General features: G+C 66.0%; 52 protein-coding genes (1 of these 52 only partly in view). 21 read left to right on the top strand and 31 right to left on the bottom strand.

Features of this window, described 5'->3' with window-relative positions:
- Positions 1-146: 146 nt before the first annotated feature.
- A complete protein-coding gene (locus AC1DN9_RS23965; protein ID WP_478104205.1) occupies positions 147-548 on the bottom strand; it encodes a phage holin family protein in 402 nt (133 codons plus the stop codon).
- A 124-nt stretch (positions 549-672) separates the two neighbouring features.
- On the opposite strand from AC1DN9_RS23965, the gene AC1DN9_RS23970 reads away from it, so the two are divergent.
- Both AC1DN9_RS23970 and AC1DN9_RS23975 read left to right on the top strand, forming a co-directional pair.
- Positions 673-1,179 (top strand): MerR family transcriptional regulator, encoded by a 507-nt coding sequence (locus tag AC1DN9_RS23970; RefSeq protein ID WP_478104206.1) that lies wholly within the window; start codon positions 673-675, stop codon positions 1,177-1,179.
- Positions 1,176-2,726, top strand: coding sequence for an MFS transporter (locus AC1DN9_RS23975; RefSeq protein WP_478104207.1), 1,551 nt, complete (start codon positions 1,176-1,178; stop codon positions 2,724-2,726). Before AC1DN9_RS23970 ends, AC1DN9_RS23975 begins: the two co-directional genes overlap by 4 nt.
- A 15-nt stretch (positions 2,727-2,741) precedes the next feature.
- On the opposite strand, the gene AC1DN9_RS23980 is transcribed toward AC1DN9_RS23975, so the two are convergent.
- A complete protein-coding gene (locus AC1DN9_RS23980; RefSeq protein WP_478104208.1) occupies positions 2,742-3,023 on the bottom strand; it encodes a hypothetical protein in 282 nt (93 codons plus the stop codon).
- Positions 3,024-3,198: 175 nt separating this feature from the next.
- Here AC1DN9_RS23980 and AC1DN9_RS23985 point away from each other — a divergent pair, with 175 nt between their 5' ends.
- A complete protein-coding gene (locus AC1DN9_RS23985) occupies positions 3,199-3,837 on the top strand; it encodes a hypothetical protein (RefSeq protein ID WP_478104210.1) in 639 nt (212 codons plus the stop codon).
- A gap of 119 nt (positions 3,838-3,956) precedes the next feature.
- Complete coding sequence (locus AC1DN9_RS23990; RefSeq protein ID WP_478104211.1) at positions 3,957-5,234, top strand: CynX/NimT family MFS transporter; 1,278 nt, start codon at positions 3,957-3,959, stop codon at positions 5,232-5,234.
- A 1-nt stretch (position 5,235) separates the two neighbouring features.
- On the opposite strand, the gene AC1DN9_RS23995 is transcribed toward AC1DN9_RS23990, so the two are convergent.
- The 3 genes from AC1DN9_RS23995 to AC1DN9_RS24005 all read right to left on the bottom strand — a co-directional run bounded on the left by AC1DN9_RS23995 (position 5,236) and on the right by AC1DN9_RS24005 (position 6,747).
- Entirely contained in the window at positions 5,236-5,604 is a 369-nt protein-coding gene (locus AC1DN9_RS23995; RefSeq protein WP_478104212.1) for a hypothetical protein, read from the bottom strand.
- A 5-nt stretch (positions 5,605-5,609) separates the two neighbouring features.
- A complete protein-coding gene (locus tag AC1DN9_RS24000) occupies positions 5,610-6,194 on the bottom strand; it encodes a murein L,D-transpeptidase catalytic domain-containing protein (protein WP_478104214.1) in 585 nt (194 codons plus the stop codon).
- Positions 6,195-6,354: 160 nt separating this feature from the next.
- Positions 6,355-6,747, bottom strand: a complete 393-nt coding sequence (locus tag AC1DN9_RS24005; protein ID WP_478104215.1) for a hypothetical protein — start codon at positions 6,745-6,747, stop codon at positions 6,355-6,357.
- 263 nt (positions 6,748-7,010) lie between these two features.
- On the opposite strand from AC1DN9_RS24005, the gene AC1DN9_RS24010 reads away from it, so the two are divergent.
- The gene (locus AC1DN9_RS24010; protein ID WP_478104216.1) at positions 7,011-8,135 is read left to right on the top strand and encodes an AraC family transcriptional regulator ligand-binding domain-containing protein; all 1,125 of its coding nucleotides are present in this window, start codon (positions 7,011-7,013) and stop codon (positions 8,133-8,135) included.
- Positions 8,136-8,200: 65 nt separating this feature from the next.
- Positions 8,201-10,327, top strand: a complete 2,127-nt coding sequence (locus AC1DN9_RS24015; RefSeq protein WP_478104218.1) for a PKD domain-containing protein — start codon at positions 8,201-8,203, stop codon at positions 10,325-10,327.
- Between the two features lie 76 nt (positions 10,328-10,403).
- Here AC1DN9_RS24015 and AC1DN9_RS24020 read toward each other — a convergent pair whose 3' ends face one another.
- Positions 10,404-11,312 (bottom strand): hypothetical protein, encoded by a 909-nt coding sequence (locus AC1DN9_RS24020; protein ID WP_478104219.1) that lies wholly within the window; start codon positions 11,310-11,312, stop codon positions 10,404-10,406.
- A gap of 347 nt (positions 11,313-11,659) precedes the next feature.
- On the opposite strand from AC1DN9_RS24020, the gene msrB reads away from it, so the two are divergent.
- Positions 11,660-12,166, top strand: coding sequence for a peptide-methionine (R)-S-oxide reductase MsrB (gene msrB, locus AC1DN9_RS24025; protein WP_478104221.1), 507 nt, complete (start codon positions 11,660-11,662; stop codon positions 12,164-12,166).
- Positions 12,167-12,185: 19 nt separating this feature from the next.
- Positions 12,186-14,009: a cytochrome c biogenesis protein DipZ gene (locus tag AC1DN9_RS24030; protein ID WP_478104222.1), complete on the top strand. Its 1,824-nt coding sequence runs from the start codon at positions 12,186-12,188 to the stop codon at positions 14,007-14,009.
- A gap of 18 nt (positions 14,010-14,027) precedes the next feature.
- Here AC1DN9_RS24030 and AC1DN9_RS24035 read toward each other — a convergent pair whose 3' ends face one another.
- The 5 genes from AC1DN9_RS24035 to AC1DN9_RS24055 all read right to left on the bottom strand — a co-directional run bounded on the left by AC1DN9_RS24035 (position 14,028) and on the right by AC1DN9_RS24055 (position 20,876).
- Positions 14,028-15,536 carry an efflux transporter outer membrane subunit gene (locus tag AC1DN9_RS24035; RefSeq protein ID WP_478104223.1) on the bottom strand — a complete coding sequence of 503 codons (1,509 nt, stop codon included), beginning with the start codon at positions 15,534-15,536 and terminating at the stop codon, positions 14,028-14,030.
- A gap of 234 nt (positions 15,537-15,770) precedes the next feature.
- Positions 15,771-16,901 (bottom strand): ABC transporter permease, encoded by a 1,131-nt coding sequence (locus AC1DN9_RS24040; protein ID WP_478104224.1) that lies wholly within the window; start codon positions 16,899-16,901, stop codon positions 15,771-15,773.
- Between the two features lie 5 nt (positions 16,902-16,906).
- Positions 16,907-18,061, bottom strand: a complete 1,155-nt coding sequence (locus AC1DN9_RS24045) for an ABC transporter permease (RefSeq protein WP_478104226.1) — start codon at positions 18,059-18,061, stop codon at positions 16,907-16,909.
- Positions 18,058-19,854, bottom strand: coding sequence for an ATP-binding cassette domain-containing protein (locus AC1DN9_RS24050; protein ID WP_478104227.1), 1,797 nt, complete (start codon positions 19,852-19,854; stop codon positions 18,058-18,060). The genes AC1DN9_RS24045 and AC1DN9_RS24050 overlap by 4 nt, the downstream gene beginning before the upstream one ends.
- Positions 19,854-20,876: an HlyD family secretion protein gene (locus AC1DN9_RS24055; RefSeq protein WP_478104228.1), complete on the bottom strand. Its 1,023-nt coding sequence runs from the start codon at positions 20,874-20,876 to the stop codon at positions 19,854-19,856. Before AC1DN9_RS24055 ends, AC1DN9_RS24050 begins: the two co-directional genes overlap by 1 nt.
- Positions 20,877-21,012: 136 nt before the next feature.
- Here AC1DN9_RS24055 and AC1DN9_RS24060 point away from each other — a divergent pair, with 136 nt between their 5' ends.
- Positions 21,013-21,744 carry a TetR/AcrR family transcriptional regulator gene (locus tag AC1DN9_RS24060; protein WP_478104230.1) on the top strand — a complete coding sequence of 244 codons (732 nt, stop codon included), beginning with the start codon at positions 21,013-21,015 and terminating at the stop codon, positions 21,742-21,744.
- Here AC1DN9_RS24060 and AC1DN9_RS24065 read toward each other — a convergent pair.
- Positions 21,680-22,600 (bottom strand): LysR substrate-binding domain-containing protein, encoded by a 921-nt coding sequence (locus tag AC1DN9_RS24065; protein ID WP_478104231.1) that lies wholly within the window; start codon positions 22,598-22,600, stop codon positions 21,680-21,682. The two genes, AC1DN9_RS24060 and AC1DN9_RS24065, sit on opposite strands and share 65 nt — an antisense overlap.
- Before the next feature lie 175 nt (positions 22,601-22,775).
- Here AC1DN9_RS24065 and AC1DN9_RS24070 point away from each other — a divergent pair, with 175 nt between their 5' ends.
- The 3 genes from AC1DN9_RS24070 to treF are packed head-to-tail and all read left to right on the top strand — an operon-like array spanning position 22,776 to position 26,901.
- Complete coding sequence (locus tag AC1DN9_RS24070) at positions 22,776-23,975, top strand: acyl-CoA dehydrogenase (protein WP_478104232.1); 1,200 nt, start codon at positions 22,776-22,778, stop codon at positions 23,973-23,975.
- Positions 23,975-25,222, top strand: a complete 1,248-nt coding sequence (locus AC1DN9_RS24075) for a CaiB/BaiF CoA transferase family protein (RefSeq protein ID WP_478104234.1) — start codon at positions 23,975-23,977, stop codon at positions 25,220-25,222. Before AC1DN9_RS24070 ends, AC1DN9_RS24075 begins: the two co-directional genes overlap by 1 nt.
- Positions 25,219-26,901: an alpha,alpha-trehalase TreF gene (treF, locus tag AC1DN9_RS24080; protein WP_478104235.1), complete on the top strand. Its 1,683-nt coding sequence runs from the start codon at positions 25,219-25,221 to the stop codon at positions 26,899-26,901. Before AC1DN9_RS24075 ends, treF begins: the two co-directional genes overlap by 4 nt.
- Here the strand turns inward: treF and AC1DN9_RS24085 are convergent.
- Positions 26,819-27,070, bottom strand: coding sequence for a DUF1127 domain-containing protein (locus AC1DN9_RS24085; protein ID WP_478104237.1), 252 nt, complete (start codon positions 27,068-27,070; stop codon positions 26,819-26,821). The two genes, treF and AC1DN9_RS24085, sit on opposite strands and share 83 nt — an antisense overlap.
- An 88-nt stretch (positions 27,071-27,158) precedes the next feature.
- On the opposite strand from AC1DN9_RS24085, the gene AC1DN9_RS24090 reads away from it, so the two are divergent.
- The gene (locus tag AC1DN9_RS24090) at positions 27,159-28,043 is read left to right on the top strand and encodes a LysR family transcriptional regulator (RefSeq protein ID WP_478104238.1); all 885 of its coding nucleotides are present in this window, start codon (positions 27,159-27,161) and stop codon (positions 28,041-28,043) included.
- Between the two features lie 21 nt (positions 28,044-28,064).
- On the opposite strand, the gene AC1DN9_RS24095 is transcribed toward AC1DN9_RS24090, so the two are convergent.
- From AC1DN9_RS24095 to AC1DN9_RS24125, 7 genes are all read right to left on the bottom strand, one after another.
- Positions 28,065-28,529 carry a CopD family protein gene (locus AC1DN9_RS24095; RefSeq protein ID WP_478104239.1) on the bottom strand — a complete coding sequence of 155 codons (465 nt, stop codon included), beginning with the start codon at positions 28,527-28,529 and terminating at the stop codon, positions 28,065-28,067.
- 57 nt (positions 28,530-28,586) lie between these two features.
- Complete coding sequence (locus tag AC1DN9_RS24100; protein WP_478104241.1) at positions 28,587-29,567, bottom strand: tripartite tricarboxylate transporter substrate binding protein; 981 nt, start codon at positions 29,565-29,567, stop codon at positions 28,587-28,589.
- A gap of 64 nt (positions 29,568-29,631) precedes the next feature.
- Complete coding sequence (locus tag AC1DN9_RS24105) at positions 29,632-29,991, bottom strand: cupin domain-containing protein (protein WP_478104242.1); 360 nt, start codon at positions 29,989-29,991, stop codon at positions 29,632-29,634.
- A 9-nt stretch (positions 29,992-30,000) separates the two neighbouring features.
- Positions 30,001-30,999, bottom strand: a complete 999-nt coding sequence (locus tag AC1DN9_RS24110; RefSeq protein ID WP_478104243.1) for a quinone oxidoreductase family protein — start codon at positions 30,997-30,999, stop codon at positions 30,001-30,003.
- Positions 30,996-31,883, bottom strand: a complete 888-nt coding sequence (locus AC1DN9_RS24115) for a beta-keto acid cleavage family enzyme (protein WP_478104245.1) — start codon at positions 31,881-31,883, stop codon at positions 30,996-30,998. The genes AC1DN9_RS24110 and AC1DN9_RS24115 overlap by 4 nt, the downstream gene beginning before the upstream one ends.
- Positions 31,880-32,644: an SDR family NAD(P)-dependent oxidoreductase gene (locus tag AC1DN9_RS24120; protein ID WP_478104246.1), complete on the bottom strand. Its 765-nt coding sequence runs from the start codon at positions 32,642-32,644 to the stop codon at positions 31,880-31,882. Before AC1DN9_RS24120 ends, AC1DN9_RS24115 begins: the two co-directional genes overlap by 4 nt.
- Before the next feature lie 19 nt (positions 32,645-32,663).
- Positions 32,664-33,530: a dioxygenase family protein gene (locus tag AC1DN9_RS24125; protein ID WP_478104248.1), complete on the bottom strand. Its 867-nt coding sequence runs from the start codon at positions 33,528-33,530 to the stop codon at positions 32,664-32,666.
- Positions 33,531-33,660: 130 nt separating this feature from the next.
- Here AC1DN9_RS24125 and AC1DN9_RS24130 point away from each other — a divergent pair, with 130 nt between their 5' ends.
- The gene (locus AC1DN9_RS24130; RefSeq protein ID WP_478104249.1) at positions 33,661-34,692 is read left to right on the top strand and encodes a LacI family DNA-binding transcriptional regulator; all 1,032 of its coding nucleotides are present in this window, start codon (positions 33,661-33,663) and stop codon (positions 34,690-34,692) included.
- Positions 34,693-34,708: 16 nt separating this feature from the next.
- Here the strand turns inward: AC1DN9_RS24130 and AC1DN9_RS24135 are convergent, their stop codons facing one another.
- The 4 genes from AC1DN9_RS24135 to AC1DN9_RS24150 all read right to left on the bottom strand — a co-directional run bounded on the left by AC1DN9_RS24135 (position 34,709) and on the right by AC1DN9_RS24150 (position 38,035).
- A complete protein-coding gene (locus AC1DN9_RS24135) occupies positions 34,709-35,608 on the bottom strand; it encodes a DMT family transporter (protein ID WP_478104251.1) in 900 nt (299 codons plus the stop codon).
- A complete protein-coding gene (locus AC1DN9_RS24140) occupies positions 35,605-36,120 on the bottom strand; it encodes a BON domain-containing protein (RefSeq protein WP_478104252.1) in 516 nt (171 codons plus the stop codon). Before AC1DN9_RS24140 ends, AC1DN9_RS24135 begins: the two co-directional genes overlap by 4 nt.
- Positions 36,117-36,653, bottom strand: a complete 537-nt coding sequence (locus tag AC1DN9_RS24145) for a flavin reductase family protein (protein ID WP_478104253.1) — start codon at positions 36,651-36,653, stop codon at positions 36,117-36,119. The genes AC1DN9_RS24140 and AC1DN9_RS24145 overlap by 4 nt, the downstream gene beginning before the upstream one ends.
- A gap of 152 nt (positions 36,654-36,805) precedes the next feature.
- The gene (locus AC1DN9_RS24150; RefSeq protein ID WP_478104325.1) at positions 36,806-38,035 is read right to left on the bottom strand and encodes a nucleoside recognition domain-containing protein; all 1,230 of its coding nucleotides are present in this window, start codon (positions 38,033-38,035) and stop codon (positions 36,806-36,808) included.
- Between the two features lie 55 nt (positions 38,036-38,090).
- On the opposite strand from AC1DN9_RS24150, the gene AC1DN9_RS24155 reads away from it, so the two are divergent.
- Positions 38,091-39,623 carry an alkaline phosphatase D family protein gene (locus tag AC1DN9_RS24155; protein ID WP_478104254.1) on the top strand — a complete coding sequence of 511 codons (1,533 nt, stop codon included), beginning with the start codon at positions 38,091-38,093 and terminating at the stop codon, positions 39,621-39,623.
- A gap of 8 nt (positions 39,624-39,631) precedes the next feature.
- Here AC1DN9_RS24155 and hmpA read toward each other — a convergent pair whose 3' ends face one another.
- Positions 39,632-40,825, bottom strand: coding sequence for an NO-inducible flavohemoprotein (gene hmpA, locus AC1DN9_RS24160; protein ID WP_478104256.1), 1,194 nt, complete (start codon positions 40,823-40,825; stop codon positions 39,632-39,634).
- A 147-nt stretch (positions 40,826-40,972) separates the two neighbouring features.
- Here hmpA and norR point away from each other — a divergent pair, with 147 nt between their 5' ends.
- The gene (gene norR, locus AC1DN9_RS24165) at positions 40,973-42,550 is read left to right on the top strand and encodes a nitric oxide reductase transcriptional regulator NorR (protein ID WP_478104257.1); all 1,578 of its coding nucleotides are present in this window, start codon (positions 40,973-40,975) and stop codon (positions 42,548-42,550) included.
- 7 nt (positions 42,551-42,557) lie between these two features.
- Here the strand turns inward: norR and AC1DN9_RS24170 are convergent, their stop codons facing one another.
- Complete coding sequence (locus AC1DN9_RS24170; RefSeq protein ID WP_478104259.1) at positions 42,558-43,382, bottom strand: metallophosphoesterase; 825 nt, start codon at positions 43,380-43,382, stop codon at positions 42,558-42,560.
- Between the two features lie 24 nt (positions 43,383-43,406).
- On the opposite strand from AC1DN9_RS24170, the gene AC1DN9_RS24175 reads away from it, so the two are divergent.
- Positions 43,407-43,676 (top strand): hypothetical protein, encoded by a 270-nt coding sequence (locus AC1DN9_RS24175; protein WP_478104261.1) that lies wholly within the window; start codon positions 43,407-43,409, stop codon positions 43,674-43,676.
- Here AC1DN9_RS24175 and AC1DN9_RS24180 read toward each other — a convergent pair.
- Positions 43,666-44,649, bottom strand: coding sequence for a LysR family transcriptional regulator (locus AC1DN9_RS24180; protein WP_478104326.1), 984 nt, complete (start codon positions 44,647-44,649; stop codon positions 43,666-43,668). The two genes, AC1DN9_RS24175 and AC1DN9_RS24180, sit on opposite strands and share 11 nt — an antisense overlap.
- A 111-nt stretch (positions 44,650-44,760) precedes the next feature.
- Here AC1DN9_RS24180 and AC1DN9_RS24185 point away from each other — a divergent pair, with 111 nt between their 5' ends.
- The gene (locus AC1DN9_RS24185) at positions 44,761-45,258 is read left to right on the top strand and encodes a hypothetical protein (protein ID WP_478104263.1); all 498 of its coding nucleotides are present in this window, start codon (positions 44,761-44,763) and stop codon (positions 45,256-45,258) included.
- A gap of 69 nt (positions 45,259-45,327) precedes the next feature.
- Here the strand turns inward: AC1DN9_RS24185 and AC1DN9_RS24190 are convergent, their stop codons facing one another.
- The 3 genes from AC1DN9_RS24190 to AC1DN9_RS24200 all read right to left on the bottom strand — a co-directional run bounded on the left by AC1DN9_RS24190 (position 45,328) and on the right by AC1DN9_RS24200 (position 48,815).
- Complete coding sequence (locus tag AC1DN9_RS24190; protein ID WP_478104265.1) at positions 45,328-47,175, bottom strand: phosphoenolpyruvate carboxykinase (GTP); 1,848 nt, start codon at positions 47,173-47,175, stop codon at positions 45,328-45,330.
- Positions 47,176-47,380: 205 nt separating this feature from the next.
- A complete protein-coding gene (locus AC1DN9_RS24195; RefSeq protein WP_478104267.1) occupies positions 47,381-47,536 on the bottom strand; it encodes a hypothetical protein in 156 nt (51 codons plus the stop codon).
- A gap of 79 nt (positions 47,537-47,615) precedes the next feature.
- Positions 47,616-48,815: a threonine ammonia-lyase gene (locus AC1DN9_RS24200; RefSeq protein WP_478104269.1), complete on the bottom strand. Its 1,200-nt coding sequence runs from the start codon at positions 48,813-48,815 to the stop codon at positions 47,616-47,618.
- A gap of 122 nt (positions 48,816-48,937) precedes the next feature.
- On the opposite strand from AC1DN9_RS24200, the gene AC1DN9_RS24205 reads away from it, so the two are divergent.
- Positions 48,938-51,259 (top strand): ATP-binding protein, encoded by a 2,322-nt coding sequence (locus tag AC1DN9_RS24205; protein WP_478104271.1) that lies wholly within the window; start codon positions 48,938-48,940, stop codon positions 51,257-51,259.
- A 48-nt stretch (positions 51,260-51,307) separates the two neighbouring features.
- Positions 51,308-52,876: a S41 family peptidase gene (locus tag AC1DN9_RS24210; protein WP_478104273.1), complete on the top strand. Its 1,569-nt coding sequence runs from the start codon at positions 51,308-51,310 to the stop codon at positions 52,874-52,876.
- On the opposite strand, the gene recQ is transcribed toward AC1DN9_RS24210, so the two are convergent.
- Entirely contained in the window at positions 52,873-54,744 is a 1,872-nt protein-coding gene (gene recQ / locus AC1DN9_RS24215; RefSeq protein ID WP_478104275.1) for a DNA helicase RecQ, read from the bottom strand. The two genes, AC1DN9_RS24210 and recQ, sit on opposite strands and share 4 nt — an antisense overlap.
- Before the next feature lie 344 nt (positions 54,745-55,088).
- Between recQ and AC1DN9_RS24220 the strand changes: the two genes are divergently transcribed.
- Positions 55,089-56,007, top strand: partial view of an ABC transporter substrate-binding protein gene (locus AC1DN9_RS24220; protein ID WP_478104276.1) — the 5' portion only. It continues 47 nt past the right edge of the window; only the first 919 of its 966 coding nucleotides appear in the window; its start codon is at positions 55,089-55,091; the stop codon falls past the right edge of the window.

Here is a 56,007-nt window from a genome sequence, read left to right on the forward strand (position 1 = left end):
TGCACGGCAACCCGAAGGGAAGGTATGCCAGGACGGGCCACTCGGCGTTGCGCTCCTTGCATGTGCCAACGCACATGCGGCGTCGCGCGCCTTGATTGGCCCGTCCTGGCATACCTTCGCGACCCCGGAAGTAGTGTGAACAGGCCCTAAAGCCACTTGCCGTCCGACGGCATCTGGATGGTCGTCTCCGGCGTGCCGCCGCTGATCATCGCGCCGATGCAGATGCTCAGCAGCGAGATGAAGATGCTCGCGAACAAGGCCGTCCAGAACCCGGACACCTTGAATCCACGCACCAGTGCCGACACCAGCAGGATCATCAGCGCATTGATGACGAGGATGAAGAGGCCGAAGGTGATCAGCGTCAACGGCAAGGTCAGGATGATGAGCAGCGGCCGGACGATGGCGTTCGCGAAGCCGAGCAGGAGCGCCGAGATCACCAGCGACGAGGCGCTTTCGAATTGGATCCCCTTGAAGAGGTGGCTGGCCACCCACAGCGAAAGCGCGGTGATCGCCCAGGTGATCAGGAAAGGGGTCAAGGAATTCAGCATGTCGGAAGACTCTCAGGTCGATGATGGACCGGATCATCATATCGGCGGGCGCGGGCGCCGACTGCCTGCCGCGGTCAAATTCAAACATATACGTGAACGTACACGTTGAGGTAGAATCGCCGACATGGCCGATCCCAAAGGAACCATCACCGTCCGCGACGCCGCGGCCCGTCTCGGGGTGACGGCTCGCACGCTCAAGTACTACGAAGAGCTCGGCATCGTGGTTCCGATCCGCAGCGAGAGCCGCTACCGCCTCTACGAGGCCTCCGATCTCGACAAGCTCGCGCGCGTGCTGCGCCTGCGATCGCTGGGTTTCTCGCTCACGGCGATCACGGCCATGATCCAGCAGCCTTTCGAGGCGCCGGCAGAGGGCGGTCGTCCCCGGCTGTCCAATGGGTCCCTCAAGACCCTGAAGGCGACGCTGGTCACGCAACTTGAAGCGCTCGACGCCCGCGTCGCGCAGGTGCGGCGCGAACTGAAGGAAGCCGCCACCCTGCAGGCGCAATTGCGCCGCGACATCGACTACGTGGAACGAAGGCTGACCGGCGAGCCGATCGAGGCGGCGCTGGAGGAACTCAAGCGCGACCCCTCCGCGCCGGCCCGCAATGGCCGGCGAAAGCCTGGCCCATGAGCACGCCCGTGTCCGCATCGCCCCGGCGCGACATGGACATCGCCGCGCTCGCCCCCTGGGTCATCGGGCTCGTGACCGGGATCGACTACTTCGACAACGCACTGTTTGCCTTCTTCGCGAGCTACATCGCGGGCGGTATCAGCGCGTCGGCCGACGAACTGATCTGGGCCTCGAGTGCCTACGCGCTGGGCGCGGTGCTCGGCATCCTGCAGCAACACAGCTGGGTAGAGCGCGTGGGCTATCGCCGCTACCTGGCGATCGCCATGTTCGCCTTCGCCGCCGGCGGCGTCTGCGCGGCGCTGAGCGAGAACTCGATCCAGCTGATGCTGGCCCGGGGCTTCCAGGGCTACTTCGTCGGGCCCATGCTGGGCGCGTGCCGCATCCTGATCCAGATCGGCATCCCCGCGCAGCGGCGCGCCAAGTCGCTGCGGGCCTTCATGGTGCTCATCGTGTTCAGCGGCGCGCTCGCGCCGATCATCGGCGCCTTCCTCGTCACGCACTTCGAGTGGCGTTCGCTCTTCTTCTGCACGGCACCGGTCGCCGTGCTCACCGGCGTCCTGGCACTGTGGACGGTGCCTGACATCGGCGATGTCGCACCGCACGAGCGCACCGAGCCGCACCACGTGGCCTACGTGGTCTTCGCGCTCGCGCAGGCGGCATTGCAGGTCGTGCTCACGCGCACGCACTACGAACTCTTCTCCGGCTCGCCCACCTTGATCGGCCTGGCCATTGCCGGCGTGGCGGGGCTCGGCTGGTTCGCATACCAGCAGTGGCAGCATCCGGCGCCGCTCGTTCGTTTGCAGGCGCTGAGGCAACGGACCTTCCAGGTGGGGCTGGCGCTCTACGTCGTCTACTACTACATGTCGACCGGCTTCAGCTACCTGCTGCCGCGGCTGATGGAAGGCGGGCTCGGCTTCACCGTCGGCGACACGGGCTATTTCACGGGTGCGATGTCGCTGGTGAGCGGGCTGCTGGTCTTCGTCTACCTGAAGTACTCGTCGCGAGTGACGCGCAAGAAGTGGCTCATCGTGCCGGGCTTCGGCATCGCGGCGACGGCGGCCCTGTGGTTTGCGCAGATGTCGCCCGAGGTCGGCCGCCTGCAACTGGCGGCGCCGCTGCTGCTGCGCGGACTCATGATGCTGTTCGTGGTCCTGCCGGTGGCGGGCATCACCTTCCGGTCATTCGAGGCCGACGACTTCGCGCACAGCTATCGCCTGAAGAACCTGGTGCGGCAACTGGCCATCTCGTTCGCGACGGCGAGCGTCATTGCGCTGCAGCAGCATCGCGTCGCGCTGCACGGCACGCGTCTGGCCGAATCTTCGAGCGCGTCCAACCCCGCTTTCATGCAGTCGCTTGACATGCTGACGCGCGGCTTCCAGGCGAGCGGACACGCGATGGGCGAAGCGCACGCGATGGCGGTCGCGAGCCTGTCGCGCATGCTCGACCAGCAGGCGACCTTCATGGCCTCGCTCGACGGCTTCCATGTGATTGCGGTGATCGCGCTCGTAGCCGGCGTGTACGCGGCCTGGCAGCGCGAGATCGACTGAGGCCGCGCGATCGCCTCAGGCGGCGACGCGGCGGTTCGACAGTTTCAGCAGGAGTTCCTCGGCGACGTCCGCCGCGCGGTGCGCCATGACCGCGACCGGGTAGCTGCCGATGCGCTTGCGCTCGTAGATGACGGTCGCGAAGTGAAACTCGGTGCCCAGCACGATGGCGGCCTCGTGGAGGCAGTGGGCAATGGAGGCCAGGCCCTCGCGCACGTAGTGAGGGCTTCCGTCGCCGATCCCTACTTGCGCGTCGAATTGCTTTTCGCCGCGTTGGGTGATCTCGACTTCAGGCTGCATGGGACTTCCAACTCCAGATAGCTTCTTGTGAGGGACCCGCCGGGCGCGGAACCCGAAACGATACAAACATCGGCCGCACTGCGCCATCACCGAAAACCGTGAGCCCGCTCCGCCGGGACCCAAAAAATCCAGGCGCCACCCTGTTCTCCGGCCGACTTCCTGCCGATAGAGCGGAGTGACCCTACCGTCCAGTGAGCATGCGAGCTATCGAATCCTGATGCGCGAGGGGTGCAGGATCGTGTACGGCCACATGCCGCTGGTGGAATTTCTTCGGCTGCTGAGGCAAGCGGACGACAGCGAGGTGTTGGACGCCGGGGTGGCACGCATGCTGGACGCGACCGCCGTCATCGGGCTGCCCGATGCGCTGGCGCGCCTTCGCCGGCAGGAATCCCCCGCCGCCATCGAGCGCGTGCGGGCGCAGCTCGGTCGAGATGCGTTGCGTCTCGACCCTCATTCGCTGCGCTGGCTCGCCGCGGGCGAGCACGGACCGGCCAGTCTCGCGCTGTTCGTGCTGCTGACCGGCGTGCGCCCGCGTGACTACCGGGGCACGCCGCGCGATCTGCCGCGCGACGCGAACGCCTTCCGGCGTTGCCGACTGCTGATCGAACAGGTGCCGGCGCTGCGGCAGGCGTTGCCGGTGCTGGCGACGCGCGTGGGCGAGCCCGGCGTGGCCGAATGGGCCGCGCTTGCCGAAGCCTGGGACGACCTCTGCGCCCACATGGACCATGAAGCGCCGGATTGGCGTCGCGGTTCGGTCAAGGCGCCCGCGCTGACGGCGATGATGGCCTGCTTCCGCGAACTCGAAGCGGCCTGAATGGGTGAGCGGCAGGGGGCTTGTCCCGCACGCGGACGCGGACTACTTCTCGACGGACGGTGCCGCTCGGGTGATCCGGCTACAGTCCTTTCGCCTCGCATTCCCCAAATCCAAAGCAAATGTCTCAACCAGCCCGAGCGTCCGGCTCCCGCGCGGACGACCTTCTCGGTGTCGACGCCACGCCTCCCGTTTCCCAGTCTTTCCAGGCCCAGCCACAGACACGTGCGCGGCAGGTATTGCTCGCCCTGAGCCTGATTCTGATCGCGTTCAATCTGCGCCCGCTGTTCGGCAGCCTCTCGGTGCTGCTGCCCGAAGTCATGAAGGACACCAGACTGACGCCGGCCGGCGCCAGCATGCTCACCACGCTGCCGCTGCTGTGCCTGGGGGTTTTCGCGGCGCCGACGCCGGCGTTGGTCCGGCGCTTCGGTCCGGAGCGCACTTTGCTCGGTGCGCTGCTCTTCATCTGCGTCGGATCGCTGTTGCGGGGCACCGGAAGTCTGCCGATGCTGTTCTTCGCGTCGGCGCTCGGGGGCGCGGGCATCGCGGTGGGCAACGTGCTGCTGCCGGGTCTGGTCAAGCGCGACTTCGGCAGTCACGCCGCGATGATGACGGGCTTCTACACGCTGGCGGTGTGTGCGGGCGCATCGAGCGCCGCCGCGTTCACTGTTCCGCTGGAGCAGCTTTTCGGGGGAGCCTGGACTTCGGCGCTGGCATTCTGGGCGCTGCCGGCCGGGCTTGTCGTGCTGCTCTGGGCGCCGCAGGCCCTGGCGGCGCGTCCGCGCCCGGCGCATGCGAGCGTGCATGTCGGCAGCCTGCGGCGCGACCCGCTGGCTTGGCAGGTCACCTGCTTCATGGGACTCCAGTCGTCACTGGCCTACATCGTCATGGGATGGCTGGCGCCCATGCTGCGCGAGCGCGGACTCGACAGCGCGACGGCCGGCTACGTGCTCGGCGTGTCCATCCTCGTCCAACTGGCGACCTGCCTCGTGACGCCCTCGATTGCTGCGCGCTGCCGCGACCAGCGCGGCCTGACGCTTGGCATCACGGCGATCATCCTCGCGTCGATGCTGGCTTTCCTCTTCGCACCGCTGAGCGGGGTCTGGTTCTGGGCCGTGCTGCTGGGCTGCGGGCAGGGTGGTGCCTTCGCGCTGGCGCTGAGCCTGATCGTGATGCGTTCGCCCGATGCAAACGTGACGGCGCGGCTCTCGGCCATGGCGCAGGGTTGGGGCTACGTGCTTGCCAGCGCGGGGCCGCTCATCGCAGGGCTGCTGCGCGGTTGGACGGGTGGCTTTCAATCGTCCGCGATGCTGATGGTCGTCCTGGCGGCGGGCATGGCCTGGAGCGGTTGGGGCGCAGGGCGGCGGATGGTCGTGCTGCGGGGCCATCGCAGCGCCTGAGTCAATCCAGCTCGTACCGCTCCCGGAAGGCCGCGCAAAAGTCCGGCGTGCCGCTGATGGCCATCGTGAACGTGTGCCGTGGCGTACCCGCTGGGCCGCTACGCACGCGCAGCTTGCGCGCGTCCTCGTCGAATTCGAGCGTCTCCGGCACCGTCACCTCCTGCATGCCCTGCAGGTCGTAGTCCCACTCCCCGCCATCGCCGACCGCGCCACGGCGGCCGCGAAAAGCGTCGTGCGCCCAGGCAAGCACTTGCTCGATCTCTGCATGGACCGCTTCGACCTGCTGCGGGCCGACGGTGGCCATTGCTTCGAACACGCCGACGCCTTCGGTGTCTTCGCTGTAGTCGAAGTCCAGATAGTTCAGTGTCATCCGGACTAATCCGCCGATGTGCCCGGGGACGCGGCCACCGCATAGATGAGTGCGCCGCCGCGCAGAAGCTCGATGACCGTGTCACGGTCGGCGGACGAAAAGACCATGCATCCGTCGCTCCTGCCTGCGACGCCGAGCGCCGCGATCATCTCGGGCTCGACGTACGACTGCGCGTGGATCACGATCAGTCGCTTGTATGCATTCCTGTTCGTCGGTGAGAGACCGCGCAAACGCATGGAGAGGCCGTTCCCCTCCGTGGGGCTCATGTAGACCTCATCGGTCTTGAACAGGCCGAGGCTGCTCGCATTGCTGTCGACCTCGTCCAGGAAAACGCTGGGTACTCCGTCGAACCCGTCGGGCTCCGAACCGATGCCGTGCGCCACGACGAAGCTGTGAACGACGGCACCCGTCGCCCGCTCGATCACGTGAAAGCGCGGCAGGTTGGATCGCGTCGAATAGTCCAGCACGGCGGCGTAGGAATGCTCGGAGTCTTGCGCCAGCACGTAGGCAATGGCGGACTCGACCAGCGGCGAACGCTCGGTCTGTGCGAGGGCCAGCCTCACGCCTCCGGCGCCCAGCCCGAGTGGCATGCAGAGCATTGTCTGAAGCAGCCATCGTCTTTTCATACGACACCTCACTTGCAGATCGACGTCCACAACCCGCCGGACCTGAGCCCGACGGGTCGCACGCGGGCGCGACGGCGACCACGGGCACGGCATTTGACGCCTGTCCCGTGCCGTCCGCAAGTCTTCAAGCAAGGCGCGCGGGCGGATGGTCCGGACTGGAGAGCGCAGTCGCTGCGGCTTGCAGTTCGGGCACGAGCGTCAGGAGGCGGCGAGTGAGCCAATAGAGCTGGGAAGGATCGATCGGGTCCGGCAACCTCAGGATGTTGATCAATCGCTGCGGACGGCCCCCGAAACCAAGAGCGATCAGCGGTTCGAGGACGGCCGCCAGGTCGGCCCGAACATGCTCGTCCACGAGGTCATGCTCATCCAGGCTGTGCCAGATCGCCAGCACCGCCCGTTCGCACAGCTCGGCATCCGACAGCGGTGTCTCTGCTGCTTCCGGATAGCTCAATGCACTCATGGGCATCGGCGGCATGCCGCTTGTCTCCGTGCCTGTAGTGCTCCTTCGTGAAGGCATGGGGCCCTCCTTCGAGATGCCGCCACGATACGCCGCATCCAGGTGAGCGGCAATGCCCGATTTCGAGAGCCTCGTGTGTCGGAGCCCTCCTACAAGGAGGGGGTCCGCGCGGCCCGTCTCAGGCATTCTTGAAGGTTGAGACAAACCTTCCGGGCGTCGCCTCTTGTTCGAGGCCCCGGCAGACGCGCAGCTACCTTCTTGTGTCCTTCGAACCGGCCGAAAGCCCAACCCTTCCATCCGCAGCGGCGCCTCAGGCCCACTCGTTGGATCTCAACCTGCCCCAGGTGCATCCCGTCTATTTGCGGCTGCTCGTCGCGGCGGCTGCGGCGGAGGGCATTGACCTTGGCGCCTCTCCGACACCGTCCGGGCTGAACGTGACCCAGCTGGTCCGGAATGACGCCCCGGTGTCATTGGCCGTCTGGCGCGGCGTCATGCTGGGTCTCGATCGGATGGCGCCGAGCCAAGGGCTCGCCATGCGACTGGGACGGCGGGTGCCGCTGATTTCGCATGGCGCCCTGGCTTACCTGATGGTGAGTTCGTCCGACCTGCGCCAGGCGCTCGACGGGCTGGTGCGCTTCGCGCCGCTTCGCCTCGCCGTCTTGAATCTTCGGCTCCGGCAGCGCGGCCAGCACATCGAGTTGCACGTGCGCCCCCTGGTGTCGTTGGGCGACGTCGAGCGCTTTACCCTGGAATTCCTGCTGGCCATGCTCTGCAAGTCGATACGGGACCTGTGTGGCGGCGCATCCCGGGCCATGAAGTTGCATCTGCCAGGCTCGATGGCCCGCACCACGCGCGTCTGGGCCGAACAGGGCATCTCGGTCGCGAAGAGCGCGGGCTGGCCTTATCTGTCGTTTCCCAATTCGCTGGCCACCATGGCGCTGCCCACCGCCTCGGGGCCGGATCGCCTCCTCGCCTGGCAAGCGTGCGAAGAGGCAGAGCGCCAGCAAGGCTGGTCGGCCTCGATCAGCTCGCACATAGAGCAACTCTTCCGAACCGGGCCGCCAACGAACTACAAGCTGGACCAGATTGCCGAGCAACTCGGGCTTTCGCGCCGCACGATTGCCCGCCGGCTGACCGAGGAGCACACCAGTTTCAGCGCGTTGGTCGATGCCAGCCGCAAGCAGAGATTGCTGCGCCGGCTGGCCGACCGGCGATCGAACCAGATCGAACGTTCGCTCACGTTGGGCGAGATCGCCGAAGACCTCGGCTATGCGGATGGCGCGGTCCTCAGTCGAGCGGTGCAGCGCTGGTTCGGTATCGGTCCCCGCGACTTGCAACGCTGGGTCGACGCCGGGTTGGCCGTGCCTGTCGAGCCAACCCAGGCCATGTCGCCAAAGGCAAAAACGCTGGCACCAGATGTCTTGGAGCGTCAGTCGCGTCACCCCTAGAGTTCTCGAACGCGGTCCATCGAAGACAAGTCCGCGTTGAACGAGTAACTACCTGGAGACACAAGATGAGAAAAACAACCTGGATAGGTTGTGTGGTGATGGCGTTGTTCGCCGGTTGTGGAGGTGGCAGCGGTAGTCCGGTGGGCAACGCGTTGCCCACGTCCCCCGCCGCATCGCACCCGGCGGATGCGCCCGCTTCGCCCACCGTGCCGGTCACGCTGCCCACCACGCCTACTACGCCCGAACCGTCACCCAATGCCTTGTTCCAGGTCGGTGCGGCCACGGTCAGCATTGCGCCCGACGCCCCCGTGTACGTGGGCGGATACTCGGATTCCAATAAGCCCGCGATTCAGATCAGCAACGACCCGCTCGAGGTGCGCGCCTTCGTGGTCGCCAAGGGTGACAAGGCGGTTGCCTTCGCGGTTGTCGACAGCACCGGCTGGTTCGCCGAGTACCAGGACGCCGACGTGGGCAATGGCCAGTTCGGCTCGCGCGTGGATGCTGCGAAAAAGCTGTCCGATCACGGTTTCAAGGTCGACCGCTCGGCGGTGATGGTCTCGACGACGCACTCGCACGCTACACCAACTTTGGTCGGTATCTGGGGAGTCATGAGTCCCGCGAACAAGACCTACCTCAAAAAGGTCCACGATGCCGTGGTGCAGGCGGTAGACACCGCCGCGTCCAACCTCAAGACATCGGAACTCTGGACTGCGAACGGCGACATCGGCTCCATCATCTGGCAGAACGGCCAGGGCACGGACCATGTCGACGGCTTCGCTGTCGACGCGAGGATGCCTGTTCTGTGGGCGCGTGATCCCGGCACAGGCGCCACCAACGCGCTGTACGTCAGCATCCCCAATCACCCGGACGAATTCCGTGCATTCAATGGCGCGGTCACGCAAGGCTTCTCGGCCGATGTGCCCGGCTATGTCCGCAAGCAGATGGACATCACCATCGGGGGGACCAGCGTCGTCGGATCTGGAACCCTGGGCCGGCAGGAGTCGCCGGGTACGAACGCCGACTATGCGGAAGTGAGTTACCAGGGACAGTACGTTCTCAATGCCCTGCGCCTGGCCATGGCGCAGGCGGCTCCCCTGAAGAGCGACACCCTCGGAAGCTCCGAAACGCTGATTCCCAATGTCACGGTGGGTAGCTCCGCGGAGAATCAGGGCCTGCTCAGCCTGATGAAGTACAACGCGCCGGCAGCCGGTCTGGGCGGACCTAGCTGCAATGCAGTTCTGGGCGGCAACTGTTCCGTCCCCCGCGCACTGTCGGCGCCCTGGTGCGTCGGCAATTGCTCGGTCGCCGGTAGCGGGCCGACTTCACTCGGCACCTACACGACGGCACTGAGGATTGGTCCGCTGCTCTACATCAGCAACCCTGGCGAGGCCTTTGCGGAAGTCAATGACACCGTTCGGAGCGAAGTGCTCGATGCGCAGTCGGTCAACGTGGTCGGACTGTCGGGCGACTTCCTGGGATACAACTGGTCGCCAAGCGACTACACCACCCTTCAGTTCGGTTCGAGCGATTTCGCGAAATACAACGTCGGTCCCGATCTGGCTCAGCTCACCGCAGATGGTGCCTATGCCAACGCGGCCGCACTCGGCTTCAAGGTCAAGTCGACGAAGGACGTTGTCCATGCTGTCTACGACAGTTCAGTGGGCAACCTGCCCGGCATCCAGTTCTATTCGACCCAAATCGCATCGACCCCGACGAGCATCAGCTTCTACGGCTCCACAGCGCAACCCCAGAGCAACTACAAGCAGACCAACCATGTGTTGAGCCCCATCGCCTGGGACTTCGGCGACAACTCCGGTTCCGTCACGTCGAACAGCCAGGATCGTCTGTCTCATGCCTTCACGACACCCGGCTCCTACAAGGTGACGGCCAAGGTCACCGACAACACCACGGGGAATTCCCGCTCCTGGAGCCAGACGCTCACGATCCTTCCGGCGTTTTCCGTTGCGATCAACGCGGTCGTTTCGGACGTCGATACCAGCAAGACAGAGTTGAGCCTCAGGCCGGACGGCGGCCAGGGCCAATTGCTGGCGGCCCGCTGGACGTGCCCGGACGGACAAACGCCTCAGGGCCTGACCGTGGTGTGCAACCGGCTGCCCCGCAACGGCATCGTCCAGGTCACTGCGTGGGACGGCGCGGGCAATTCGGCGTCTTCCCAGACTTCAGTGCCGTGACGAGAATGGCGATCCGAATCTGTCGCATCGGATTCGGATCGCCATCGAGAAAAAGAGCTGTAAGCGTCCCCGGGGCCTACGTCGTTCTCCGCATTCGACGAAGAATGAGCTTTTCGGAGATCTTGTCCAGGATGTAGTGCGCCGTCCGGCGAATGCGCGCGCGCCCGTTGGAAGCGTCGTAGGGAGACCGGAATTCCGCGCCGGCCTGCCGTGCGCGCTGGCTCAGGAAGGTCTCCGACATCACGCAGCGCATCTTTGCGCGCAGGGCGTCGAATGTGTCCGCATTCAGCTCCGTTGCGCCGTGCCAAGCGTGCGCCCACTTGTACTTGCGGGCCCGCTCGGCGGACTCTTCCGGGTCCGCGATCAACCAGGCCTGTGCGCCGCCGAAGAAGTCCGGATCGAGGTGGTCCCGGAACAATTTGTGCGCCGGCTCATAGCTGTCATGGAAGAAGGAATCCAGCAATTCATTGCCCGGCGAAAGCGTGCCCAAACGTTGAAGCAGTGTGTGGTTCATCGCAAAGGCATAGGTCGATATCCACTGCAGCATCGGACCCAGCGGCGTCTCCCCGGGTCTCGCGCAATCGGTGACTTCGCCGAGCATCCAGGGTCCGACATGCGGACTCAGCCATTCGGCTTCGAGGCAGAAGCGGGCGGCGCGCTGATTGCTCCAGCCGTGGCGACTCGCCACCGTGTCATTGGTGAAGATCCAGACGTCAGGCGCCTTGCCTCGCGACAGCACATCCGCCACGCCCGCATCCCATCCGCTGAACTCCCGATTGGAGTTGTCTCCCGCAGCGACACGCACGGCCTCGAAGCCATGGCCGGTGTAGCGCTCTTCTCCCTCGCGCCTGCTGTTGTCGACGATCAACAGCGACACCTGATTGCCGTGCGACTCCAGCGTCTGGCGAAACTTGGCCAGCAACGCCATGGACAACTCACGGCTGTGGGAGCCGTACTCGAGATGAACGAGAGCGTAGTGTTTCACTTGTCCGTGCCATCAAAGTTCATTGGGCCCCCCTCGATGATGTCGTCACTGTGTTTCAAACGAATGTATCTGACCGAAACCCGACTCACAAGCGAACCCATGGTCGCGCGACGGTTGGGCCGAAGCAAGAGTTGAACCAGCAGTGGGGCTGGAGCATCATGAGGGCGCAACCAGCCAAGGTGTGTAGGCGGTTCTCTGAAACCTCTTGAAGTCGACTTCATGGAGTACTACGACACTGCTGCGGTGGAAGCGGCCATGCAATTGGCCGCGACGGCTGTAACCGCCGGACGATCGCATCCGAACTACCTCGCAGATGCTTTCGTCCAAACCCTAGAAAGGGACTTGCCATGACCACCCACGGAAGACGCTTTGCCCTCGTTGCGGGTACATCCACGCTGGGCTTGGCCATTGCCAACGCACTCGGCTGGACTCCGCGGCTCGCGGTGGCCGCGGAGGGCAAATTCGAAGTGACCCACACCGACGAAGAGTGGCGCAAGCTCTTGACGCCCAATCAGTACGAAGTCTTGCGCAAGGAGGGCACCGAGCGTCCGTATTCCAGTCCACTGAACGACGAACACCGCGAAGGCATCTTCTCGTGTGCGGGTTGCAGCCTCGACGCGTTTTCCTCGAAGACGAAATTCGACAGCAGGACAGGCTGGCCGAGCTTCTGGCAGCCTTTGCCGAACGCCGTCGGAGAGACCCAGGACAAGACGTTCGGCATGGTTCGCACGGAGGTGCATTGCCGCCGCTGCGGAGGGCACTTGGGCCACGTCTTCGATGACGGCCCGAAGCCAACCGGACTGCGGTATTGCATGAACGGCCTGGCGCTCAAGTTCACGCCGGGTGCGGCCTGATTGGTCAAAGCGAAACGCCGTGGTCCTGTTCCTCGTCGCTTACCTGGGCGGTGTGCTGACCATCCTCAGCCCCTGCATTCTTCCGGTCCTTCCGTTCGTGTTCGCGCGGGGCGATCAGCCCTTCCTGAAGAGTGGTCTGCCGCTTCTGGCGGGAATGGCGTTGACCTTTGCGGCCGTCGCGTCGCTGGCCGCAGTCGGTGGCGGATGGGCCGTGCAGGCCAACCAGTACGGGCGCTGGGTGGCGATCGTGTTGATGGCGGCATTCGGGCTCATGCTGCTGTTTCCGAAGTTGGCGGAGCATGCGACGCGCCCATTGGTCGCCTGGGGATCCCGGCTGTCCGCGTCCGCGTCCCGTGGCGCATCGGAGGGCGGCTCTTCATCCATCGTCCCCTCTCTGCTCCTGGGTGTCGCCACCGGTTTGCTCTGGGCCCCGTGCGCGGGTCCGATCCTCGGCCTGGTGCTGACCGGCGCGGCGCTCAACGGCGCAAGTGCACAGACATCGCTGCTGCTGCTTGCCTATGCGGCAGGCGCCGCAACATCGCTGGCGGGCGCGTTGCTCGTTGGTGGCCGTTTGTTCAATGCGATGAAGCGGTCACTTGGCGCTGGCGAATGGATTCGCCGCGGCATTGGCGTCGCATTGCTCTGCGGCGTGGTTGCGATCTCGCTCGGACTGGATACGGGGGTACTGGCGCAGGTGTCGCTGGCAAGCACTTCCAGGTTGGAGCAGGCGCTCGTCGACAAGGCGCGACCCGCGCCGAATACGGCGGCCGTCGAATCCAATGTGGTCACCGGCACGGACTCGACGGTGATGATGAGCGGCTCGAACGCCATGATGTCGTCTGGACAGGCGATGAAGACCGCGGGCGCTGCCGATCTTCCCGTAGAGGGCGTGATGGCACCGCTGGACGGCGCCGTGCAGTGGCTCAACTCGGAACCGCTGACGACCGAGCAACTGCGCGGCAAGGTCGTGCTGGTCGACTTCTGGACCTACTCGTGCATCAACTGCCTGCGCGCGCTGCCCTATGTGCGTGCCTGGTCGGAAAAGTACAAGGACAAGGGCCTGGTGGTCATCGGCGTGCACGCACCGGAGTTCGCGTTCGAGAAGGACGTCGGCAACGTCAAGAAGGCCGTGAAGGAGCTGAAGGTCGACTATCCGGTCGCAATCGACAACGACTATGCGATCTGGCGCGCGTTCAACAACCAGTACTGGCCGGCCCACTACTTCATCGATGCGAAGGGCAACATCCGTCATCACCACTTTGGTGAGGGTGAGTACGACGAGTCCGAGCAAGTCATTCAGCAGCTGCTGGCGGAAGCCGGATCGAGCGTGGTGACGGGCGACCTCGTGAAGGTGAATGCCACCGGCGCGCAGGCGGCCGCGGACGACGCCAATGTCCAGTCACCGGAGACCTACATCGGCTACGACCGTGCAGAGAATTTCGCGTCTTCGGGTGGCTTCACGCGTGACAAGGCGAGTACGTACTCGACGCAGCCCAATTTGAAGTCGAACCAGTGGGCGCTGGCCGGCGAATGGGAAGTCGGCGGACAAAGCGCCGTGCTCGATCGCAGCGGCGGCCGCATCAGCTACCAATTCCATGCGCGCGATCTGCACCTGGTGTTGGGGCCGGGCAAGGATGGCAAGCCCGTCCGTTTCCGCATCCTGATCGACGGCAAGCCGCCGGGCGCCGATCACGGCGCGGACGTCGACGCGCAGGGAAACGGCATCGTGGCCGAACAACGCCTCTACCAACTTGTGCGGCAGCAAGGTCGTGTGACGAACCGCCGCTTCGACATCGAATTCCTCGACGCCGGCGCGGAAGCGTTTGCGTTCACATTCGGATGAGGTCGGACCTGCGCAAGGTCAGCCTCCGCCATCTCCCGCGCCGCCCAACGCCTTCGACACAGCCACCAACCCCAACGCCAACCGGCTCGTGCTCTCCGTGTAGTCCCTCTGCGCCTGCAACCACGTGCGTTGCGCGTCGAGCTGCACCAGAAAGTCGGTGAGCCCGTGGTCGTAGCGCACCTGCGCAAGCTGCAACGCATCGTGGCTGCTGCGCTCCCTCACCGCCAGTTGCGCATTGCGTTGACGTTCCGCCGTGTAGGCACTCAGTGCGTCGTCGATCTCGTGCCATGCCTTGAGCACCGTCTGCTGGTAGGCGACGGCGGCTTCCTGCTGCTGCAACTCGCGCACGGTGATGGTCGAGCGTCGACGACCGTTGTCGAAGATCGGGAGCTGCAGGCTCGGCCCGATCGACCACTGGCGGCTTCCCCATTCGCCGAAGCTGCCGTTGTCCACCGCCTGGAAGCCGAAGCTCGCACCCAGCGTGATGCGCGGATACAGGTCCGCAACCGCGACGCCGATGTTCGCGGTGGCCGCATGCAGTTGGGCCTCTGCGATCTGGATGTCGGGCCGGCGCAGCGCCACTTCCGATGGCAGTCCCAGCGAAAGATCGGGCAGTGCCGCCGCCTTCATCACATCGGCCTGCGGTGCCAGTTGGGCGCGAAGCGCGCCGGGACGTTCGCCCAGCAGCAGCGTGATCTGGTTGACGGCCTGCGCCTCCTGCGCGAGGAGTGGCGGCAGATGCGAGCGCAGGTCGGCGGCTTGCGCGCTCTGGCGCGTCGTGTCGAGGTCCGTCGTCAGGCCGGCGTCGGCGCGGGCCTTGACGAGCTCCAGCGTTTCTTCTGCCGCCGCGATGTCGCTGCGCGCCAGCCGGATCTGCCGCTGCGCCGCGCGCAGCTCGAAGTAGTGGCGCGCCACCTCGGCCTGCACGCTGAGCAGCACTTGCGAGAGCATCGCTTGCGAAGCTGCGACATTGGCGTCGGCACTCTCCACCGCGCGCCGCACACGGCCCCAGAGGTCCAGCTCCCAGGACGCATCGAAGCCGGCCTGATAGAAATTGTGCGGCTCGCTGAGCACCCGGATCAATTGTTCGCGGTTGATCGGACCCAGCGCGTCGAGCAGCCGCGTCGTCTCGCCGTCCTCGCTCGCGCGCAGCCGTGTCGCGGCGGCGTTGGCGTTCACCTGGATGCCCTTTTGCGAATCGACCACCGCCAGCTGCGCGCGACTTTGCGCGAAGCGAAGGGCGGCAGTCTGCAAGTCCTGATTGGCACCGAGCGCGCGCGCTTCCAGTGCGTCGAGCACCGGATCACCGAACACCGACCAGCCGACCGGCGCCGCAGCAGAGGAGGGCTTGCCGAGTTGCGGGTCGATCAACTCCGGCGACCCGCCGTGCCACTCGGAAAAATTCGCAGGGGCTTCGGGCGTCTGCGACTTGAAATCGGGCCCGACGGCGCAGCCGGAGAGGGATGCGGCAACAAGCATGGCGACCAGGCATGTCATGCCATGACGGGAGTAAAGCGAAGTCTTCATGGTTTGCCTTTCAACAGCATCGAGACGGGCGCAGCACGCCCGATTCCAGGAATCCCGCGGAACCGGCTTCGCCGGGCCGCTGGGATTGCCCCCGGAAGGGGGTGCCCGAGCCACACGAAGTGGGCGAGGCTGGGGGAGAGCTTTGACCCCCGCGGAACCGGCTTCGCCGGGCCGCCGGGATTGCCCCCGGCAGGGGGTGGGCGGCTACACGAAGTGAGCCAACCTGGGGGCGAGTCATACCAGTCGATGGCGGAACAGCCATGCAGCCAGCGGCAGCGTGATGGCCGCGATGACGAAAAGCGGAACCAGGTTGTGCCAGACGGCCATCAGCCCGACGCCTTCCAGATAGACGCGCTGCACGAGGTCGATGGCAAAGCGCAGCGGATTGGCCAGCGTCGCGATCTGCAGCACGCGCGGCATGTTGCTCACCGGCGTGGTCAGGCCCGACAGCAGCATCATCGGCATGATCAGCACGAAGGTGTAGAGCATGGCCTGCTGCATGTTGGCCGACACCGCCGAGATCGACAGCCCGATGCCCACGCTCGCGATGGTGAAGAACGACAGCCCGATGTAGAGCGTGACGAAGGAGCCCGCCATCGGCACCCTGAACCACAGCAGCGTGATGAGCAGCACGAGGGTTGACTGCGTGAGCCCGATCATCACCGGCGGAATGGCCTTGCCGATCATGATCTCGGTGGGTGACAGCGGCGTCACGAGCAGTTGGTCGAAGGTGCCTTGCTCCCGCTCGCGCGCCACCGAGAGTGCGGTCAGAAGCAGCGTCTGGATCATGCTGAGCGCGGCGATCATGCCGGGCATGAAGTTCCAGCGCGTCTCCAGATTGGGGTTGAACCACGCACGCGACTCGATCGACACGGGTGCTTGAAGACCGCCGTGCCGCTGGCGCCATTCGTCGTTGAAGGCCGTCACGACCGAATTGACGAAGCCCGACGCCGAGCCCGCAGTGTTGGAGTTGCGCGCATCGATGATGACCTGGATCGGCGCCTGCTCGCCCGCGTTGAGCTGCTGCTCGAACTGCGGGCCGATCTGGATCACGACCAGTGCATCCTGCGCGTTGACGATGGGCGCGATCTCGTTCGGCGACGTGAGCGTTGCGGCACGGTGGAAGACGCCTGTGCCGTCGAGCTTGGCGATGAGCGCGGTCGATGCGCCGCTGTGGCTCTGGTCGAGCAGGGCGTAGTCGACGTGGCTCAGGTCGTAGGTCGCGGCATAGCCGAAGAGCAGGCTTTGCATCAGCGCCGGCACGATCAGGATCACGCGGCTGGATGGATCCTTGAGGATCGCCAGCAATTCCTTGCGGCAGAGGTGGGCGACGCGCCGTACGAAGTCGAGGAATGAGCCGTTCATGATCTTCAGTCAAGACTTTTGCGCGTGACGAGGCGTGCGACGGTCAGCAGCACCACCGCGTAGGCAATGAGGATCGCGCAGTTCCTGAAAACCAGCGACCACACGTCGCCCGCGAGGAAGAGGGTGCGGACCAGCTCCATGAAATAGGTCGCCGGCAGCGCGTGGCCCACGATGCGTATGACGGTCGGCACGTTGCGCAAGTCGAAGAGAAAGCCCGACAGCATCAGCGACGGAAGGAAGCTCGAAATCAGCGCGACCTGGCTCGCGAGAAACTGGTTGCGCGTGACGGACGATATGACGAGGCCCACGCCCACCGCCACCAGCAGGTAGAGCATCGCGCTGACGACGATGGCGGCCAGTGAACCGTACATCGGCACCTCGAACAGGAAGCGCGCCGCGACGAGGCACAGCAGCAGCCCGACCATGCCGATGCCGAAATACGGAATGATCTTCGCCAACAGGATCTCCACCGGCCGAACCGGCGTGACGAACAGCGCCTCCAGCGTGCCGCGTTCCCATTCGCGCGCCATCACCAGCGCCGTGAGGAACGCGCCGACCAGCGTCATGATGAGCACGATCAGGCCCGGCACCAGATACCAGGTGCTGGTGTTGGCGCTGTTGAACCAGAGTCGTTGTTCGATGGTCACCGAGCCGACGCCGGATGTCGCGCCGGGGCTTCGTTCGGCGAGGCGCAGCGCGTTCTGCGCGAGGGCGGCGCTCGCGTAGCGCAGCACGATGCCGGCCTTGTTCGCATCGGCGCCGTGCACGATCACCTGGATGCTTGCGTCGCCGGCTGCGAGCCGACGCGAGAAGTCCGCGGGCACGCGCACGATGCCGTCGACCTTGCGCTGGCCCATCAGCGCTTCGGCCTCGTGCATGGAGGTGAGCATGACGGGCGAGATGTAGGGCGTGAGCTGGAGCCCGGCCACGGCCTGCGCGGCGGTGGGCGAGGTGTCTTCGAGCACCACGGCCATCGGCGCGTTCTTCACGTCGAGCGAGAGGCCGTAGCCGAAGATGAGGATGAGGATGATGGGCAGCAGGATGCCGATGGCGAGGCTGCTCGGATCGCGCACGAGCTGCCGCGTCTCCTTGCGCGTGAGCGCGATCAATCGTTGCCAGAAGCGGCTGTGCGTCGCAGTGGCCGGCGCGGGCGTCGTCATGCCGGTGCTCCGTGCGCCGGCGCAGCCGCAGAGCCGCGCGCCTGCGTGACGATGTCGATGAAGGCCTCCTCCATGCTGAGACGGCTGTCCGGCGCACTGCCGGCCTGCACGCGCACTTGCTGTGGTGTGCCGATGGCAAGCAGCTTGCCCGCATCCTGGATCACGATGCGGTCGCAATACTCCGCCTCTTCCATGAAATGGGTGGTGATGATCACCGTCACGCCCGCCTCGGCCAGCGCGGTGATGCGGCGCCAGAATTCGCGCCGCGCCAGCGGATCAGTGCCGCTGGTGGGCTCGTCGAGGAAGAGGATCTCCGGCTCGTGGAGCAGGCCGGTGGCCATGGCGAGGCGCTGCTTGAAGCCGCCGGGCAACTGGCCGCTGGTCGCGTGTTCCTGGCCGAGCAGGTCGAACTGTTGCAGCACCGTCTGCATGCGCTCGCGCAGGCGCTCGCCGCGCAATCCGTAGGCGCCGCCGAAGAACTGCAGGTTCTCGGCGACGGTGAGGTTGCCATAGAGCGCAAACTTCTGCGCGACGTAGCCGATCCTTCCGCGCGCCTGCGCGCGCGCGGTGCGCAGGTTCATGCCGGCCACTTGCAGGAAGCCGCTGCTGGCCGGCAGCAGTCCGCAGAGCATGCGGAAAGTGGTCGTCTTGCCCGCGCCGTTGGGACCGAGCAGCCCGAAGATCTCGCCGCGCCGCACATCGAAACTGGTGCTCGCGACGGCGGTGAAGTCGCCGAACTTGCGAACGAGGTCCTTCACCTGGATGACGACTTCCTGGGTGTCGGCGGCGCGGGGTGCGGTTTCGGTGGCTGCGTGTGCGGTGGTTGCGGTCGTATCGGTCGTGGCCTTTTGTCGTGCGCGCAGCAGCACCATGAAGCCGTCTTCGAGACGCGCGGGCACGCGCTCGGCGGGCGCGCCGTCGAGCAGCGTCCTCACGGACTCGGCATCTGCGTCGGGCCGACGGATGAATCGCACTTCGCCGCCTTGCGGAACGGCATCGATGATCGACGCGGGCGCATCGAGCAAACGGGCCTGCAAGGTGCGCGGGGCCGTGCCGCGAGGCGGTGTCGTGACGTAGCAGAGGTCCTTCGCGTTGTCGCGTATTTGCGCGGGTGCGCCTTGCGCGATCAGCTTGCCGCCTTGCAGCACGAAGACTTGCGCGCAGCGCTCGGCCTCGTCGAGGTAGGCGGTGCTCACGATGACCGACAGGTGCTCGTCGTCGACCAACTCCTGCACGATCTCCCACAGTTCGCGCCGCGAGAGCGGATCGACGCCGACCGTAGGCTCGTCGAGCAGCAGCAGGGCGGGCGAGCGCACCAGCGTGCAGGCGAGGCCGAGCTTCTGTTTCATGCCGCCCGAGAGCTTGCCGGCGAGGCGCGACGTGAATCGGCCCAGGTCGGTCATTTCCATCAGGCGCGCGTAGCGTTCGCGCCGCTGCGCCTTGCTCACACCGTGCAGATCCGCATAAAGGTCGAGGTTCTCCTGCACGCTCAGGTCTTCATAGAGGCCGAAGCGCTGCGGCATGTAGCTGATTCGGTCCTGAACCGATTGAGGATCCTTCGCCACGTCGATGCCGAGCACGTCCATCGATCCCTGGTCGGCGCGCATCAGGCCGGCGGCGAGGCGCAGCAGCGTGGTCTTGCCCGCGCCGTCGGGGCCGACCAGCGCGGTGAGCTTGCCGGATGGCACTTCGAGCGAGACGTCGTCGAGCGCGCGGACCGTTTCAGGCGCCCCCTTGACCTCGAAGCGCTTGTGCAGGCCGCGACCCGCAAGCGCTGGCGCGGCGGCTTCCATCAGGGCTTGCTCCCCGCGTCGGCGCTGCCGTCGAGCGCAAGGCGCACAGTGACCGGCATGCCGAGCCGCAGGCGGTCGTCGGGGTCGTCGGCCAGCACGCGGATCTCGTAGACGAGGCTGCTGCGCAGTTCCTCGGTCTGTACGGTCTTGGGTGTGAACTCCGCAACCGAGGAGATGTAGCCGACCCTGCCCTGCAAGGGCTGGCCCGGATGGCTGTCGGTGCTCAGCGTCGCCGCCATCCCGGGCCTGATGCGGCCGAGGTCGGCTTCCGTCACGTAGGCGCGGACCCATTTGGGATCGGTGATGGCAAGCGTGAAGACCGGGCGCTGCGGTGATGCCATGTCGCCCGGTTCCATCAGCCGCGCACGCACCACGGCGTCGATCGGCGCCTTGAGTTGTGCTTCCTGGAGCTGGTGCTTGAGCACCGCGAGGGCCGCGACCGCGACGTCGAGTTGCGCCTGCGCCTGCGCGATGTCTTCCTTGCGTGGTCCGGTCACGACGAGCTGCTGCGCCTTGCGTGCGTTTTCCAGTTGAGCCTGCGCGACTTTCCGGCGAGCCTGGGCGGCATCGAGATCCTGCTGGCTCACGGCACGGCCCGCGGTGGTCTGGCGGATGGATTGCAGGCGCTCGAGCTGCTGCCGAGCCAGTTCGGCATCGGCCTGGGCGGCGGCGACCTGGGCGCGGGACTGGGCGACTTCCTCCGGCCGGCTGCCGGTCTTCAACCGTTGCAGCACCTGCGTCTGCGCGGCGATCTGCGCCTCGGCCTGCGCGGCCTGCAGTTGCAGCGTGCGTGTGTCGAGCTCGCCGAGCACCTGGCCGGCCTTGACGCGATCGCCTTCCTGCACGTTCAGCCGGGCGATGCGCTCGCTGCCGTTGAAGGCGAGCGACACCTGTCGAAGGTCGACGTTGCCGTACAGCACGAGCTTGTGCGGATCGGACGGCTGGCGGTTGAAGTACCACGCGGCGAAAGCGGCGCCCACGAGCAGGACGATGGCGCCCACGATGATCGGCTTCTTGTTCATGGTCTCTCTTGCGGCCCCCGTGACGGTCTGCAGTCGATGAAGTAGACTCGATCATATCGAATTTGAATTCCAATTCAAACTGCCATATTGTGCTCAGGGTTACCAGATGCGAGCGACAGCGAAGAAGCGATCCACGATGCCTGCCAGGCGTGCGCCGCGGCCCGACGGCGACGCGACGCGCCTGCTTCTGATCGAAACCGCGGGGCAGGTCTTTGCCGAACGCGGGTACGCCGAGGCCACCAGCAAGGAAATCTGCGAGCGCGCCGGCACGCCGCTGGCGTCGGTCAACTATCACTTCGGCAGCCGCGACGGCTTGTACGAAGCTGTGCTCATCGCGGCGCATCAGCAGGTGGTCGGCCTCGAGGACCTGGTGGCGGTGGCGGGAGACATCGACGACCCGGTGTTGAAGCTGCGCACGGTGCTCAAGCATCTCGTCCGGCTCGCGACGCGTGCTGCAGCGCCGTGGGGATTTCGCGTTGTGCTGCGTGAGGTCATGACGCCATCGGTCGCAATGCCTGCACTGATCGAGAAGGCCATCCGCCCGAAGGCAGGCTTCATGCTGGGGCTGGTCAGCAGCGCGATGGGGCTGCCGCCGGAACACCCCACCGTTCAGCGCGGGCTGATCTTTGCATTGCTGCCTTGTCTCGCCATCATGGTCGTGCCGAAGGAGATTCCGGAAAAATTGTTGCCGGCGCTTGGAAGAGAAAGCGACGGGCTGCCCGAGGAGCTCATGTGCTACGTGATGGCCGGGCTGGAAGCGATGGCGCGTGCGCAGCAGACAAGCGCCAAGACGAAAGGGAAGGCTAAGAAGAACCCGGATCGCCCGGAGCGCCCGCCTGCGCGAGCAGCCACGCGCGAAAAAGCGTGAGCGCGGGTCGTTCGTCCTGCGTGGCGGGCATCACCAGGTAGTAGCTTCGCTCACCGCGCAGCGGACGGTCGCAGGCCACGACCAATTCACCGCGCGCCAATTCCGCCTCGATCAGCATGCTCGGGATCAGGGCTACACCGAGGCCGTGCGCAGCGGCAATCGCCAGCATCGAGAACAGTTCGTAGCGCGGACCGCTGTGGGCACGCGGCGCGTCGACGTGCTGCGCGTCGAACCACTGGCGCCAGCCGTCGGGGCGCGTGCTCTGTTGCAGCAGCGGCATCCTCGCCACCGCAGCGGGCGATAGCGGCTTGCGGCCTGCGAACAGGGCGGGACTGCACACGGGCACGACATCCTCGTTGAGCAATACCGTGGATTGCGTGCCGGCCCAGTTGGCCGTCTGAGAGGCCGTGCCGGCATAGATCGCGGCATCGAAGGGCGTGTCGTTGAACAGAAAGGGACGCGTGCGCGTCTCGATGTGCACCGTGATGTCCGGATGCTTCGCCGCGAAATTCGGCAGGCGCGGAATCAGCCAGCGCGTCGCGAAGGTCGGCACCGCCGCGAGCTGGAACGATCCGCCCTGGCCCTGCCGCGCCATTGCGTCGAGCGTGTCGCGCTCCATGGTGTCGAGTTGCCGCGCGATCTGGCGGGCGTAGTCGGCGCCGGCGGGCGTGAGCGCGACGCCGTGGCGCGTACGGCGGAACAGCGCCATGCCCAGGAAGTCCTCCAGCGCGGTGATCTGGCGCGACACGGCGCTCTGGGTCAGCGCCAGTTCCTGCGCGGCGCGCGTGTAGCTTTCATGGCGGGCGGCGGCCTCGAAGCAGATCAAGGCCTGGGTCGAAGGGATCTTACGGCGCATGGTATGCGAAGCCTACATAGTTGAATACGGCTGGAGCCAATGAGGCGGTGCCGGCGTATTGTGCTTTGAAGTGCAGGAAACGCATAACTGGGTGTCGAATCGTCGTTTGCGCTCGCGATGCCCCGCGCTTACGATGACGCCCAACCTCAGCACTTCACCCTCGGAGACTACGCACATGGCCAAGCACGCCGCATTTCATTGGGACGATCCGCTCCTGCTCGATCAACAGCTCACGGACGAAGAGCGCATGGTGCGCGATGCCGCCAACGCCTATTGCCAGGAGCGCCTCGCACCGCGCGTGCTCGAAGGCTTCCGCAACGGCGAGACCGATCCGGCGATCTTCCGCGAGATGGGCGCGCTCGGCCTGCTGGGCCCGACCATCCCCGAGCAGTACGGCGGCCCCGGTCTCAACTACGTCTCCTACGGCCTGATCGCCCGCGAAGTCGAGCGCGTGGATTCGGGCTACCGTTCCATGGCGAGTGTGCAGAGCTCCCTCGTGATGGTGCCGATCAATGAATTCGGCACCGAAGCGCAGAAGCAGAAGTACCTGCCCAAGCTCGCCACCGGCGAATGGATCGGCTGCTTCGGTCTGACCGAGCCCGATCACGGCTCCGATCCCGGCAGCATGGTCACGCGCGCCAAGAAGGTGCCGGGCGGCTACTCGCTCAGCGGCGCCAAGATGTGGATCAGCAACAGCCCGATCGCCGATGTCTTCGTGGTCTGGGCCAAGGAAGTCAGCGAAACCGGCGCCGTCGGCCCGATCCGCGGCTTCGTGCTCGACAAGGGCGCCAAGGGCCTCAGCGCGCCGGCGATTCACGGCAAGGTCGGCCTGCGCGCCTCGATCACCGGCGAAATCGTGATGGACAACGTGTTCTGCCCGGAAGAGAACGCCTTCCCCGACGTGCAGGGGCTCAAAGGCCCGTTCACCTGCCTCAACAGCGCTCGCTACGGCATCTCGTGGGGCGCGCTCGGCGCGGCCGAAGACTGCTGGCACCGTGCACGCACCTACACGCTCGAACGCAAGCAGTTCGGCCGCCCCCTCGCCGCCAACCAGCTCATCCAGAAGAAGCTGGCCGACATGCAGACGGAGATCACGCTGGGCCTGCAAGGCTGCCTGCGCCTGGGCCGTATGAAGGACGAGGGCACCGCGTCGGTCGAAGTGACCTCGCTGCTCAAGCGCAACTCCTGCGGCAAGGCGCTGGACATCGCGCGACTGGCGCGCGACATGATGGGCGGCAACGGCATCAGCGACGAGTTCGGCGTGGCGCGGCACCTGGTCAACCTCGAAGTGGTGAACACCTACGAAGGCACGCACGACATCCACGCGCTGATTCTGGGTCGCGCCCAGACCGGTATCGCGGCTTTCGCAAACTGATGTCTGCCCCCGCCGCCACGCAAGGCGCCCTCGCGGGCCTCAAGGTCCTGGACCTCTCCCGCGTGCTCGCGGGGCCGTGGTGCACCCAGATCCTCGCGGACCTGGGTGCGGACGTCATCAAGATCGAGCGCCCCGGCGTCGGTGACGACACCCGAACCTGGGGGCCGCCCTTCCTGAAGGACGCCGAAGGCAGGGACACCAACCAGGCGACCTACTTCACCGCCTGCAACCGCAACAAGCGCTCCGTCACCATCGACATGGCGACGCCCGAGGGCCAGGCGCTGCTCAAGCAGATGGCGGCGCAGAGCGACATCGTGGTCGAGAACTTCAAGACCGGCGGGCTCAAGCAATACGGGCTCGACCATGAAAGCCTGCGCGCCGCGAACCCGCGCCTCATCTACTGCAGCGTGACCGGGTTCGGCCACGACGGTCCCCATGCCTCGCGCGCCGGCTATGACCTGATGATCCAGGCCACCACCGGCATGATGAGCATCACCGGCCGTCCCGACGATGTGCCCGGCGGCGGCCCGCTGCGCGTCGGTGTGGCGCTCACCGACCTCTTCACCGGCGTCTATGCCAGCACGGCGATCCTGGCGGCGCTGGAAGTGCGACACCGCACCGGCGAGGGCCAGCACATCGACATGGCCCTGCTCGACGTCGGCATGGCGATCCTCGCCAACCAGGCCAGCGCATTTCTCAACACCGGCGTTGCGCCGCAGCGCCAGGGCAACAGCCATCCGAGCCTGGCGCCATACCAGGACTTCCGCACCAAGGATGGCTCGATGCTGCTTGCCATCGGCAACAACGGCCAGTTCGCGCGCTTCTGCGAAGCCGCCGGTCATGCCGAGTGGGCCAGCGACCCGCGCTACGCCACCAACCCGCTGCGCGTGAAACACCGCGAGGTGTTGATTCCGCAGATGGAAGTCGTGACGCGAACGCGCACCACCGCGGAATGGATAGCGCTGCTCGAAGACAAGGCCGTCCCTTGTGGGCCGATCAACGACATCGCTCAGGCCTTCGAAGACGAACAGGTCAAGGCCCGCGGCCTCGCGGTGAGCCTGCCGCGCGATGCGGGCGACGGCATCGACCAGATCGTCGGCGTCGCGAGCCCGGTGCGTCTGCAGGGCACACCGCCGGTGCTGCGCAATGCCCCGCCTGCATTGGGGCAGCACACCGACGAGGTGTTGGCCGAAATGGGCATCGACGAGAGACGCCGCGCTGCGCTGCGCGAGGCGGGCGTGGTGTGAACCACGCGGGCACGGCCGGCACGCAGCGCGCGACGCGTGCGGCCGCCGCGCCCGCGCCCGACACGCTGACGCCGGCGGATCGCTACGAGGAACTCTTCGTCGCGGTCCAGACGGGCCACGTCTTCGCCGACAGCAAGACCTTCGTCGACTGCGCGCCGCGCATGGACCCGCCGGCCATCCTCGCGGCCTACCGCGCGCAATCTGCGCAGCCCGGCTTCGATCTCGCCGCCTTCGTGCATGCGCATTTCGATGTGATCCAGCAGGCAGCTTCCGACTACGTCTCGGTGCCCGGGCAGCCCATCGGCGCACACATCGCCGATCTCTGGCCGGTATTGACGCGGCACCCGCAGGCGCATCCGCCGCGGTCTTCGCTGCTGCAACTTCCCCATGCCTACATCGTGCCGGGCGGACGTTTTCGCGAAATCTACTATTGGGATTCGTACTTCACTTTGCTGGGGCTGAACGGCGAGAAACACGAAGGCCACGCGCAACTCATGCGCGACATGCTGGAGAACTTCGCCTACCTCATCGACACGTACGGCCATGTGCCGAACGGCAATCGCATCTACTACCTGAGCCGATCGCAGCCGCCCGTGTTCGCCCTCATGGTCGAGCTGGCGCAGCAGCGTGGTGTCGCGCACGCGGTCGACTTCCTGCCACAGCTTCGGAAGGAGCATGCGTTCTGGATGAAAGGCAGCGACGGCCTGGCGGAAGGGCAGTGCGCGCGCCGCGTGGTGCGCATGGCCGACGGCGCGCTGCTCAATCGCTACTGGGACGAGCGCGATACGCCGCGCGAGGAGTCATGGCTCGAAGACATGACGACGGCGCAGTCTTGCGAGCGCGATCCGTCCGAGCTTTTCCGCGACATCCGCGCGGCATGCGAATCGGGCTGGGACTTCAGCACGCGCTGGCTGCGTTCGCCGCCGCCGCCGCGCGACGGGCAGCGCCGCCGCTCGCACGTCCGCGCCGGATCATCGCCATCGCTGGCGAGCATCTGCACCACCGAGATCCTTCCGGTGGACCTCAATGCCTTGCTCTACAAACTGGAGGCGATGATTGCAGCGCTGTCCGAACAGGCGGGGGACGCCGCGACTCAACGGGCCTTTGCACAGCGGGCTGAAGCGCGCAAGGCGGCGATCGCCAGGTACTTCTGGGACCCGGACCGCAACGCCTATTTCGACTACGACTGGCGCCGCGACGAACGGCGCGACTGCCTGACCGCCGCGAGCGTCGTTCCCCTGTTCGTCGGCGCCGCCGAGCCTGCGCACGGACAGGCGATGGGCGATACCGTCTCGCGCAGGCTGCTGGCGCACGGCGGCCTCTCGACCACCGAATGCGGCAGCGACCAGCAGTGGGACCAGCCCAACGGCTGGGCGGCCTTGCAATGGATGGCGGTACAGGGATTGGCCGCCTATGGGCATGAGGATCTTTCGCGCACCATTGCCAGACGCTGGCTCGCGACTGTGGCGGCGATCTACGAACGTGAAGGCAAGCTGGTGGAGAAATACGCGTTGCGCCGCGTCGAGCACGAAGACACCGAAGGCGGTCACGGCGGCGAGTACCCGTTGCAGGACGGCTTCGGCTGGACCAACGGTGTCACCGCCGCCTTGCTTGCGGCGCATCCACAGCACACGGCGCATGCCTGCGTCGCCAGTTCCAAGGCGCCGACGCATCGCTGATCGGCGCGTGGTCCTGCAGCAGCGCCGGAATCTCGCTGCGGCCGACGCCCAGGTCATGCAGTTCGCGCTCGCTCATCGCGCGCAGCAGGCGGCGATCCTGCCGCGCACGCCGCGCGTTGCGGAGCGACTCCAGAACGACGACGAAAAGGGCGGGCTTTGACGACGACATGAATGGCTCCTGGAATGGGATGCCATCTTGCAAGCCTGTGCGGGATTGTGGAAGTTGAGAATTCCAACGCCTATGATCAGCTTTCCTGATGAGACAGCTCAACCTCGACCAACTCCGCACGCTGGTGTCGATCACCGACCTCGGCACCTTCTCCGCCGCCGCGAAGGCACTGCATCTGGCTCAGCCGACGGTGAGCCTTCATATCAGCGAACTCGAATCGCGCCTTCGCGCGCGGTTGGTCGTGCGCGGAAATCGGCGGGTGACGCCCACGCCGGCGGGCGCCGCGCTGGTCGAGCGCGCGCGACGCTTGCTGCGCGATGCCGACGATGCCGTCGATGCGGTGCGGCGCCAGGCCGAAGGGCGGATGGGGCGCGTGAGACTGGGCACGTCGACCGGCGTGGTGGTCGATCTGCTCCCGCAGGTGCTCGAGGCGCTGGAGGCAAACCATGCGGGCATCGACGTCGAAGTCGTCATCCTCGGTTCGAGCGAAGCCATGTCGCGCCTCGCGATGGGGACGCTCGACATCGGCCTGGTGGCGGTGCCGCAGCCGCCGATGCGCGACCTCGTGGTCACGCGCTGGCGCAGTCAGCCGATGATGGCCTTCGTCCCGCGAAAGTGGCTGGCGCCGAAGCGCGTCACGCCGCAATGGCTGGCGCAGCGGCCGCTCATCTTCAATGACGCGAGGACGCACATGTACCACCTGTTGATGCAGTGGTTTGCCACCGCCGGTGAATCGCCGCGCCCGCGCATCGAGTTGAATTTCGACGCGGCAATGCACAGTCTCGTGGCCGCGGGCTACGGCGCCGCGGTGCTGCCGGTCAACCCGAGCGTCGATGCGAAGGCCGATCCGCGAGTGCAGGTGCTTGCGCTGAGCCCGAAGCTCACGCGCCACCTGGGCATCGCGCATCGGCCGTCGCTCGACGGCGCAACCGAAACCGTGTTGAAGATCCTTTCGACCTTCAGCCAGCGTTAGCGCGCGTGGCGCTCAAAGGACTCAGACGCCGCGTCCCGCCACGGCCAGCGCCATCACGATCACGCCAAGCAGCAGGTTGATGCGGACCAGCTTGCGAATCAGATCGAGCGACGCCGCCGCGACAGGCCATTCGCGCGCCGCGACCGCACGTTTCAGTCGTGGATAGGGTGCGAAGCGGATGTGCAGGTAGATCGCCATCATGAACAGCCCCAGGCCGAACATGAGGTTCACGTTCCAGGGAAGATGGGCGAACCCGCCGGCCCGCCAGATGAGCCCGAGGCCGGATGCGAGCAACACGATGATGGCCGCCCAGACGCCTGCGAAAAAGCGGGCGAGCGTGTCGGCCATGAAGGGCAGGCGCTGTGGCGGATCGAGCTTTGCCACAGCCGCCGGTCGCACCGCGAAGTGCATGAGCGCCATGCCGCCGACCCAGAAAGCGGCGGCCACGATGTGGAGGAAGAGAAGGGTCGGGACAAGAAGCGGCATGTTGAGCATGGCGAAGCGTAGACCAGATCGCTCCTGCCGTCGCGCCCCTTGGACCTCTCAATCCACTTTGATGCCGGCCGCCTTCACCACCTTCTGCGCCTTGCCGGTCTCGTCCGCCAGGAACTTGTCGAACTCCGCCGAGGGCATCGTGAAGGGTTCGGCGCCGAGTTTGTCCAGCCGCTCCTTGAGCTCCGGCGAAACCATGATCCTGGCCACCTCGGCCTGCAGTCGGTCGACGATCGGCCGCGGCGTTTTCGCGGGCGCGAAAAGCCCGACCCAGAACAGATAGGCGGAGCCGGGCACGCCGGCTTCCTCTGTGGTCGGCACTTGCGGCAGCACGGCTGAGCGCTGCGCGGTGCCGACGGCCAGCGCCTTGAGCTTGCCGTCCTTGATGAGCGGCAGCGCCGAGACCATGGGCGCGAAGAACCAGTCGACCCGGCCACCCATCACCTCGGTCATCGCCTCCGGCGTGCCGCGGAAGGGGATGTGCTGCGCCTGCACGCCCGCGGCGAGGCGGAACACCTCCGCGTTCATGTGCGTCGCGGAACCGTTGCCCGCCGAGGCGTAGTTGAAGCCACCGGGCTTGGCCTTGGCCTGCGCCACGAGATCCTTTTCGTCGGCGAAGCGGCCCGGCGCCGTCACCAGAACGTTCGGCAGGCTGGCGAGTGGCGTCACGCCGGAGAAGTCCTTCAGCGTGTCGTAGGAGAGGCTGGAATAGATCGACGGATTCACCAGATGGCCCGCCGAGTGGATGAGCAGGGTCATTCCGTCGGCTGGCGCCTTGGCGACCAGCGCGGCGCCCACCGTGCCGCCGGCGCCGGGCTTGTTGTCGACGATCACGCTTGTGCCCAGCGCGGGGCCGAGCTTCTCGGCCACCAGCCTCGCCACGATGTCGGTGCCGCTGCCGGCGGTGAAAGGCACCACCATCCGGATCATCTGGCCCCGCGGCCATTCGCCCTGGGCTTGCGCGCCCCCGAAGGCGCAGAGGGCCAGGGCGGCGGCGATCAGGTGGCGCCGATCAGGAAGGAATTTCGTCATGTCTTGTCTCCGTTTGAATGTGTGAATTGAATGGGAATGACGCGTACGAAAAAATTGACCCGGCTCAGGTCGCCGGCGGTGCGTTGGCCATCACCAGCGCCACCATCACAGGCCGGTTGCTCCGGTTGAGGAGTTGCCGCTTCTCGCCGGGTGCGAAGCGACAGCTGTCCCGGGGACCGAGTTCCTGCTCGTCGGTCCGGCCGTCGAGATCCGAGACCACAGTCAGTCGCCCTTCGAGGACGAGATAGAGCTTCTCCATCGTCGAGCCGTCGAGCGTCGTGTGACCGCCCGGCAGGATCTGGCTCATGCCCATCCACATCTGTGTCGACGGGCCGGCCTCCTTGCCCTGCAGGCGCAGGCAGCGCATGTCGAAGTGATTGGGTGCTTCGTAGGTCGGTGCGTCGTCGAAACGTGTCACGTGCATGGCGTCTCCTCAGGGGCGCAGAACGACGCGGTCGGTGCTGCCGGAGAGCACCAACCGGTAGGCGTCGAGGGCCTCGTCCAGCGCGAAGGCGCGCGCCACCGGAAAGGGCTTCAGCGTGCCGCGCTCGAAGCCTTCGCGCATGGCGTCGAGCTGCGCAGTCGCGGTGATGCAGTCCATTGCCAGCGAGTCGATGCCGACGAAGGTGTGCATCCCGCGGTAGAACGCAAAGATGTCGAACGGCACCGCGCGGTCCTGCGTGGAGATCAGGATCTGCGTGGCGCCCTTGGCCATCGACTTGTTCGCGGCATCGAAGTAGGCGCTGCCGACCGTGTTGTAGGCGATGTCGACGCCGCGCCCGTTCGTCAGCGCTCGCACGCGCGTCGCGATGTCGCCTTGCGTACGGTCGATCACGTCGACCGGCGAATTCGAGAATCCTTCGAACGTCCCCCCACGCCGCTGCACCGCGATCACGCGCGCGCCGCCTTCCGTCGCCAACTGCACGGCGGCCTGGCCGACCTTGCCGTTGGCGCCCAGCACCAGCACTGTCTGCCCGGACTGCGGCATGCCGCTGCGGCGAAAGCCTTCATAGGCCGTGACGAAAGGCACGCCGACCGCGCCGGCTTCGTCCATGGAAATACCGCGGGGCTTGTCGCGAAGGGCGGCCACGGGCAGCACCAGGAAGCGCGCATGCGATCCGTCGCGCGTGATGCCGACATCACCGCCCGAGCCGTAGACCTCGCGGCCGATCCATTCGCCGGGTCCGTCGACCACGACGCCGGCAAAGTCGCGCCCCGGCGTGCGCGGCCACACCGCCTGCGGCATGATCCCGAGCGTTGCTTTCACGTCGCTGGGGTTGACGGCTGCTGCACCGACTTTCACGACAGCGAAACCTGGCTCGGCATGCGGCCGCGCCTGCGTCACTGCTTCGAGGTGCAGGGCGTCCAGGTTGGCGGCCTTCTGGCTCACCCGCAACGCGCGCGCCACGTCATTGACGATCGCTTCGCTCATAAGGCAACCTCCCCCAGGCCCAGCATCGCGCGCGCCTCGCGTGCGGTGGCGACTTCGCCGCCCAGGCTCTGGATGATGTCGCGCGCCTTCGCGACCAACTGCGCGTTGCTCTCGGCGAGCACGCCCTTTTCGAGGTAGATGTTGTCTTCCATGCCGACGCGCACATGTCCGCCGAGCAACCATGCCTGCGCCACGATCGGGAACTCCATGCGGCCGATGCCGAAGGCGCTCCAGAAGGCGCCGCGCGGCAGCATGTCGCGGGCGTACAGCACGGTCTGCGGCGTGGGCATGAAGCCGTACTTCACGCCGAGCACGAAGGTCCACATCGCGGGGCCCTCGAGCGTGCCGTCGGCGATGAGGTCGAGCGCCATGTGGATGTCGCCGGAGTCGAAGATCTCCAACTCGGGCTTCACGCCGGCCTCGCGCATCACCTTCGCCATGCGGCGCACGTTCTTCGGCGTGTTGATGACGACGTCAGGCCCCGAATTCATCGTGTTGAGATCGAGCGAGCACACGTCGGGTCGAATCAGCGCGATGTGCTCGACCCGCTTTTCCGGCGGCAGCAGCGTGCTGCCCGGTGCGGCGACCTTCGGGTCGTCCTCGCTCGGGATGAAGCGACCGCCGGGCCCCGTCGTCAGGTTGATGATGAGATCGCGGTTCGCGCGGCGAATGCGGTCCACCACTTCGCGGTAGAGCTCGACCTGCATCGAAGGCCGCCCGGTCTCCGGGTCGCGCACATGGATGTGCACCTGGCCCGCGCCGGCTTCGGCGGCGGCGAGGCATTCGTCGGCGATCTGCGTGGGCGTGATCGGCAGGTGCGGTGTCTGCTCGGGCTTCACCAGGTTGCCGGTGACTGCGCACGTGATGAGGGTCTTGCCGTTCACAGGTGCCTCCCCCCATCGACCACGATGCGCGTGCCCGTGACGAATCGCATCGTCGTGGCGAGCGCCTCGACGGCGGCCGCCACGTCCTCGGGCGAACCGATGCGGCCGAGTGGCGTGGTGTTCGCCATCTTGGCCTTGAAGTCCTCCCCGCGTCCCGGCACGAAGGCTGACTCGACCGCGCCCGGCGACACCGACACCACGCGCACGGCCGGCGCCAGCGCCTTGGCGAGTGCATCGCCCACGACGTCCAGCCCGGCCTTGGCCGCGACATAGGCCAGGTTGCTGCCCACGCCGGTGAAGCCTGCGATGGACGACACGTTGACCACCAGCCCGTCGCCGCTCGCCTTGAGCAGCGGTGCGAAGGCACGAATGGTTGCGAACACGCCGCGGAAGTTGGCGCGCAAGAGGTCGTCGATGAGCTCGTCGGTCAGGGCCTCGAGATCGGCGGCCGGCACCGGCTGCGTGTGTCCGGCGCTGTTGACGAGGATGTCGCAGCGGCCATAGGTGGCTTGCACTTCGGACGCCGCCCTTCGCAGGCTGGACGTATCGACGATGTCGGCACGGATCGCCGAGTGACGCTGGGCGTCGCCGCCCGGCAATGCCGAGGCGCGCGCTGCGGCGTCATCGCCCTTGCGATGCAGCAGGACGCAGGTTGCACCGAGCGCGGCGAGGCGACGGGCCGTGGCGTAGCCGATGGCGCCAAGGCCGCCGGTGATGACGGCCACCTTGCCGTCGAGTCGGGATGTGGGATCGAAGCTCATGAAGGGTCGTTCAATGAAGTCAAGGAATCGGGGCGCGCGGGAATTTCATTTCACCGGGCTCAAGGACGAAGTCGTGCTGGAGGGTGGCGTGCTCGCCGCCGTGCTGGGGCTCGAACCGCCCGATGAGCCGGCGCGTCACACCGAAGACGGGATCGCTCTCGAGGTTCTCGTCGTCATCCGCGAACACCTGCGTGATCAGCACCTTGTAGCCCGGCTTGCTGACCATGAAATGCAGATGCGCTGGCCGGTTCGGATGCCGCAACTGCGCGCGAAGCAGGTCGCCGCAAGGCCCGTCGATCGGCACCGGATACCCGGCCGGCCGCACGGAGCGGAAATGGAAGCGGCCTTCCGCGTCGGTCTTGAACCGGCCGCGCAGGTTCATGTCCTCCTGCGCCTCGTCCTGGTTCTCGTAGAGGCCGACCGGCGAGGCCTGCCACACGTCGATCGTCGCGTCTGCCACGGGTTGGCCGCGGCCGTCTCGCACCGTCCCGGAAACTTCGAGCGGCGTGCCCGGCGTCTCCGAACGCGCGATGCTCTCGCCCGCATCGCAAATCGGCGCGTTCGCGCGCCAGAAAGGGCCGAGCAATGCGGCCGGCGATTCGCCTTGCGGATCCTGGTTGTTCAGCAGCGCGACCAGCGTCGAGACGCCGAGCAGGTCCGCCGCCAGCACGACTTCGTTCTTCTTCTCGCCGCTGGCCTGACCGATCGCGACGAGAAATCCGAGCGCACGCTCGAACTCGTCCTCGGTGAGCTTCACTTCCTGCACGAAAGCATGCAGATGGCGGGTCAGCGCGGACATGACGGTGCGAAGGCGCGGATCGGGCGTGCGCGCCATCGCCTGCGTCGCGATCTGCAGCACGGAATCGGGAGTGGTGACGATGTTCATGGGAATTGGCTCCTGCAAACGTTTGCATATTATTCAGCAGTTCGGCGAGAACGTAGAATCCGGATATCCCCTCACCCATTGTGGAAAATTCGAACAAAGGCTCGAATTTGGGCGTCAAACGTTTGCATCAATGAAGTCGATTTCGTCCTCCGCAGTGACCATTCGCGATGTCGCCCAGGCGGCTGGCGTGCACGTGTCGACAGTGTCCCGTGCGCTCAATCCGGACAAGCGCGGGCTCATCAGTGCCGAAGTCTTGCGCGTGGTCGAAGAGGCGGCGCTCAAGCTGGGCTACCGCCCGAATCGCGCTGCATCCGCATTGCGCACCGGGCGGACGCAGACCATCGGCGTGCTGCTGCCGGACATCACCAACCCCGTGTTCCCGCCCATCCTGCAAGGCATCGAGGCGAGCGCCGCCGCGCGCGGCTATTTCGTCTTCGTCACGAACGTGGTCGACGCCGCGCTGGCCCGTCCCATCGTCGAACGCATGCTGGCGCAGCGTGTCGACGGCCTCGTGATGGCGATCGCCACGCGCGACGATCCGCTCGTCGACTACATCGCCAAGGCGGGCATGCACGCGGTGCTCGTCAATCGCGCCGACGAGACCGGCCGGCTCCCGGCCGTGGTCAGTGACGATCGCCTGGCGATGAAGCTGGCCGTCGACCATCTCGTGGCCACCGGGCATCGCCGGATCGGCCATCTCGCGGGCCCGCAGAACGTGCCGACCGGCGTGGGCCGGCGACAGGGCGTGGAGCAGGCGCTGCGCGATCGCGGGCTGGAGATGGCCTGCGTCGCCGAGTGCGAGGGCTACACCCGCGAGGCCGGCCGCGCGGCCATGCGGGCCCTGCTGGCGCAACACGAGCGCCCCGAAGCCGTGGTGTGCTGCAACGACCTGGTGGCGCTCGGCGCGTACGACGTGCTGCGCGAACTCGGCATCCGCGTGCCGCAGGACATCTCGATCACCGGCCACAACGACATGCCGCTGGTCGACATGGTGAATCCGCCGCTCACCACCATTCGCCTGCCGCACCGCGAGTTGGGCTGGCGCGCGGCCGAGATGCTGTTCGACGAGATCGAAGGCCGCGCGCTGTCGGCGTCGACGGTGGTGCTGCGCCCGGAACTCATCGTGCGCGAGTCGACACGCGACCTGAACCTCGGCGGCTGAGCGCCCGGCCGAAAACTCACGGGTTCGCGCTGCGCCTGTTCACGAGAACGATCCCCAGTGCCACGCCGGAGAGCGCCAGCACCAGTTGCAGCGTGAGCGGCTCGGAAAGAATCACCACGCCGAACACCAGCGCAAGCAACGGCGTGAGAAAGGTGAACGACGAAATTCGCGTGGCCGGGTAGTGCCGCAACATCCACATCCACGCGAGGTAGCTGGCGAAAGCGCCGATCACCGTCTGCAGGGCGATCGACAGCCATGCGTAGCTCGAATACGAGAACCCCCACTGTTCGCGCAAGACCAGCGAGAGCACCGGAGAGACTGCCGCAGTGACCGCGATTTGATAGAAGAGCGTTTTCTCCGCACTGGCGGTCGACAGCCGGGTGGCCCGGATCGCCAGCGTCGTGAGGCCCCACATCACGCCGCCCATGAGGCCGAGCGCATCGCCGCGCAGCTGGCCCGTCGTGCTGTGGCCAAGGCTCTCGCTGAAAGCGAACACCACCCCGGCGAAGGCGATGGCGAGCCCGATCCATTGCACGGCGCGCAGCCGCTCGGCCGGCACGAAGCGCGGGAGCAACACCGCGACAACGAACGGCGATGTGTACAGGAACACCGTCAGCCGCGATGCGCTGGTGTGCTGCAGACCGAGGTAGATGCAGATGAATTCCCCCGCGAACAGCACGCCTGCGAGCAGGCCACCAGGCAGGGTCCCATCACGCTCGAACAGCGGCACGCCCCGCCACCGGCACCACAGCCACAGCAGCACGACCGCGCCCGCCATGCGGATCGACGCTTGCCAGAGCGGCGGCACTTCGGTGACGGTGGTCTTGATGAGGATCTGCTGCAGTCCCCAGAAAGCGCAGCAGGCAAGCAGGAGCGCAGTAGCACGGGTGTCGAGATGGTCCTTGCGTTCGATCATTCGTTCGTTGTTCTTCGTTGGTAGGGCGGTTTGCCGCGCGTGCCGACCATGAGGTCCGGCACCACGGTTTCCACATCGGGCACGGCGTGCGCCGCGCTTTCGAGGCGCTTGGCCATCTCGCGTGTCGGGACGCAGCCATGCAGGTAGACCCAGCGGCGCTGGATGGTGACCCACACGCTGCTGCGCCGCAGGCCCGGTACGGCGATCAGTGCCTTGCGCACCTCCGGCGCGATCGCCTTGTCGTAGCGGTAGGCGTTGCTGTCCTTGCAGCGGCCGGCGAGCCAGCAACTCGTGCCCCGCTCCAGCCGGCTGTGCATCTGCTCCCGCACCTCGGCTGCCGTATAGAGCGGACCCAGCGGCACAGGGCAATCCGCCAGTCCCGATGACACCTGGAAAAAGGGGTCATCGAAGAAGTTGGTGCGCTCGCCGCCATCGGCGCCGTACGCCGCCTGCGTGGTCGCGCCCGCGAGTACGAGGACTGCCAGCCAAGGGGAGCGGCTGCGAGACTTCAAAGCGGGTGCTCGGTATAGAAGCGCCCGCCGTGGAAAAGCAATGGAGACGCGCCCAGGCTGTGCGTACAGCGCTCGACCTCGCCGACGAAGATCACGTGGTCGCCTTCGTCATAGCGGCTGCGGTTGAAGCACTCGAAACTGGCTGCCGCGCCGACCAGCACCGGCGCGCCGCCGACGCCGTCGGTGTAGGCAACGTCGGCCCAGCGGTCGACGTCCTTCGTCGCGAAGCGCTCCGCCAGGCTCTTCTGGCTGGCCGACAGGATGTTGATCGCGTAATGCGATCCGGTGCTCAGCGCCGCCATCGAAGCGGCACTCCGTGCAAGGCTCCACAACACCAGCGGCGGATCGAGCGACACCGAATTGAACGAGTTCGCGGTGAGTCCCACCAGGGCACCGTCGGCGGATCGCGCAGTGACGATGGTCACGCCGGTGGCGAACATGCCGAGCGCGGCACGGAATTCGTCGGTCGAGAAAGAAGGCGGTTGCGCCTGAGCAGGAGCGGTCACGGAGAAGCAGCAAAGTGGACGACCCATTTTGGCCGATCCGCAAATTGCCCGCCCGCGCTCAAATCGGCGCAGCTTCAGGCCAGGGACACCGCGGAACCGGCTTCGCCGGGCCGCCGGTGTCGCCCCCGGCAGGGGGTGGGCGGCTACACGCAGTGAGCCAACCTGGGGGCGAGCTTGGTCTAGCCGAAGAACCAGTAGCCCACGGCGATGGCCGCGATGACCCCCGCCAGTTCCGCCAGCAGCGCGCAACCGACAGCGTGCCGCGCCCGCTGGATCCCGACCGCACCGAAGTACACCGCGAGCACGTAGAACGTGGTTTCCGTGCTGCCCTGGATGACCGCCGCAACCCGTGCCGCGAAGCTGTCGACGCCCTGGCTCTTCATGGTCTCGATCAGCATCGCGCGGGCCGCGCTGCCCGAGAAGGGCTTCACCAGCGCCGTTGGCAGCGCATCGACGAAACGGGTGTCCCATCCTGTGCGCGCGACGAGCCACCGGATGCCTTCCAGCACCAGGTCGAGCGCGCCGGAAGCACGCAGCGCACCGACTGCACAGAGCATGGCGACCAGGTAGGGCAGCAGGTTCTTCGCGACGTCGAAGCCTTCCTTTGCACCTTCGACGAAGCATTCGTAGACCTTCACGCGCCGGATCGCACCCGCCAGCAGGAAGACGACGATCAGCCCGAACAACGTGAGGTTGCCGAGCAGCGAAGAGAGCGACGCCAGCGCAGCCGACGACAAGGTGGCGAGCAGCGCCATGAAGCCGCCGAGCAGCAGTGCGCCCGGAACGAGATAGGCGAGCACCACCGGATCCCAAAGCTTCAGCCGCTGCATGAAGGCCACCGACAGCAGGCCGACCAGCGTCGATGCGCTGGTGGCGAGCAGGATGGGCAGGAAGACCAGCGTCGGATCGGCCGCACCCTGCTGCGCGCGGTACATGAAGATGGTGACCGGCAAGAGCGTCAGCGACGATGCATTGAGCACGAGGAACAGGATCTGCGCGTTGCTCGCCGTCGTCGTGCTGGGATTGAGCGTCTGCAATTCGCGCATCGCCTTCAGCCCGATGGGTGTTGCCGCGTTGTCGAGCCCGAGCGCATTGGCGGCAAAGTTGAGCGTGATGAGGCCGAGCGCGGGATGACCGGCCGGCACGTCCGGCATCAGCCGGCGAAACAGCGGCCCCAGCAGTCGCGCAAGCAGGTCCACGATGCCGGCGGCTTCGGCGATGCGCAGGAAGCCCAGCCACAACGTGAGCGTGCCGAAGAGCAGCACCATGACTTCGACGGACAGACGCGCCATCGCGAACAGGCTTTCGACGAGCGCGGCGAACACGGCGGCGTCGCCGCCGATCAGCCAGCGCCCGAGCGCAGCCACCGCTGCCGTGAGAAAGAATCCAAGCCACAAGCCGTTGAGCACGCGTACCCCTTGCTGCGAATGCGCGCCGATCATAGGGGCCGCGACAATCGCCGCCATGAACATCCATCGGAGAGCGCTCAATCGTGCGGCACTGTGGCTCGCGTTGGGGAGCTGGGCGGCGCCGTCGAATGCGGGTGCGCCGCGGACGCCCCGTTGGACATCGAATCCCTTCAGCCTCGGCATCTCAAGCGGCCAACCGCGGCCTGACAGCGTCGTGCTCTGGACAAGGCTTGTGCCCGCGGCGGACGAAGCAGGTGCCGCCTGCACCGTGCAGTACGAGATCTTTGCGGACGAGAGCTTGCGCCGGCCGGTGACGCGCGGCGAGACGGTGACGGACGTATCCCGCGGGCTGAGTGTCCACGTCGTGGCGCAAGGCCTTCAGCCGCAACGCGACTACTGGTATCGATTCATCTGCGGCAACGCGGTAAGCCCGGTCGGCCACACGCGCACCGCGCCGGCGGCCGACGCCGATGTCCGGCGAATGCGCTTCGCGCTTGCCTCGTGCCAGCACTACGAGCAGGGCCGCTTCGTTGCGCACCGCGAGATTGCCGGACGCGACCTGGACTTCGTGCTGTTCGTGGGCGACTACATCTACGAAGGCAGCGGTGCCAGCTACGAGATCCGCAAGCACGGTACACGCACGCCGCACACGTTGGACGAATACCGCGACCGGCATGCGCTCTACAAGGGCGATGCCGATCTCCAGGCCGCCCATGCGGCCCATCCGTGGATCGTGACCTGGGACGACCACGAGGTGGTCAACGACTATGCGGACGACCGGGATCCGGCCTACAGCGATCCGGAGCGCTTCCTGCGGCGCCGCGCGGCGGCCTACCAGGCCTATTTCGAGCACATGCCGCTCGCGCTGCCGCCTCGGGGCGCCGCGATGCGCATCCACGACCGGCACACATGGGGCCGCCTCGCGGAGCTATGGACGCTGGATTGCCGCCAGTTCCGCAGTCACCACGCCTGTCCCGATCCGGAGCGCGATGTGGGGCGAACGCTGGTCGGTTGCGCGGAACTCGCCGATCCCGCGCGCACCATGCTCGGCACCGAGCAGGAACGCTGGCTTGGCCAGGGCCTGGCATCGTCGAAGCGCAAGTGGAAGCTGCTGGGCCAATCGACACAGATGAGCGCCGCCGGCTTCGATACGGCGGAAGGCCGCAAGGTCTGGACCGACGGATGGGACGGCTATCCCAAAGCGCGCCGCCGCCTCCTGCAAGGCGCGAGCGATGCCGGCGTGCGCAATCTGGTCGTGATGGGCGGCGATGTGCATCGCCACGTCGCAGCGGACCTCCGGCTGACGCCCAACGATCAGGCGTCGCCGGTCATCGCCAGCGAATTTGTCGGAGGTTCGGTCACCTCTCGGGGCGCCAGCATGGCGGCCATGGCACGCATGCGCCGCGACAACCCCGACGTGGCGTATGCCCGAGGCGACCAGCGCGGCCATGCGCTTTTCGACATCACGCCCGACCACATGCAGTGCGAGTTTCGAGCGACGCCGCACCCGGTGCAGGCCGATTCGGTCTTCGAGACACAGGCCCGCTTCGTGGTGGATACGGGCCGCGCGGGCATCCGCGAGGCCTGACTCAGTCCTCAGTCCAGCGCCGACGCCGGCCCGAAGAACTCGTAGCGCGCCTGTTGATCCGGAACGCCCAGTGTGCGGAGCGCGCGCCTGACTTGCTGCATGAAAGGCTTCGGCCCCAGGAAATAGGCATCGATGTCGCGCGTCGTGCCGGGCAGCCATTGGGCGAGCTTCTCCGCATCGATGCGCCCCACCGCGTGCGGTGCATCGGCCTTGTCGGCGGGATCGGGGGCTTCCTCGTAGCAATAGAAGCGCTGGAGTTGCGGGTACTTGTGCGCCAGCGCATCGATGGTCCGCCGAAACGCATGGGCGCCGCGCGTGCGTGCGCAGTGGATGAAGTGCACGGTGCGTGACGTCTTCAGTGCTTCTTCGAGCATGGCGAGCGTCGGGGTGATCCCGACGCCGCCGCTGATCAGGACCAGTGGCCGGTCGCTGGGCGTGAGCGTGAACGCGCCGGCCGGCGGATACAGCTCGATCGTGGCGCCTTCCCGCACGTCGTCATGAAGGTGATTGGAGGCCAGTCCGCCGGCTTCCCGCTTCACACTGATGCGATAGGTCTTGCCGTTCGGCGCCGCCGACAGCGAATAGTTGCGACGGATCTCCTCGCCGTCCACCAACAGCCGCAGGCCGATGTACTGGCCGGGCTGGAAGTCCAGCACTGGTTTGCCGTCGGCGGGCGCCAGGTAGAAAGATGTGATCGCGTCGCTCTCGACTTCCTTGCGGACGACCTTGAAGTCGCGTCCGCCACGCCAGCCGCCCGGCGCCACTTCGCTGGCGTCGTAGACGGCCTTCTCGGCGCCGATCAGGATGTCGGCAAGTTGTCCGTAGGCAGCTGCCCAGGCGTCGATGACTTCGTCGGTCGCGATCTGCGGGCCCAGCACTTCGCGGATCGCGCGCAGCAGGCATGCGCCCACGATCGGGTAGTGCGACGGCTGCACCTGCAGGGCGACGTGCTTGTTGACGATCTGCGCGGCCAGGTCGCCCAGCGCTTCGAGGCGATCGATGTTGCGGGCGTACATGAGCACGCCATTGGCGAGTGCACGCGGTTGGTCGCCGCTGACCTGGTGGGCTTGATTGAAGAGAGGGCGGACTTCCGGATGCTCGCTCAGCATGATGCGATAGAAGTGCGTCGTGAGCGCTTCGCCTCCCGTCTCCAAAAGAGGAACGGTGGCAGTAACGATGGACTTCTGTTGTCCGGTGAGCATGGGAGATCCTTCAATGAAAAGTGGCGATGCACCAAACAGTGCAAGCAACGTTCCAGCCGGACGATTCATATGAATCAATGACTTATGAAGTGATGATGTCTTTTTGACGCGCATACGATAAGGTCCTTTTGACATCATTGTGTCCAAATGACATCCCAGCCGCTGCTCAAGGCCATCATTCCGCTGGTGGCCGACATCTCGCGCGAACTGCCCGGCGCCGAGCGCTATCGCCGGTTGCTGGAAGCACTGCGTGTCCTGTTGCCTTGCGATGCGGCCGCGTTGCTTCGGCTTGACGACGGCTGGCTCCTGCCGCTGGCCGTCGACGGCTTGAGCGCCGACACGCTGGGCCGGCGCTTCCGCATCGAAGAGCACCCGCGCTTCGCGGCGCTGCTGGAGGCGAATGGGCCGTTGCGCTTTGCCACGGACAGCGCACTGCCCGATCCCTATGACGGCCTTGTAGAGGGCGTCGAAGGGCATCTGCCGGTGCACGACTGCATGGGCTGCGTGATCCACCTGGATGAAAAGCCGTGGGGCCTGCTGACGCTGGACGCGCTGGCGCCCGAGCGGTTCTCGAGCGTCGAGCTCGATGCGCTGCAGTCCTTCGGTAGCCTGGCTGCGGCCACGGTCAGCGTGGCCGGGCACATCGAACGGCTGGAATCCCGCGTCGAGTACGAGAGCCAGCGGGCCGAAGGCTTTCGCCTTGCCGCCAAGCCGCGCGAACGAACGCTGATCGGCCGCAGTCCCGCCATGCGGCAGCTTCAAAAGGAGATCGGGCTGGTTGCCGGCAGCGAGCTGTCGGTCCTCATCCAGGGAGAAACCGGCGTCGGCAAGGAACTGGTCGCCGAGGCGCTGCATGCGGCTTCCCCGCGCGCAGCGCGGCCCATGATCAGCCTGAATTGCGCCGCGCTGCCGGAAACCCTGGTCGAGAGCGAGCTTTTCGGTCACGTCAGGGGTGCATTTACAGGTGCCGTCGGCGAACGGCCCGGCAAGTTCGAATTGGCCGATGGCGGCACGCTCTTTCTCGACGAGGTCGGCGAACTGGCGTTGCCGGTCCAGGCGAAGCTGCTTCGCGTGCTGCAGAGCGGACAGCTGCAGCGGCTGGGCTCGGATCGCGAGCACCGCGTCGATGTGCGCCTGATCGCGGCGAGCAATCGCAATCTCGCGGAAGAGGTACGCGCGGGACGCCTGCGAGCGGATTTCTATCACCGCCTGAGCGTCTATCCGCTGCAGGTTCCTCCGTTGCGGGAGCGGGGGCGCGACGTGCTCCTGCTCAGCGGCTTCTTCCTCGAGGAGAACCGGTCACGACTTGGGCTCGGGGGCCTTCGGCTGGATGGAAGCGCTCAAGCCGCCTTGCTGGCCTATGAATGGCCCGGCAACGTGCGTGAACTCGAACACCTGCTGGGACGCAGCGCGCTGAAGGCGCTGGGTCGCCACGCGCAGCGGCCGCGCATCCTGAGCCTGGTGGCGGAAGACCTCGATCTGCCGGAGCCGCAAGGCCGCAAAGACCGGGAAACCGACGTTTCGAGCGAAGCCAAGCACACCAAGGCAGCGCCGAACGAGCACTTGAGCGATGCGGTGGAGAGTTTCAAACGCGAACTCATCACAGCGGCCCTTGCGCGACACAACAACAACTGGGCCGCGGCGGCGCGGTCGCTCGGCATGGACCGCGGCAATCTCGCCCGGCTCGCGAAAAGACTCGGCATGCCGGCGGACAAGCCCGCCTGATGGGACGTCAGTCCCGCGCGCGCCGGTGCGGCACCTCGATCAGAAGGTCCGGCCGGAAATTCTCCGACTCGCCCTTGGCCATGTACCCCAGCGGATTGGCCACCACGCGGCAGCCGTCCTTCACGTAGTCGAACTGGCAGTGCAGGTGCCCGTGCAACCAGAGATCGGCGCGCGGCAGCAATTCGTCCAGACTGTTGCAGAAGCCTGCCGTGCCGGGGCTCAGCCCATAACGTGGATCGGCGCTCGCCAGCGTCGGCGCGAAATGCGTGATCGCGACGGTGATGCCGTCGAAGTCTTCGGCCAGAGCGTCGCGCAGCCACGCCTGACACATTAGTGAGTGCTCCCTCAAGGGTTCTGCGAGGAATAGCTCTCCCGCCCGGAGCGTGGCGGCCTTTTCGAGATAGAAGTTGGCGGCGCGCATCGCCTTGCCGCGCTTCTTGAACGCCTCGGCCATGCTGTCCGTCGGTTCGACGAGCGCGTCGAAATCGGCCCAGAGCGTCGTGCCGATGAAGCGGATTCCGTCGATGACGAGGGTTTCGCGTTCCAGCCATCCGATGTCCAGCGCGTCGCAAGTCTCACGCAGGCGCGTGTGAATCTCGTCGAAGTCGGCGTTGTCGTACTCGTGATTGCCCGGAACGTAGAGGACTGGCACCGGCCACCCATGCCGAGGGGAGAAGCGGGTCAGCCCGAAATCCGACTCCAGCAGCCTCGAACCGGATTGATAGGAGCCGATGTCGCCCGCGAGCACCAGAAGATCGGCGCCCGGCGCCGGCGCGATCTCGAGATTCGGATGGACTTCGATGTGCAGGTCGGAAAGCAGCTGTAGCTTCATGAATGCAGTCTAGGTGATGACATCATGCGCGGCGCGCATAAAGTCCGACTTGGAATATTGGGGAAAACCCTTAATATTGGGATCATCGTTACTTCCAGCGCGCGCAACATGCCGCGCACCATCATGTTCAGCTTGATTGCCCAAGTGGCACATTTCTTCCTCTCTTCCAACGCCGCGACTTCCAATCCGGCCACCGCCTTGATGGAAAGCGCCGACGTCCGCGCAGGCCTCGATGCCCATCATGCCCAGGAACTGCGCGCGGCTGCCAGCGCCTGGCTCAGCGTCATCCGCTGATCGACCTCCTGCCCAGCGGCGATCCCTCGAACGCGGAGCCTGCTGATCGCAGCAGCGCCTGCCGAAGCCATTCGTGGGCGTGCGCATGCTGTGCGCGGCGGTGCCACAGTGCGTCCACGTGCACGTGGGGCTGATCGAAGGGCAAGTCCCGCAGGACGAGCTGATCGTCGATGCCCGTGACGCGAACGAAATGGCGCGGCATCACGGTCAGCAGATCGGAATTCGCGACCACGCGGCCCGCCGTGAAGAATTGATTGACCGTGACCACGATGCGCCGCTCGCGCCCCAGCGCTCCCAGCGTCTGGTCGATGAAGCCATATGGGCGGCCCGAAAAGCTGACGAGCAAGTGCCGCGCCGCGCAGTAGCCGTCGAGCGTCAACGGCGCTGCGGCGAGCGGATGATCGCGCCGCATCACGCACACGTATTCGCCCACATAGAGGCGCTGCGTCTCGAAGGGCGTGCCGTCGCCTGACTGACCTCGCGCAGCCAAGCTGGCGACGACGGCGGGAAAGTAGCCGATCGCAACATCGACCTCTTCGTTCTCCAGCATTCGACGCGGGTCGCGCGTGGTGAGGGGCAACACCCGCAGCGAGACCGAGCGCGCCTCGTTTTCCACGATCTTGATCAGGCCCGGCATGAGTTCGGCGGCGGTCGCATCGGCCATCGCGAGAAGAAAGGTCGTGTCCGCACCGCTGGCGTCGAACTCGCCGGGGGCCAGGGTGTGCTGCAACTGCCTTAATGCATCGCGGACGGTGGGCCAGAGCGCCATGGCACGTGGTGTCGGCTCGATACCGGGCCCGGATCGGCGCACGAGTTCATCGCCTAGCACCTCGCGCAGTCGTCGCAGCGAGTTGCTCACCGCAGGCTGCGTGATGGAGAGATTTCGCGCGGCGCGCGTGAGGTTTCGCTCCGCCATGACCTCGTCGAAGACGCGAAGCAGGTTGAGGTCGAGTGTTCGGAAGTTAATGTCCATCATGAATGTGAATGATAGGCATCAGGAAGATAAATTAGATAAACACTAGGGTAACCCCTAATATCACCCCATCGACTCCGGACCTTCGTCCATTTTTTGGAGGAACGCATCATGACCAACTTCGTACACGTAGATACCCCCGCAACCCATCCCGGCGTCGTTCGCGCCGAGGCCGTGATCGAGCGCATTCGCCGCTCGCGCCGCAACTTCGACAGCTCGCGCGGCCTCGCGGCCTTGCTGCTTGCCGCTATTGTTTCGTCATTGCTCGTCGTGGCCGACAAGCTCATGTCAACCACGGAAGAGGGTGGGCTGCTCGTGGCTTGGGTCGTGCTCTGGGGTGTGGCGTTCGTCGGCCTGGCGCTCTTTGCCGGCACTGCCCGTTCGTTGGCGATCCGTGCCCTGACGGCCACCCGCAAGGCGGCGCGTCGTCGCGCAGCGGCGCGCGCGGACGAGAAATTCATGGCTTACGCCAAGCACGATCCCCGCATCCTGCGCGATCTGCAAGTGGCTGCCTCGCGCCAGGAAGCCGCGCGATTCGCCGCCGCCGATGATTCCGCGGACGCGGTGCCTTCGTTCCGCAACGCGTTGCGCAGCATCGGCTACTACTGATCGACTCCCCCGCTCAGGCAACAAACAAAAAGCCGCCCTTGGGCGGCTTTTTGCTTGTCTGCGAGAGACTCAGGCTGCGAGACGCTGCTCGATGGCTGCCTTGGTGGCCGGCAATTCCTTCGGCAGATGGTGCGCCAGTTGCTGGAACAGCTCTGCATGCAGCTTCAGCTCGGCCTGCCATGCCGCCTTGTCGATGCTGGTGACGGTGTCGAACTGTTCGGCGCTGAAATCCAGCCCGGTCCAATTCAGGTCTTCATAACGGGGGCTGACGCCGAACACGTGCTCGCTGCCTTCGGCCTTTTGATCGATGCGGTCGATCATCCACTTCAGCACGCGCATGTTCTCGCCGTAGCCGGGCCACACGAACTTGCCGTCGGCGCCCTTGCGGAACCAGTTGGTCGTGTAGATCTTCGGCAGGCGCGCGCCAGAGGCTTCGAGCTTCTTGCCGAGGTCGAGCCAGTGCTGGAAGTAGTCGCTCATGTTGTAGCCGGCAAACGGCAGCATCGCAAACGGATCGCGTCGGACCACGCCTTGCTGCCCGGCCGCTGCGGCCGTCGTCTCCGAGCCCATGGTCGCGGCCATGTAGACACCCTCGACCCAGTTGCGGGCCTCGGTCACCAACGGAACGGTGGTCGAGCGGCGGCCGCCGAAGATGAAGGCGTCGATGGCGACACCCTTCGGATCGTCCCATGCCTCGTCGAGCGCCGGATTGTTGATCGCCGCGACGGTGAAGCGCGCGTTCGGATGCGCGGCCTTGGCGCCGGTTTCCTTCGCGATGGCGGGAGTCCAGTCCTTGCCTTGCCAGTCAATCGCGTGCGCGGGGGCTTCGCCCATGCCTTCCCACCAGACGTCGCCGTCATCAGTCAGCGCCACGTTGGTGAAGATCACGTCGCGCTCCAGGCTGGCCATGCAGTTCGGGTTGGTCTGCAAGTTGGTGCCGGGTGCCACGCCGAAGTAGCCCGCCTCGGGGTTGATGGCGTAGAGCTTGCCGTCGGCACTGGGCTTGATCCATGCGATGTCATCGCCGATGGTCGTGACCTTCCAGCCTTCGAAACCGGCCGGCGGAATGAGCATTGCGAAGTTGGTCTTGCCGCAAGCGCTGGGGAATGCCGCTGCCACGTGGCGCTTCTTCCCTTCGGGGCTGGTGACACCCAGGATCAGCATGTGCTCGGCGAGCCAGCCTTCGTCACGGCCCATGTTCGATGCGATACGCAGCGCGAAGCACTTCTTGCCGAGCAGTGCGTTGCCGCCGTAGCCCGAGCCGTAGCTCCAGATCTCGCGCGTCTCGGGGTAGTGGACGATGTACTTGGTCTTGTTGCAGGGCCACGCCACGTCTTTCTGGCCGGCTTCGAGCGGTGTGCCGACCGTGTGGACGCAGGGCACGAAATCACCTTCGTCGCCCAGCACGTCGTACACGGCCTTGCCCATGCGGGTCATGATCTTCATGTTGACGGCCACATAGGGGCTGTCGGACAACTCGATGCCGATGTGCGCGATCGGCGAGCCCAACGGGCCCATGCTGAAGGGCACGACGTACATCGTGCGGCCCTTCATGCAGCCGTCGAACAGCGGCTGCAGCGTCGCGCGCATTTCAGCCGGGGCCATCCAGTTGTTGGTGGGACCGGCGTCTTCCTTCTTCGCGGAGCAGATGAAGGTGCGGTCTTCGACGCGCGCGACGTCGCTCGGATCGGAAGTTGCCAGGAAGGAGTTCGGCCGCTTGACGGGATTCAGCTTCTTGAGTGTGCCGGCATCGACCATGAGTTGGCAGAGGCGGTCGTATTCCTCGGTGCTGCCGTCGCACCAGTGGACGGCGGCGGGCTTGCACAGCGCGGCCATCTCGGCCACCCAGGCGATCAGCTTGGCGTTCTTGACGTAGGAGGGTGCCTGCATGGCGAGACCCTTCAGCGGTGCGTTCATCGATATCTCCTAAGTTGAAAATCGTCTTTTCGAAGGGGACTCGGCGCCGCGGACGGCGAGATCCATTTGAAAAAACGTTTCAGTCTCTGAAGAGTGGGGCCGGATGTCAGCCAGTACGGACCGCAAACTGAGGCCGGACTGCGCCGACCTGCGATTCTTCCTGCGCCAGTGAGGACACGGGGTACCTACTTGGGCGCGGAACGGATCAAGCCATGAAGATGGCGATGGAAGCCAGGAGCAGCATCAATACCCCGCCGACGATCGGCAAGACCAAGGGCATGAGATGGACGATCGACTCGACCGCGTCCTTTTCGACGGCAGCCGCATGGCTGGGCTCAATGGGGGTTGTAGGGTTGGACATTGGAATTCCTCGGGTTCTCGGGACTGACGGCATTTTACCGGTGGGCCGCTACGTCACCGTCTAGGGGGTTGCCAGACCCTCAGTGCTGCTCGATCGCCTCGAATCCCGCTGTACGCAGGGCGTCGAGAACGCCGGACAGATGCTCGCGCCCACGTGTCTGGAGCACCAGTTCGACGTCGACGTTCTGGGCCGCCAGCATGGTGAACGCGCGCTGATGGTGTACTTCGTCGATGTTGGCGCCCGCTTGCGCGACAGTGGCCGTGATCTGGGCCAGGGAGCCGGGCACGTCGCGCGCACTGACGCGTACGCGCGCCAGCCGTCCCGCCCGCACCATGCCGCGCTCGATGATCGCCGCCAGCAGCAGGGGATCGATGTTTCCACCCGAAAGCACGAGGCCGACGCGCTTGCCCTTGAAGCGTTCGGGATGCCTGATCAGCGCCGCGAGACCCGCGGCGCCCGCACCCTCGACCAGCGTCTTCTCGATTTCGAGCAGCATCAGGACCGCCTGCTCGATGTCGCCCTCGTCGACGAGCAAAAGGTCGTCGACCAGCCGGGCGATGATCTCCTGCGTCAACACGCCCGGCGTACCGACGGCGATGCCCTCGGCGATCGTGTTGGTGCCCTGCGGGTGGTTGGTCCCCTTGACGGCGTTCACCATGGCCGGGAAGCGCCGGGTCTGGACTCCGACGATTTCGATGTCCGGCTTGCGCGCACGTGCTGCGACCGCCATGCCGGCGATCAGTCCGCCGCCGCCGACCGACACCACCAGGGTATCGAGGTCTGGTACGGCGTCGAGCATCTCGAGGGCGATCGTTCCCTGTCCGGCAATGATCGCGTCGTCGTCATACGGGTGAACGAAAGTCAGGCCCTCGCGTTCCGCCAACTCCAGCGCGTGGGCGCGTGCGCTGTCGAGCGTGTCGCCGTGCAACACCACCTCGGCGCCGAAACCCCGGGTCCTTTCGATCTTCACCCCTGGCGTGAAGCGCGGCATGACGATCAACGCGCGCAGGCCCAGGCGTTGCGCGTGATAGGCCACGCCCTGTGCGTGGTTTCCCGCGGACATGGCGATCACGCCGCGCGTTCCGCCTTGGGAAAGGTCGACGAGCTTGTTACAGGCGCCTCGTTCCTTGAACGAGGCCGAGAACTGCAGATTCTCGAATTTCAGGAACACCTGGGCGCCGACGATTTCCGACAGCGTCCGCGATTCCACGCACGGCGTTTCGAGTATTTGCCCTCTGAGGCGCGCTGCCGCGCGCTCGATGTCTTTGATATCCACCATCGCCAGCATTGTGGACGGATTCGCAACATCCGGGTTTTTACCCGTTTCGAGGCTTCCCGAAGCCAAAAGTCTGCGCTATGGTCGCTCCCAGATTCGTTTTCTCCTGCTCTGGAGTTTGCTCAATGGTCAAGCGGTCCGGCGTCGATGTAGTGGCAGCGGCTTCCCGCGGCCATGCATTGCCTTCGCCCGGACTCAAGGAAGCACCGGTGCTCGAACTGATGTGTTCGCACTTCGTGCTCACGCTGGCGGCCAAGCAAGGCCCCAGATTCAACGTTCGTCGCGATCTCAACGGCCTTCTGTCGCTCACAGGTCGCCACCTGGTCTGGCCGACGCCGGTGTTGCTGCGGCTGCGGGAGTTCCTGAGCCGCCGATGCGCCGGCAACGACGTCTGGAAGGGCGTCGAGGACTTCGACGGCCGCACGCTGCTGGAGCGCCACGGCGTCTGGCGCGGGCCCTATGAAGAGGGCACCCTCTTCTTCTATCTCGACGAGTACGCCAAGGACCAGCCGAAGGACCTGCTGTCGGTCCTGTCGGTGACGCGCGACTGGCTGACCCACGCATTGCGCAAGCAATCGACGCTGGTCGAGAAGAACATCGACGCGCTGGCGGGGCTGCTGCAGCTCAACAAGGCCGAGCGCGCACTGCTGCTGTACGGCACCCTGGCGCGTTATCAGCGCGACCTGCGTTCGCTGCTGGTCGAGTTCAAGGTCAACAACGCACCCGAGGCCTACGCCGCCATCGCGGAGGTGGCCGGCGTCAACGCGAGCGATGTCGGCGAAGCGCTGCGCGCCGGATCACGGCTCGAACGCATCGGCCTGGTCGAGAACCTGATCTCCGAGCACAACATCACCGACCTGGCCGATCTGATGAAGGTCAGCGAAAAGCTCCCGCCGGTGCTGATGCGCGAATACCGCGACCGCAACGAACTGATGGCCGTGTTCACGCGCCCGTCCGCCAAGAGCGCCCTGTCGGTTCAGGATTTCTCGTTCGTCGAGGACGATGCGCAGATGCTCGTCACGCTGCTGCGCGCGGCGGTGATGCGCAAGGAGCCGGGCGTCAATGTGCTGCTCTACGGCCCGCCCGGCACCGGCAAGACCGAACTCGCCAAGGTGGTCGCGCAGGCCGCGGGGCTGGAGTTGTTCGAAGTCGAATACGCGGATCGCGACGGCAATTCGCTGTCGGGCCGCGATCGCTACCGCTCGCTGCAGATCGCGCAGGTATTCCTGAAGGGCAGCGAGCAGGCGGCGCTCCTTTTCGACGAAGTGGAAGATGTGTTTCCGCCGATCAGCACCGAGGCCGCGCAACTCATGGCGCGCGCCGAGCAGATCCCTTCGCCCACGAGCGGGAGCGTCAGCGGCAAGGCCTGGGTCAATCAGATCCTCGAATCGAATGCCGTGCCGACCTTGTGGGTCACCAACCGCATCGAACAGATCGATCCGGCCTTCCGTCGCCGTTTTGCCTATCACCTGGAACTCAAGTCGCCGCCGCCCGGCGCGCGCGAGCAACTGGTGCGCAAAACCCTCGAGGGCGTCTCGGTGTCGGATGCTTTCACCGCCAAGCTGGCGGGGCGCAAGGGCCTGACGCCCGCGCAAATCCGCACGGCCGTCCGCTTTGCCGAATTGGCGATGACCGAAGGCGACTCGGTCGAGCGTCTGATCGAGCGCCAACTCAAGAATGCCGACCTCGCACTCGGCACGCTCGACGGCCTGGGCGCACGGCGCAGTGTCACGACCTACGACCTTGAGATGCTCAACGTCGAGACCCGTTTCGAAATACCGCGCATCGTCGAAGCCCTCAAGGTGCGTGGGCATGGAACCCTGTGCTTCTACGGCGCGCCCGGCACCGGCAAGACCGCGCTGGCAGAGCACCTTGCAAAAGCGGTCGGCCGCCCGCTGATCATCAAGCAGGCGAGCGATCTCATGAGCAAGTACGTCGGCGAAACCGAACAGAACATGGCCGCCATGTTCAAGGAAGCCGAGGCCGAGAAGGCCATCCTGCTGCTCGACGAGGCCGACAGCTTCCTGCAGGATCGCCGGGGTGCGCAGCGCACTTACGAAGTGACGGAAGTGAACGAGATGCTGCAGGGCATGGAACGCTTCGACGGCATCTTCGTCTGCACCACCAACCTGCTCGACCGCCTCGATCAGGCGGCGCTGCGGCGCTTCACCTTCAAGATCAAGTTCATGCCGCTGACCAGCGATCAGCGTGAACGCATGTTCATCACCGAAGCGCTCGCCGGCGACGCCACGCTCATGACGAGCGAAATCCGGCTTCGCCTGGCCAGGCTTTCCCAGCTGTGCCCCGGCGATTTCGCGGCCGTGAAACGTCAAACGGATATCCTCGCGGTCGAGTTCTCGGCGGCCGAGTTCCTGGACCAGCTCGACGCCGAGCATCGAATCAAGCCCGAAGTGCGCGAGTCGCGCGGCATCGGCTTCGTTCAGTAATCCAACACACTGACTGCAGCGGGATTCGCCGCGCGTGGGAGGCGATCGATGAAGAGTGTCCGTACCTTGGGCGCGGTGCGTTGCGCCACGTCCGTGGCCGTGCTGGCGGCGTTTGCAGCGCTGACTGCATGCGGGGGAGGCGGAGGTGGTGGGGGCGCTGTCGTGTTGCCGGTGGCGACGCCTGTCGTGACCCCGAACGATCCGATCGTGGCCTCGTCCACCGTTGCGGGTCAGTGCGCCGCGCCGCGCATGGGCGTCGATCCCGACACGGGCGCTGCCTTCCCGGATCACCCCGGTTCGGCTGTCACGGAGAAAAGCTGGGTTCGCGGCTGGATCGATGAAACCTACCTGTGGTTCGACGAAGTGCCGACCACGCTGGCGGCGGCTGACTACGCAACGCCCATCGCGTACTTCAACGTGCTCAAGACCCCCAACCTGACTGCCAGCGGCCGGCCGAAGGATCGCTTCCACTTCACGCAAGACACGGCGGATTATCGAGCGCTGTCGCAGAACGGCATCGAGATCGGCTACGGCCTCGAACTGGCATTCCTGAGCGCCGCGCCGCCGCGCGATCTGCGTGTGGCCTACACGGAACCAGGGTCGCCGGCGGACCAGGCGGCGATCGCCCGCGGTGCGAAGGTGGTGACGATCGACGGCATCGACGTCGCCAACGGCGCGGACGTCGCCGGACTCAATGCCGGCCTCAGTCCCACGCACGAAGGCGAGGCGCACAGCTTCACGCTGCGCGCGGCGGATGGCAGCGACCACGCGGTGACGCTCACTTCAACCCGGATCACCCGCACGCCCGTGCAACATGTGACGACGATCGCCACGGCCAGTGGCCCCGTCGGATACATGCTTTTCAACGACCACATGGCCACGGCCGAGGCGCAGCTCATCGCGGCCGTCAATCAGCTCAAGGGTGCCGGCATCGCCGACCTGGTGATCGACATGCGCTACAACGGCGGTGGCCTGCTCGACGTGGCGAGCGAACTGGCCTACATGATCGGCCCCGCCAGCGCGACGGCCGGCACCGTGTTCGAGCGCCTGCAGTTCAACAGCAAGAACCCCTTCGGATTCACTCCGGCGCAGGCCACGCTGCCTTTCCATTCAACCACGCGCGGCTTCTCGACAACGGCGGGCCAGCCCCTGCCGAAGCTGGGACTGTCGCGCGTCACGGTGCTGACCGGGCCGGACACCTGCTCGGCGAGCGAATCGGTGGTCAACAGCCTGCGGGGTGTGGGCGTGACGGTCAATCTGATCGGCGGCACGACCTGCGGCAAGCCCTATGGCTTCTTTCCGCAGGACAACTGCGGCACGACCTATTTCGCCATCCAGTTCCAGGGCGTCAACCAGAAGGGCTTCGGCGACTACGGCGACGGCTTTGCGCCGACCTGCGCAGTGGCGGACGATTTCGACCATGCCCTGGGCGATCCGGCGGAAAGCCGCTTGGCCGCGGCATTGAGCTTCCGAAGCAACGGCGCTTGTCCGGCGGTCGCGGCGAGCAAAGTCGATGCCGCACGCAGCAAGGCGGAGGTGGGCGGTGTGCCGTATCTGATCCGGTCGCCCGTGCGCGAAAACCGGATCGTGGCGCCGCCGGGCGCGAACCCTGGCTAGAACGCCGCGCAGACGCGGAGAACATCCGCGCCGTAGGCTTCGAGCTTCTTGCTGCCGATCCCGCTGATGCCCTGGAGGTCTTCGGGTGTGGCCGGCGCGCGTTCTGCAATGGCCGCGAGCGTGGCGTCATGAAAGATCACATAGGCAGGCAAGTTGTGCTCGCGCGCGACCTCGCCGCGCCAGGCCTTGAGCGCGGCGAAGCGGGCCTGAGCCTGCGCATCGAGCGTGGCGGCGGCCGGCGACGGCGCGCCGCGAGCCGTCTTTTCGCGCCGCGATTTCCGTTCCGCGGGCTGTGAGACCGATTCGCGCAGCATCACCTTCGTCTCGCCCTTCAGCACGGCGCGTGAGCCGTCGGTGAGCTGCAGCGTGTTGTAGGCCTGCGCATCGACCGAGAGGGCGCCCGTCGCGATCAACTGCCGCAGCACGCCGCGCAACTGCGGCTCGGTGAACTCGCTGCCGATGCCGAAGGTGCTCACCCGTTCGTGCCCGAACTGCTTGACCTTCTCCGTCGCCTTGCCGCGCAGGATGTCCATGATGTGCCCCGCGCCGAAGCTGATGCCGCTTTGCTGCTGCACGCGATAGATGGTGGAGAGCAGCTTGCGCGCCGCATCGGTGCCATCCCACACCTGCGGCGGCGTGATGCAGTTGTCACAGTTTCCGCAGGGCGTGCTCTTCTCGCCGAAGTACCCGAGCAGCCGCACGCGCCGGCAATCGCTGGCCTCGGCGAGCGACAGCAGGGCGTCGAGCTTGCCGCGCATCACCTGCTTGAAGTCTTCGCCGGCGGGGCTCTCGTCGATCATGCGGCGCTGGTTCACCACGTCCTGCAGTCCGTAGGCCATCCAGGCGTCGGCCGGTTCGCCGTCGCGGCCGGCGCGGCCGGTTTCCTGGTAGTAGCCCTCGATGTTCTTCGGCATGTCCAGGTGCGCGACGAAGCGCACATCGGGCTTGTCGATGCCCATGCCGAAGGCGATCGTCGCGACCATCACGACGCCTTCGTCGCGCAGGAAACGGTCTTGGTGCTTCTGGCGCACTGCAGCGTCCAGGCCTGCGTGGTAGGGCAAGGCGTTGATGCCTGCATCGCTCAGTGTCTGGGCCACATCCTCGACGCGCTTGCGGGACTGGCAATAGACGACACCCGCGTCGCCCTCGTGCTCGCGCTCGATGAAGCGCAGCAGCTGCGTGGTCGCGTCCTTTTTCTCGATGATCGTGTAGCGGATGTTCGGCCGGTCGAAGCTGGAGACGAACTGGCGCGCCTCTTCAAGCTGAAGGCGCTCCACGATGTCCGCGCGCGTGAGCGCATCGGCCGTCGCGGTGAGCGCGATGCGCGGCACGCCGGCATAGCGTTCGTGCAGCACGGTCAGCGCGCGGTATTCCGGTCGGAAGTCGTGGCCCCACTGGCTGACGCAATGCGCCTCGTCGATCGCGAACAGCGACAACTTGCCGCGCTCATGCAGCGAATCGAGCTGCGACAGGAAGCGCGGCGTCGTCACGCGCTCGGGCGCCGCATAGAGCAGGGTGATCTCGCCGCGCAGCATGCGGCGTTCGACGTCCTGCGTCTGTTCCCAATCCAACGTGGAGTTGAGAAAAGCCGCATCGACGCCTGCTTCGTGCAACGCGCCGACCTGATCGTGCATGAGCGCGATCAGCGGCGACACAACCACCGCCACGCCGTGGCCCGCGCGTTGCCGTGCGATCGCTGGGATCTGATAGCAGAGCGACTTGCCGCCGCCCGTGGGCATCAGCACCAGCGCATCGCCGCCGGCAGTGACGTGATGCACGATCCCCTGCTGGGGTCCGCGGAATTGCGCGTAACCGAAGACCTCGTGAAGGATCAGTTCCGGCGCGGCTGCATGGGATTCGGAGGGCAAGGCTGACAAGGCGGCTGTGGTTCTCGTTGGGTGCTGGAGCGAGCACGCGCACCTCCCGTGCGCGCGAACCCCATTGTCTCCGAAGGTCTTCCGCCGGCTGGCACGGCGTTTGCGAACCAGAGTCCTGTTCGTTGCTTTGCATCCTGTCTAGACAGCTTCTGGTGCATGAAACCGCTTTCCTGCACTGGGAAGGGGCAACGCGGCTCTTGATCTGAACCGCGATTCCGGGTTAACCTGTATATACAGGTGCATCGCAGCGAAAGAAACTCGGCGTCCTGCTGGTATCCGCGCCTCATGCGGTCCAGGGAGCCGAACTTTTTTTGAAACGCAACAGGAGAACCTAGATGGTCAAGTCGGTCGGAAAAATCGCCTCGCTGGTCGCGGCAGGGGCATGCGTCGCGGCCATGGCGGCGAACGCCAGCGCGGAAGAAACCAAGATCGTGCTCGGCATGTCCGGCTGGACCGGCTTCGCGCCGCTCACGCTGGCGGACAAGACAGGCATCTTCAAGAAGAACGGCCTCGACGTCGAAATCCGCATGATCCCGCAGAAGGACCGCCATCTGGCCGTGGCTTCGGGTGCCGTGCAGTGCGCGGCCACCACGGTCGAGACGCACGTGGCCTGGAACGCCAACGGCGTGCCGATCGTGCAGATCTTCCAGATGGACAAGTCCTACGGCGCCGACGGCATCGCGGTTCGCAATGACGTCAAGACCTTTGCCGACCTGAAGGGCAAGGCAGTCGGCGTCAGCGCGCCGGGCACCTCGCCTTACTTCGGCTTGGCGTGGATGCTCAACAAGAACGGCATGAGCATGAAGGATGTGAAACTGGTCTCGCTCGAGCCGCAGCCCGCTGCCCAGGCCTTCGTCGCCGGCCAGAACGACGCCGCGATGACCTATGAGCCGTATCTCTCGACCGTGCGCTCCAATCCGACCGCCGGAAAGATCCTCGCGACGACCCTCGATTACCCGATGGTGATGGACACGGTCGGCTGCGCGCCGACCTGGCTCAAGTCCAACGCCAAGGCTGCGCAGGCGCTGACCAATTCGTACTTCGAGGCGCTGGAGATGATCAAGAACGATCCGGCCAAGGCCAACGAGATCATGGGTGCGGCGGTCAAGCAGTCGGGCGAGCAGTTCGCCAAGTCGTCGGCCTACCTTCGCTGGTCCGACAAGGCGGCCAACCAGAAGTTCTTCGCCAACGACATCATGCCGTTCATGAAGGATGCGCAGGTCATCCTGCTGGAGTCGGGTGTGATCCGCAAGG

The organism is Variovorax sp. 05L425, assembly GCF_056397705.1.

Coding starts and splice junctions, on each gene's coding strand:
- AC1DN9_RS23965 (WP_478104205.1), bottom strand. CDS start 548: ATGCTGAATTCCTTGACCCCTTTCCTGATCACCTGGGCGATCACCGCG.
- AC1DN9_RS23970 (WP_478104206.1), top strand. CDS start 673: ATGGCCGATCCCAAAGGAACCATCACCGTCCGCGACGCCGCGGCCCGT.
- AC1DN9_RS23975 (WP_478104207.1), top strand. CDS start 1,176: ATGAGCACGCCCGTGTCCGCATCGCCCCGGCGCGACATGGACATCGCC.
- AC1DN9_RS23980 (WP_478104208.1), bottom strand. CDS start 3,023: ATGCAGCCTGAAGTCGAGATCACCCAACGCGGCGAAAAGCAATTCGAC.
- AC1DN9_RS23990 (WP_478104211.1), top strand. CDS start 3,957: ATGTCTCAACCAGCCCGAGCGTCCGGCTCCCGCGCGGACGACCTTCTC.
- AC1DN9_RS23995 (WP_478104212.1), bottom strand. CDS start 5,604: ATGACACTGAACTATCTGGACTTCGACTACAGCGAAGACACCGAAGGC.
- AC1DN9_RS24000 (WP_478104214.1), bottom strand. CDS start 6,194: ATGCCACTCGGGCTGGGCGCCGGAGGCGTGAGGCTGGCCCTCGCACAG.
- AC1DN9_RS24005 (WP_478104215.1), bottom strand. CDS start 6,747: ATGCCTTCACGAAGGAGCACTACAGGCACGGAGACAAGCGGCATGCCG.
- AC1DN9_RS24015 (WP_478104218.1), top strand. CDS start 8,201: ATGAGAAAAACAACCTGGATAGGTTGTGTGGTGATGGCGTTGTTCGCC.
- msrB (WP_478104221.1), top strand. CDS start 11,660: ATGACCACCCACGGAAGACGCTTTGCCCTCGTTGCGGGTACATCCACG.
- AC1DN9_RS24035 (WP_478104223.1), bottom strand. CDS start 15,536: ATGAAGACTTCGCTTTACTCCCGTCATGGCATGACATGCCTGGTCGCC.
- AC1DN9_RS24040 (WP_478104224.1), bottom strand. CDS start 16,901: ATGAACGGCTCATTCCTCGACTTCGTACGGCGCGTCGCCCACCTCTGC.
- AC1DN9_RS24045 (WP_478104226.1), bottom strand. CDS start 18,061: ATGACGACGCCCGCGCCGGCCACTGCGACGCACAGCCGCTTCTGGCAA.
- AC1DN9_RS24050 (WP_478104227.1), bottom strand. CDS start 19,854: ATGGAAGCCGCCGCGCCAGCGCTTGCGGGTCGCGGCCTGCACAAGCGC.
- AC1DN9_RS24055 (WP_478104228.1), bottom strand. CDS start 20,876: ATGAACAAGAAGCCGATCATCGTGGGCGCCATCGTCCTGCTCGTGGGC.
- AC1DN9_RS24060 (WP_478104230.1), top strand. CDS start 21,013: ATGCCTGCCAGGCGTGCGCCGCGGCCCGACGGCGACGCGACGCGCCTG.
- AC1DN9_RS24065 (WP_478104231.1), bottom strand. CDS start 22,600: ATGCGCCGTAAGATCCCTTCGACCCAGGCCTTGATCTGCTTCGAGGCC.
- AC1DN9_RS24070 (WP_478104232.1), top strand. CDS start 22,776: ATGGCCAAGCACGCCGCATTTCATTGGGACGATCCGCTCCTGCTCGAT.
- AC1DN9_RS24075 (WP_478104234.1), top strand. CDS start 23,975: ATGTCTGCCCCCGCCGCCACGCAAGGCGCCCTCGCGGGCCTCAAGGTC.
- AC1DN9_RS24085 (WP_478104237.1), bottom strand. CDS start 27,070: ATGTCGTCGTCAAAGCCCGCCCTTTTCGTCGTCGTTCTGGAGTCGCTC.
- AC1DN9_RS24090 (WP_478104238.1), top strand. CDS start 27,159: ATGAGACAGCTCAACCTCGACCAACTCCGCACGCTGGTGTCGATCACC.
- AC1DN9_RS24095 (WP_478104239.1), bottom strand. CDS start 28,529: ATGCCGCTTCTTGTCCCGACCCTTCTCTTCCTCCACATCGTGGCCGCC.
- AC1DN9_RS24100 (WP_478104241.1), bottom strand. CDS start 29,567: ATGACGAAATTCCTTCCTGATCGGCGCCACCTGATCGCCGCCGCCCTG.
- AC1DN9_RS24105 (WP_478104242.1), bottom strand. CDS start 29,991: ATGCACGTGACACGTTTCGACGACGCACCGACCTACGAAGCACCCAAT.
- AC1DN9_RS24110 (WP_478104243.1), bottom strand. CDS start 30,999: ATGAGCGAAGCGATCGTCAATGACGTGGCGCGCGCGTTGCGGGTGAGC.
- AC1DN9_RS24120 (WP_478104246.1), bottom strand. CDS start 32,644: ATGAGCTTCGATCCCACATCCCGACTCGACGGCAAGGTGGCCGTCATC.
- AC1DN9_RS24125 (WP_478104248.1), bottom strand. CDS start 33,530: ATGAACATCGTCACCACTCCCGATTCCGTGCTGCAGATCGCGACGCAG.
- AC1DN9_RS24130 (WP_478104249.1), top strand. CDS start 33,661: ATGAAGTCGATTTCGTCCTCCGCAGTGACCATTCGCGATGTCGCCCAG.
- AC1DN9_RS24135 (WP_478104251.1), bottom strand. CDS start 35,608: ATGATCGAACGCAAGGACCATCTCGACACCCGTGCTACTGCGCTCCTG.
- AC1DN9_RS24145 (WP_478104253.1), bottom strand. CDS start 36,653: ATGGGTCGTCCACTTTGCTGCTTCTCCGTGACCGCTCCTGCTCAGGCG.
- AC1DN9_RS24155 (WP_478104254.1), top strand. CDS start 38,091: ATGAACATCCATCGGAGAGCGCTCAATCGTGCGGCACTGTGGCTCGCG.
- hmpA (WP_478104256.1), bottom strand. CDS start 40,825: ATGCTCACCGGACAACAGAAGTCCATCGTTACTGCCACCGTTCCTCTT.
- norR (WP_478104257.1), top strand. CDS start 40,973: ATGACATCCCAGCCGCTGCTCAAGGCCATCATTCCGCTGGTGGCCGAC.
- AC1DN9_RS24170 (WP_478104259.1), bottom strand. CDS start 43,382: ATGAAGCTACAGCTGCTTTCCGACCTGCACATCGAAGTCCATCCGAAT.
- AC1DN9_RS24175 (WP_478104261.1), top strand. CDS start 43,407: ATGCGCGGCGCGCATAAAGTCCGACTTGGAATATTGGGGAAAACCCTT.
- AC1DN9_RS24180 (WP_478104326.1), bottom strand. CDS start 44,649: ATGGACATTAACTTCCGAACACTCGACCTCAACCTGCTTCGCGTCTTC.
- AC1DN9_RS24185 (WP_478104263.1), top strand. CDS start 44,761: ATGACCAACTTCGTACACGTAGATACCCCCGCAACCCATCCCGGCGTC.
- AC1DN9_RS24190 (WP_478104265.1), bottom strand. CDS start 47,175: ATGAACGCACCGCTGAAGGGTCTCGCCATGCAGGCACCCTCCTACGTC.
- AC1DN9_RS24195 (WP_478104267.1), bottom strand. CDS start 47,536: ATGTCCAACCCTACAACCCCCATTGAGCCCAGCCATGCGGCTGCCGTC.
- AC1DN9_RS24200 (WP_478104269.1), bottom strand. CDS start 48,815: ATGGTGGATATCAAAGACATCGAGCGCGCGGCAGCGCGCCTCAGAGGG.
- AC1DN9_RS24205 (WP_478104271.1), top strand. CDS start 48,938: ATGGTCAAGCGGTCCGGCGTCGATGTAGTGGCAGCGGCTTCCCGCGGC.
- AC1DN9_RS24210 (WP_478104273.1), top strand. CDS start 51,308: ATGAAGAGTGTCCGTACCTTGGGCGCGGTGCGTTGCGCCACGTCCGTG.